Annotated in this window: 49 protein-coding genes and 5 pseudogenes (2 of these 54 only partly in view); 33 read left to right on the plus strand and 21 right to left on the minus strand. The window is 65.9% G+C overall.

From position 1 onward, the window contains the following. Together QFZ33_RS22620 and QFZ33_RS22625 are read left to right on the plus strand one after the other, a co-directional pair. Window positions 1-851: the 3' portion of a LysR family transcriptional regulator gene (locus QFZ33_RS22620; protein ID WP_307031178.1), read on the plus strand. It extends 76 nt beyond the left edge of the window; 851 of the gene's 927 nt are visible here — the last part of the coding sequence; its start codon lies off the left edge, out of view; it ends in the stop codon at window positions 849-851. Between the two features lie 278 nt (window positions 852-1,129). Next, on the plus strand, window positions 1,130-1,279 hold the full coding sequence (locus QFZ33_RS22625) for a lmo0937 family membrane protein (protein WP_307031180.1): 150 nt from the start codon (window positions 1,130-1,132) through the stop codon (window positions 1,277-1,279). A gap of 20 nt (window positions 1,280-1,299) precedes the next feature. Here the strand turns inward: QFZ33_RS22625 and QFZ33_RS22630 are convergent, their stop codons facing one another. The 5 genes from QFZ33_RS22630 to QFZ33_RS22650 all read right to left on the minus strand — a co-directional run bounded on the left by QFZ33_RS22630 (window position 1,300) and on the right by QFZ33_RS22650 (window position 7,320). Further along, window positions 1,300-1,683 carry a hypothetical protein gene (locus QFZ33_RS22630; protein WP_307031183.1) on the minus strand — a complete coding sequence of 128 codons (384 nt, stop codon included), beginning with the start codon at window positions 1,681-1,683 and terminating at the stop codon, window positions 1,300-1,302. Window positions 1,684-1,997: 314 nt separating this feature from the next. Further along, window positions 1,998-3,158, minus strand: a complete 1,161-nt coding sequence (locus tag QFZ33_RS22635) for a N(5)-(carboxyethyl)ornithine synthase (protein ID WP_307031185.1) — start codon at window positions 3,156-3,158, stop codon at window positions 1,998-2,000. Then, the gene (locus QFZ33_RS22640; protein WP_307031187.1) at window positions 3,155-3,304 is read right to left on the minus strand and encodes a hypothetical protein; all 150 of its coding nucleotides are present in this window, start codon (window positions 3,302-3,304) and stop codon (window positions 3,155-3,157) included. The genes QFZ33_RS22635 and QFZ33_RS22640 overlap by 4 nt, the downstream gene beginning before the upstream one ends. Before the next feature lie 246 nt (window positions 3,305-3,550). Further along, entirely contained in the window at window positions 3,551-5,572 is a 2,022-nt protein-coding gene (locus QFZ33_RS22645) for an ABC transporter ATP-binding protein (protein WP_307031190.1), read from the minus strand. Then, a complete protein-coding gene (locus QFZ33_RS22650) occupies window positions 5,569-7,320 on the minus strand; it encodes an ABC transporter ATP-binding protein (protein WP_307031192.1) in 1,752 nt (583 codons plus the stop codon). Before QFZ33_RS22650 ends, QFZ33_RS22645 begins: the two co-directional genes overlap by 4 nt. Window positions 7,321-7,453: 133 nt before the next feature. Here QFZ33_RS22650 and QFZ33_RS22655 point away from each other — a divergent pair, with 133 nt between their 5' ends. The 5 genes from QFZ33_RS22655 (at window position 7,454) to QFZ33_RS22675 (ending at window position 11,576) form a co-directional block, all read left to right on the plus strand. Further along, on the plus strand, window positions 7,454-7,948 hold the full coding sequence (locus tag QFZ33_RS22655; RefSeq protein WP_307031194.1) for a hypothetical protein: 495 nt from the start codon (window positions 7,454-7,456) through the stop codon (window positions 7,946-7,948). Beyond that, on the plus strand, window positions 7,945-8,463 hold the full coding sequence (locus tag QFZ33_RS22660) for a YbaK/EbsC family protein (RefSeq protein WP_307031196.1): 519 nt from the start codon (window positions 7,945-7,947) through the stop codon (window positions 8,461-8,463). Before QFZ33_RS22655 ends, QFZ33_RS22660 begins: the two co-directional genes overlap by 4 nt. A gap of 121 nt (window positions 8,464-8,584) precedes the next feature. Beyond that, on the plus strand, window positions 8,585-9,433 hold the full coding sequence (locus QFZ33_RS22665) for a PhzF family phenazine biosynthesis protein (RefSeq protein WP_307031198.1): 849 nt from the start codon (window positions 8,585-8,587) through the stop codon (window positions 9,431-9,433). A gap of 330 nt (window positions 9,434-9,763) precedes the next feature. Continuing rightward, on the plus strand, window positions 9,764-10,345 hold the full coding sequence (locus tag QFZ33_RS22670; RefSeq protein ID WP_307031200.1) for an AAA family ATPase: 582 nt from the start codon (window positions 9,764-9,766) through the stop codon (window positions 10,343-10,345). Window positions 10,346-10,616: 271 nt separating this feature from the next. Continuing rightward, a complete protein-coding gene (locus QFZ33_RS22675) occupies window positions 10,617-11,576 on the plus strand; it encodes an SRPBCC family protein (RefSeq protein ID WP_307031202.1) in 960 nt (319 codons plus the stop codon). Between the two features lie 146 nt (window positions 11,577-11,722). Here QFZ33_RS22675 and QFZ33_RS22680 read toward each other — a convergent pair whose 3' ends face one another. Continuing rightward, on the minus strand, window positions 11,723-11,929 hold the full coding sequence (locus QFZ33_RS22680) for a hypothetical protein (protein ID WP_307031204.1): 207 nt from the start codon (window positions 11,927-11,929) through the stop codon (window positions 11,723-11,725). A 256-nt stretch (window positions 11,930-12,185) separates the two neighbouring features. Between QFZ33_RS22680 and QFZ33_RS22685 the strand changes: the two genes are divergently transcribed. From QFZ33_RS22685 to bcp, 9 genes are all read left to right on the plus strand, one after another. Then, window positions 12,186-12,500: an ArsR/SmtB family transcription factor gene (locus QFZ33_RS22685; RefSeq protein WP_307031206.1), complete on the plus strand. Its 315-nt coding sequence runs from the start codon at window positions 12,186-12,188 to the stop codon at window positions 12,498-12,500. Continuing rightward, window positions 12,497-12,910, plus strand: a complete 414-nt coding sequence (locus QFZ33_RS22690) for an SRPBCC family protein (protein WP_307031208.1) — start codon at window positions 12,497-12,499, stop codon at window positions 12,908-12,910. The genes QFZ33_RS22685 and QFZ33_RS22690 overlap by 4 nt, the downstream gene beginning before the upstream one ends. Before the next feature lie 257 nt (window positions 12,911-13,167). Beyond that, window positions 13,168-13,968: a hydroxypyruvate isomerase family protein gene (locus tag QFZ33_RS22695; protein WP_307031210.1), complete on the plus strand. Its 801-nt coding sequence runs from the start codon at window positions 13,168-13,170 to the stop codon at window positions 13,966-13,968. Between the two features lie 153 nt (window positions 13,969-14,121). After that, window positions 14,122-15,000 carry a 2-hydroxy-3-oxopropionate reductase gene (locus QFZ33_RS22700; protein WP_307031212.1) on the plus strand — a complete coding sequence of 293 codons (879 nt, stop codon included), beginning with the start codon at window positions 14,122-14,124 and terminating at the stop codon, window positions 14,998-15,000. A 194-nt stretch (window positions 15,001-15,194) separates the two neighbouring features. Next, window positions 15,195-16,973, plus strand: coding sequence for a glyoxylate carboligase (gene gcl / locus QFZ33_RS22705; RefSeq protein WP_307031214.1), 1,779 nt, complete (start codon window positions 15,195-15,197; stop codon window positions 16,971-16,973). Between the two features lie 56 nt (window positions 16,974-17,029). Further along, a complete protein-coding gene (locus tag QFZ33_RS22710) occupies window positions 17,030-18,241 on the plus strand; it encodes a glycerate kinase (protein WP_307031215.1) in 1,212 nt (403 codons plus the stop codon). Then, window positions 18,234-19,577, plus strand: a complete 1,344-nt coding sequence (allB, locus tag QFZ33_RS22715) for an allantoinase AllB (RefSeq protein ID WP_307031217.1) — start codon at window positions 18,234-18,236, stop codon at window positions 19,575-19,577. The genes QFZ33_RS22710 and allB overlap by 8 nt, the downstream gene beginning before the upstream one ends. Before the next feature lie 10 nt (window positions 19,578-19,587). Then, window positions 19,588-20,334: a winged helix-turn-helix domain-containing protein gene (locus tag QFZ33_RS22720; protein ID WP_307031219.1), complete on the plus strand. Its 747-nt coding sequence runs from the start codon at window positions 19,588-19,590 to the stop codon at window positions 20,332-20,334. Window positions 20,335-20,419: 85 nt separating this feature from the next. Next, the gene (gene bcp, locus QFZ33_RS22725; protein ID WP_307031221.1) at window positions 20,420-20,899 is read left to right on the plus strand and encodes a thioredoxin-dependent thiol peroxidase; all 480 of its coding nucleotides are present in this window, start codon (window positions 20,420-20,422) and stop codon (window positions 20,897-20,899) included. Between the two features lie 132 nt (window positions 20,900-21,031). Here the strand turns inward: bcp and purU (QFZ33_RS22730) are convergent, their stop codons facing one another. The 7 genes from purU (QFZ33_RS22730) to glyA are packed head-to-tail and all read right to left on the minus strand — an operon-like array spanning window position 21,032 to window position 29,847. Further along, complete coding sequence (gene purU, locus QFZ33_RS22730) at window positions 21,032-21,931, minus strand: formyltetrahydrofolate deformylase (RefSeq protein WP_307031223.1); 900 nt, start codon at window positions 21,929-21,931, stop codon at window positions 21,032-21,034. Between the two features lie 4 nt (window positions 21,932-21,935). Continuing rightward, the gene (locus tag QFZ33_RS22735) at window positions 21,936-23,309 is read right to left on the minus strand and encodes an L-serine ammonia-lyase (RefSeq protein ID WP_307031225.1); all 1,374 of its coding nucleotides are present in this window, start codon (window positions 23,307-23,309) and stop codon (window positions 21,936-21,938) included. Next, window positions 23,309-23,944 carry a sarcosine oxidase subunit gamma gene (locus tag QFZ33_RS22740; protein WP_307031227.1) on the minus strand — a complete coding sequence of 212 codons (636 nt, stop codon included), beginning with the start codon at window positions 23,942-23,944 and terminating at the stop codon, window positions 23,309-23,311. Before QFZ33_RS22740 ends, QFZ33_RS22735 begins: the two co-directional genes overlap by 1 nt. Continuing rightward, window positions 23,937-26,894, minus strand: a complete 2,958-nt coding sequence (locus tag QFZ33_RS22745) for a sarcosine oxidase subunit alpha family protein (RefSeq protein ID WP_307031229.1) — start codon at window positions 26,892-26,894, stop codon at window positions 23,937-23,939. Before QFZ33_RS22745 ends, QFZ33_RS22740 begins: the two co-directional genes overlap by 8 nt. Beyond that, window positions 26,891-27,262 (minus strand): sarcosine oxidase subunit delta, encoded by a 372-nt coding sequence (locus QFZ33_RS22750; protein ID WP_307031230.1) that lies wholly within the window; start codon window positions 27,260-27,262, stop codon window positions 26,891-26,893. Before QFZ33_RS22750 ends, QFZ33_RS22745 begins: the two co-directional genes overlap by 4 nt. 27 nt (window positions 27,263-27,289) lie before the next feature. Then, window positions 27,290-28,510: a sarcosine oxidase subunit beta family protein gene (locus tag QFZ33_RS22755; protein WP_307031232.1), complete on the minus strand. Its 1,221-nt coding sequence runs from the start codon at window positions 28,508-28,510 to the stop codon at window positions 27,290-27,292. Further along, on the minus strand, window positions 28,507-29,847 hold the full coding sequence (gene glyA, locus QFZ33_RS22760; RefSeq protein ID WP_307031234.1) for a serine hydroxymethyltransferase: 1,341 nt from the start codon (window positions 29,845-29,847) through the stop codon (window positions 28,507-28,509). Before glyA ends, QFZ33_RS22755 begins: the two co-directional genes overlap by 4 nt. A gap of 144 nt (window positions 29,848-29,991) precedes the next feature. Here glyA and QFZ33_RS22765 point away from each other — a divergent pair, with 144 nt between their 5' ends. After that, on the plus strand, window positions 29,992-30,663 hold the full coding sequence (locus QFZ33_RS22765) for a GntR family transcriptional regulator (RefSeq protein ID WP_307031236.1): 672 nt from the start codon (window positions 29,992-29,994) through the stop codon (window positions 30,661-30,663). 106 nt (window positions 30,664-30,769) lie between these two features. Here the strand turns inward: QFZ33_RS22765 and QFZ33_RS22770 are convergent, their stop codons facing one another. Beyond that, window positions 30,770-31,312 (minus strand): hypothetical protein, encoded by a 543-nt coding sequence (locus QFZ33_RS22770; protein ID WP_307031238.1) that lies wholly within the window; start codon window positions 31,310-31,312, stop codon window positions 30,770-30,772. A gap of 367 nt (window positions 31,313-31,679) precedes the next feature. Here QFZ33_RS22770 and QFZ33_RS22775 point away from each other — a divergent pair, with 367 nt between their 5' ends. Further along, window positions 31,680-32,684, plus strand: coding sequence for an EAL domain-containing protein (locus tag QFZ33_RS22775; protein ID WP_307031240.1), 1,005 nt, complete (start codon window positions 31,680-31,682; stop codon window positions 32,682-32,684). A 157-nt stretch (window positions 32,685-32,841) separates the two neighbouring features. On the opposite strand, the gene hxlA is transcribed toward QFZ33_RS22775, so the two are convergent. Together hxlA and hxlB are read right to left on the minus strand one after the other, a co-directional pair. Further along, the gene (hxlA, locus tag QFZ33_RS22780) at window positions 32,842-33,465 is read right to left on the minus strand and encodes a 3-hexulose-6-phosphate synthase (protein WP_307031242.1); all 624 of its coding nucleotides are present in this window, start codon (window positions 33,463-33,465) and stop codon (window positions 32,842-32,844) included. A 75-nt stretch (window positions 33,466-33,540) separates the two neighbouring features. After that, the gene (gene hxlB, locus QFZ33_RS22785) at window positions 33,541-34,158 is read right to left on the minus strand and encodes a 6-phospho-3-hexuloisomerase (RefSeq protein WP_307031244.1); all 618 of its coding nucleotides are present in this window, start codon (window positions 34,156-34,158) and stop codon (window positions 33,541-33,543) included. Window positions 34,159-34,298: 140 nt separating this feature from the next. Between hxlB and QFZ33_RS22790 the strand changes: the two genes are divergently transcribed. From QFZ33_RS22790 to QFZ33_RS22810, 5 genes and pseudogenes are all read left to right on the plus strand, one after another. Beyond that, complete coding sequence (locus QFZ33_RS22790; protein ID WP_307031970.1) at window positions 34,299-35,618, plus strand: helix-turn-helix transcriptional regulator; 1,320 nt, start codon at window positions 34,299-34,301, stop codon at window positions 35,616-35,618. 13 nt (window positions 35,619-35,631) lie between these two features. After that, window positions 35,632-36,204: a GNAT family N-acetyltransferase gene (locus QFZ33_RS22795; RefSeq protein ID WP_307031246.1), complete on the plus strand. Its 573-nt coding sequence runs from the start codon at window positions 35,632-35,634 to the stop codon at window positions 36,202-36,204. A gap of 74 nt (window positions 36,205-36,278) precedes the next feature. Further along, the gene (locus QFZ33_RS22800) at window positions 36,279-37,088 is read left to right on the plus strand and encodes an IclR family transcriptional regulator (RefSeq protein ID WP_214858219.1); all 810 of its coding nucleotides are present in this window, start codon (window positions 36,279-36,281) and stop codon (window positions 37,086-37,088) included. A gap of 286 nt (window positions 37,089-37,374) precedes the next feature. Beyond that, a complete protein-coding gene (locus QFZ33_RS22805) occupies window positions 37,375-37,506 on the plus strand; it encodes a hypothetical protein (RefSeq protein WP_307031249.1) in 132 nt (43 codons plus the stop codon). 33 nt (window positions 37,507-37,539) lie between these two features. After that, window positions 37,540-39,439 (plus strand): annotated as a pseudogene (locus QFZ33_RS22810) (BCCT family transporter). A gap of 176 nt (window positions 39,440-39,615) precedes the next feature. On the opposite strand, the gene QFZ33_RS22815 reads toward QFZ33_RS22810, so the two are convergent. Beyond that, a complete protein-coding gene (locus tag QFZ33_RS22815; RefSeq protein WP_307031253.1) occupies window positions 39,616-39,939 on the minus strand; it encodes a DUF6457 domain-containing protein in 324 nt (107 codons plus the stop codon). A gap of 353 nt (window positions 39,940-40,292) precedes the next feature. On the opposite strand from QFZ33_RS22815, the gene QFZ33_RS22820 reads away from it, so the two are divergent. From QFZ33_RS22820 to mshA, 3 genes and pseudogenes are all read left to right on the plus strand, one after another. After that, entirely contained in the window at window positions 40,293-41,432 is a 1,140-nt protein-coding gene (locus QFZ33_RS22820; protein WP_307031254.1) for an S-(hydroxymethyl)mycothiol dehydrogenase, read from the plus strand. After that, window positions 41,429-42,049: an MBL fold metallo-hydrolase gene (locus tag QFZ33_RS22825; RefSeq protein WP_307031256.1), complete on the plus strand. Its 621-nt coding sequence runs from the start codon at window positions 41,429-41,431 to the stop codon at window positions 42,047-42,049. The genes QFZ33_RS22820 and QFZ33_RS22825 overlap by 4 nt, the downstream gene beginning before the upstream one ends. Before the next feature lie 90 nt (window positions 42,050-42,139). Further along, window positions 42,140-43,397 (plus strand): annotated as a pseudogene (mshA, locus tag QFZ33_RS22830) (D-inositol-3-phosphate glycosyltransferase). Between the two features lie 88 nt (window positions 43,398-43,485). Here the strand turns inward: mshA and QFZ33_RS22835 are convergent. Then, a pseudogene (locus tag QFZ33_RS22835) lies at window positions 43,486-44,572 on the minus strand (inositol-3-phosphate synthase). Between the two features lie 483 nt (window positions 44,573-45,055). Here QFZ33_RS22835 and QFZ33_RS22840 point away from each other — a divergent pair. Next, entirely contained in the window at window positions 45,056-46,522 is a 1,467-nt protein-coding gene (locus tag QFZ33_RS22840) for an MFS transporter (RefSeq protein WP_307031258.1), read from the plus strand. A 72-nt stretch (window positions 46,523-46,594) separates the two neighbouring features. Here QFZ33_RS22840 and QFZ33_RS22845 read toward each other — a convergent pair whose 3' ends face one another. The 3 genes from QFZ33_RS22845 to QFZ33_RS22855 form a co-directional block, all read right to left on the minus strand. Next, window positions 46,595-47,539 carry a glucose-6-phosphate dehydrogenase assembly protein OpcA gene (locus tag QFZ33_RS22845; protein WP_307031260.1) on the minus strand — a complete coding sequence of 315 codons (945 nt, stop codon included), beginning with the start codon at window positions 47,537-47,539 and terminating at the stop codon, window positions 46,595-46,597. After that, the gene (zwf, locus tag QFZ33_RS22850) at window positions 47,536-49,095 is read right to left on the minus strand and encodes a glucose-6-phosphate dehydrogenase (protein ID WP_307031262.1); all 1,560 of its coding nucleotides are present in this window, start codon (window positions 49,093-49,095) and stop codon (window positions 47,536-47,538) included. The genes QFZ33_RS22845 and zwf overlap by 4 nt, the downstream gene beginning before the upstream one ends. Window positions 49,096-49,311: 216 nt before the next feature. Continuing rightward, the gene (locus QFZ33_RS22855) at window positions 49,312-49,992 is read right to left on the minus strand and encodes a GntR family transcriptional regulator (RefSeq protein ID WP_307031265.1); all 681 of its coding nucleotides are present in this window, start codon (window positions 49,990-49,992) and stop codon (window positions 49,312-49,314) included. A 121-nt stretch (window positions 49,993-50,113) separates the two neighbouring features. On the opposite strand from QFZ33_RS22855, the gene purU (QFZ33_RS22860) reads away from it, so the two are divergent. From purU (QFZ33_RS22860) to QFZ33_RS22885, 6 genes and pseudogenes are all read left to right on the plus strand, one after another. Next, window positions 50,114-51,028 carry a formyltetrahydrofolate deformylase gene (purU, locus tag QFZ33_RS22860; RefSeq protein WP_307031267.1) on the plus strand — a complete coding sequence of 305 codons (915 nt, stop codon included), beginning with the start codon at window positions 50,114-50,116 and terminating at the stop codon, window positions 51,026-51,028. A 54-nt stretch (window positions 51,029-51,082) separates the two neighbouring features. Further along, window positions 51,083-53,576: pseudogene (locus QFZ33_RS22865) on the plus strand (GcvT family protein). 137 nt (window positions 53,577-53,713) lie between these two features. Beyond that, window positions 53,714-54,313, plus strand: a pseudogene (locus tag QFZ33_RS22870) (cyclodeaminase/cyclohydrolase family protein); the annotation flags it as partial. After that, on the plus strand, window positions 54,310-55,188 hold the full coding sequence (locus tag QFZ33_RS22875; protein WP_307031271.1) for a bifunctional 5,10-methylenetetrahydrofolate dehydrogenase/5,10-methenyltetrahydrofolate cyclohydrolase: 879 nt from the start codon (window positions 54,310-54,312) through the stop codon (window positions 55,186-55,188). The pseudogene QFZ33_RS22870 and the gene QFZ33_RS22875, both read left to right, overlap by 4 nt. Continuing rightward, window positions 55,185-55,433, plus strand: a complete 249-nt coding sequence (locus QFZ33_RS22880) for a hypothetical protein (protein WP_307031273.1) — start codon at window positions 55,185-55,187, stop codon at window positions 55,431-55,433. Before QFZ33_RS22875 ends, QFZ33_RS22880 begins: the two co-directional genes overlap by 4 nt. Window positions 55,434-55,480: 47 nt before the next feature. Next, a protein-coding gene (locus QFZ33_RS22885; RefSeq protein ID WP_307031274.1) for an FdhF/YdeP family oxidoreductase crosses the window boundary here: on the plus strand, window positions 55,481-56,760 show its 5' portion. 1,087 nt of this gene lie beyond the right edge of the window; 1,280 of the gene's 2,367 nt are visible here — the first part of the coding sequence; it begins with the start codon at window positions 55,481-55,483; its stop codon lies off the right edge, out of view.

Here is a 56,760-nt window from a genome sequence, read left to right on the forward strand (position 1 = left end):
AACTGGGGATTTCGCCCTCGGCCGTGTCCCAGCAGCTCAATAAGTTAGAGGACGAGACGGGGCACGCCTTGGTGGTGCGCACACCCAAAGGCTCGGTTTTGACACCCGCCGGCCTGGCCGTAGCCGAAGCCGGCGAGGAGATCGAGCGCGCCCTCAGCGTCGCCCGCGCCCGGATGGAAGGCGGGGCAAACATCGCGGGGGTGGTGCGAGTGGGCGGATTCACCAGCTTTGTCCGCACGGTGGTGATCCCGCGCCTGCCCGAGTGGCGCATCCAGTACCCGCAATTACAGATCCGGATGATTGAGGACGACTTCCCCGCCTTGATGCGGCTGCTCCGGCAACGCGCGCTCGACGCCGTCGTGATCGAGCTCGATTCGACGACGACGGCCGGGCAACGTTCACTGGGCGCCGGAATGATCGAGGAGCCCCTCCTGGACGAGCCCTGGAAACTGGTGGTTCCCGCGGGTGCGCTGCTTACCACCGAGAACATCGACCTTGGCCGCCTGCCATTTCCCTGGCTGGGCGTCGAGTCCTCAGCCGCCAACGCTTCGGTCCTCGGCCGGCTCCGCGAGTCAACGGGTGCCCAGTTGGAGACTGTGCATCAGTACCAGGACACACTGACCGCTCTCGCGCTGGTCGCTGCGGGCGAGGGCGTTGCCATCGTGCCCACGTTGGCGTTGACCGGCCTCGTCCAGGACGGGGTGGACGTCCTGGACGTCCCCGGACTGGGCACGAGACGCATCGTTCTGCGGCGGTTCGACCGGCGACGGTCAGCCAGCCTGCCTGTGGACACAGTGGCCCGCCTTCTGCGGGAATCGGCTGCAGCCTTCGACACGCGGTCGACGTCGTGAGCTGGTCTCGCCCTGGTCTCTGATTGTCCAGAGTTCTCCGGACAATTAGGCGAGGTATGGCTATTTCCGGCAACCTGATCCGGGCATAGGCTGATAAGCACCACAGTAGATGCGGAGTCGGGCCCGATGAGAGCGAGGGTTACGAGGATGATCCTTACCGGCAGCGCCCACGGGCGACCCTCTGGCAGTCATGTCATTACTGCCAGCCGCTTATCTACGCAGAGTGGCCGGGACGCAGAACTAGCGTTTCCATCCGCGAACAAACAAAGGAGACTCTCATGTTGCTTTGGATAGCCATCATTATCGCGGTTCTCTGGCTTCTCGGCCTGCTCGGCAACATTGGCGGCGGGTTGATTCACCTGCTTTTGGTTATAGCTGTGGTGGTCCTGATCTTCCACTTCCTCCGCGGCAGGTCCTCCCGCGTGTAGCTTGCCTCTGCGCCCCTTGGCTACCAGGTGAGCTTCTGCGCCTTGACAACGTAGTGGCCGTCGCGCTCGGTGAACGTGACGAGGTACCCGCGCTTGGCGCCGTTGACCCTCATCTGGCAGTCCGTGTGGGTGCCTACCTTAAGATCTGGGAAGTTCTTGCACTCCACCCCTGCGATCTTGATGCCGGGGATCTTGGGCTGGGCGCGTGCCATGATCCGGGCCGCCAGGAGTTTGCCGCTGGTCGCTGCCGTGAATTTCAGGGCTGCGGGCGTGGCTACGGGTGCTGCGGGTGCTGCGGTCGCGGTAACTGTTGGCCCCGGAGAGGGAGCTGACGCGGCGCAGCCGGCCATCGCCAGCGCCCCAAGCAGCGCCGCTGCCGACAGAGTAGTGCGCCTGATATTCATTGCCGTCCTTTCGATCCGGAGCTCCTGCCGGCCGCTACAACTCTGCAGCGTATTCCTTGAGGAAAGGTTGGCGCGGGGGGACCTCATGAGAATGGCGGCCCCCTGAGGAGCCGCCACTCGTCGTGATGAGCCGGAGACCCGACTTGTGCCTCAGCCCGGACGTCGAGTTGGATTTTGGCCAACTCGAGTGCGTCTCAGAAAGGAACAGGTTTACGAGACACCGCACGGCCTGCTGGCGCGAATCGATCAATGCCCCGGAATCCCGCGGCAGCCTTTTCGCACCGGGACTATCCGGCCCGGGCGGGGTGTAGCCGCTAGCCGTCGAGCGGCAAATGCGGGTATTCCGGCGCACGCTGTTGGAACTGCAGCACGTCCATGTTGCGAATGACTCCGTCGCGGATTTCGATCGCCCGCCGGATGGTCTCGTTCTCCGTCCACGCATCAGGGCCTGAGACCACGGTTTCCAGGAAGGGCAGCAGCGCCTCGCTGATTTCCCAGCTGGAGGAATTCCAGAGGTAGGAAGGGCTGTGGTCCACCGCGTAGTAGTCGATGTGGTCGCCGACCGTGAACATGGGTTCGGCGAAGGTGGTGTTTTTCGCCCAGCTGAAGCCCATGCCCTCGTCGCAGGAGACGTCCACGATCAGGCTGCCAGGACGGAACGCGTCAAGGTCCTCGGTGCGCAGGTAGGTCAGCGGCGCATTGGGGTTCTGCAGGGTGCAGTTGACCACGATATCGCTCTCAGCGAGGAACGGCGCCAGCGGCACACGACCGCGCTCGGTGATGACCTCGCTGAGGAACGGGGCCCGATCATCGTGGTCGAACTGCGCGATCCGCACCGAATGGATGGGCGAGCCCACGGCTGCAACACCGCGGTTGGTCAGCACCTGGACGTCATGGATGCCGTGGGCATTCAGTGCCGTGACGGCGCCACGCGCGGTGGCTCCGAAGCCGATAACGACGGCGCTTAGCCGGCGGCCGTAATCGCCCGTAGAGCCGGACAGCGCCAACGAGTGCAGCACGGAGCAGTACCCGGCCAGCTCGTTGTTCTTGTGGAACACGTGCAGGCCGAAGCCGCCGTCGCTGGCCCAGTGATTCATCGCCTCGAAGGCGATCAGCGTGAGCTTTTTGTCGATCGCCAGCTGGGTGATCGCCCGGTCCTGGACACAGTGCGGCCACCCCCAGAGGACTTGGCCGTCACGGAGCTCGGCAAGGTCTTCAGGCTGGGGTTTTGGCAGGAGCACGACGTCGGCATCTGCCACCAGTTGCGCGCGCGGGGCGATGCGCCCCACGCGCGATGCCAGATGGGCGTCCGAGACGCCGAATCGTTCGCCGTAGCCTTCCTCGAAGATAAGCTGCTGGCGCAGTTCCGGGGCGATTCGGTCCAAATGGAGCGGGTGGATGGGGAGGCGCCGCTCGTCGGGCTTCCGGGTGCTGGCCAGGACTCCAAGGGTGAGGTGTTTCGGTGAATTTGTCACTTCTTCTTGGAGCTCGCGGACTTGGTGGCGGTCACCTTGTCGAGGGAGCTGGCCGACGCCGAAGCGGCCTTCTTGTCAGCGCGCTTTTCCTTAAGGGATTTGTCGGACTTCTTGGATGCTGCTTGACGGGGGGACTTGTCAGCCATAATCGCTCCTGTAGGGGAACCGAAGGGGTTCCTGACTTCTGACGATACAGGGAGGGACCTAACTGGATGTCGGGGAGAGCTGGTGCCCCGGCAGCGGCGAGGTTCCGGGCGGCCTGGAGCGGCTGCTGAGCGGCCCGGGAAGATGGGGGAGGTGCTGACTAGTGCTCCAGCAGGACCCTTGGCCCCATCAGACACTTGTGCCCCGACATGCCAGGGCCACAAGTGTCCCTTCGTGCTCAAAGCCCCTCAAACCTCAGCCGCCGGCGCCGCGAACTGCGCCTCGTACAGGCGCGCATACGCCCCGCCCGAAGAAAGCAAAGAAGTGTGGGTGCCCTGCTCCACGATCTGCCCGGCCTCCATCACCAGGATGAGGTCGGCGTCGCGGATCGTGGAGAGGCGGTGCGCGATCACGAAGCTCGTCCGGTCGCTCCGAAGCGCGCTCATCGCCTTCTGCACCAGCAGCTCAGTGCGGGTATCCACCGAGCTCGTCGCCTCGTCCAGGATCAGCACCGACGGCCGGGACAGGAATGCCCGGGCAATCGTCAGTAGCTGCTTCTCCCCCGCCGAGACGTTGGAGCCCTCGTCCTCGAGCACCGTGTCGTACCCCTCCGGCAGCGCACGCACGAACCGGTCCACGTACGTCGCCTGCGCCGCCTCCATGATCTCCTCCTCCGACGCCGAGGGCCGGCCGTACGCGATGTTGTCCCGGATGGTCCCGCCGAACAGCCACGTATCCTGCAGCACCATCCCCATCCGCGAGCGCAGCTCCCGCCGCGGGACGGAGGTGACGTCCACGCCGTCGAGCGTTATCCGGCCCGCATCCAGCTCGTAGAACCGCATCATCAGGTTCACCAGGGTGGTCTTGCCGGCCCCCGTGGGTCCGACGATCGCCACCGTCTGCCCCGGTTCCGCCACCAGGCTGAGGTCCGTGATCAGCGGTTTGTCGGATGAGTAGGAGAACGAGACGTTCTCGAACACCAGCCGGCCCCGCCCGCCGTCGGGAGCAGAACCAGCAGCCTCAGGGGACTGCTCCTCCTCATCCAGCAGCTCGAACACCCGCTCCGCCGACGCCACCCCGGACTGCAGCAGGTTGGCCATCGAGCCCAGCTGGGCCAGCGGCTGCGTGAACTGCCGCGAGTACTGGATGAACGCCTGCACGTCGCCCAGCTGCATGGCCCCGGACGCCACCTGAAGCGCGCCCACCACGGCGACCCCCACGTACACCAGGTTCCCGATAAACGTCAGCGCCGGCATGATCAGGCCGGAAATGAACTGCGCCCCGAAGCTCGCATCGAACAGCTCGGCGTTCTTCTGCCGGAACCGTTCCTCCACCTCCCGCTGCCGGCCGAACACCTTCACCAGCGCGTGCCCCGTGTAGGTCTCCTCGATCTGCCCGTTCAACTCCCCCGTGTGCTTCCATTGCGCCACGAACAGCTTCTGCGAACGCTTGGCGATCAGCGCCGTCGTCACCAGCGTCAGCGGCACCGTCACCAGCGCAATCAGCGCCAGCACCGGCGAGAGCAGGAACATCATCACCAGCACGCCCGCCACTGTCAGCAGCGACGTGACCGCCTGGGAGATGGACTGCTGCAGGCTCTGGGAGATGTTGTCCACGTCGTTCGTCACCCGGCTGAGCAGCTCGCCGCGCTGGATGGAGTCGAAGTACCGCAGCGGCAGCCGGTGGATCTTGGCCTCGATCCGCTCCCGCAGCCGGTACACGGTCCGCTGCACCACGCCGTTCAGCACATACGCCTGGATCCAGCCGAACGCCGACGCCAGCACATACAGCGCCAGCGCCCACAGCAGCACGTTCGCCAGCGCCGCGAAGTCGATCCCCTTGCCCGGCGTCAGCGTCATCGCCCCGATCATGTCCGCCTGCGCGTTCTGCCCGGACGCCCGCAGCCCGGCGATCACCTCTTCCTTGCTCGCCCCGGCCGGCAGGTTCTTGGACACGACGCCGGCGAAGATCAGGTTGGTGCCCTCGCCCAGCAGCCGCGGCCCGGTCACCGAGAACGCCACGCTTACGACGGCGAGCGCCAGTACCAGCGCCAGCCACGCCCGCTCGGGGCGCAGCTCCCCCAGCAGCCGCCGGGCCGACGGCCCGAAGTTCAGCGCCTTCTCCGCCGGGACGTTCATCCCGGCAAACGGTCCGCCGCGTCCCGGTCCGCCCGTGGGCCGGGGAATGCGTACGACGGCGGACTGCTGGGTTCCGGGGGCAGCGCCGGTTCCGGTCTGCTCGGCTCGCTGGGCCCGGCTCGACGTGCTCATGCCGCCTCCTCCGCCGCCAGCTGCGAGGACACGATTTCGCGGTATGTCTCCGAACTCTCCAGCAACTCACTGTGCGTTCCGCGCCCGACGATCCTGCCGCCGTCGAGCACCAAAATCTGGTCCGCGTCCACGATGCTGGAGACCCGCTGGGCGATGATCACCAGCGTGGCGCCAGCGGTGTCCCGGTGCAGCGCCCGCCGGAGCCGGGCGTCCGTGGCGGTGTCCAGCGAGGAAAACGAGTCGTCAAAGATGTACAGCTCGGGCCGCTTTATCAGCGCCCGGGCGATCGCCAGCCGCTGCCGCTGCCCGCCGGACACGTTCGTGCCGCCCTGTGAGACGGGTGCGTCCAGGCCGCCCTCCATCTCCCGCACAAAGTCCTCGGCCTGGGCGGTGGCCAGCGCGTGCCACAGCTCCTCCTCGGTGGCATCCGGCTTGCCGTACAGCAGGTTGCTCCGCACGGTTCCGGAAAACAGGTACGGCCGCTGCGGCACCAGTCCGATGTGCCCCCACAGCAGGTCAGGGTGCAGCTCCCGCACGTCCACACCGCCCATCATCACCGACCCTGAAGTGGCGTCGAACAGCCGCGGCATGAGGTTCACCAGCGTGGTTTTCCCCGACCCAGTGCTGCCGATCACCGCCGTCGTCCGCCCCGCCGGGGCCGTGAAGCTGATGCCGCTGAGGACCGGCCGCTCGGCACCCGGGTAGGCGAATCCGACGTCGCGCATTTCCAGCTCACCGCGGGCGGTGGCCCGGGAAGTATCAGCCGCGAAAACCACCGGGTTCACCGGTGGGCGCACGGACGACTCCGTCTCCAGCACCTCCCCGATCCGGTCCGCCGAGACCGCAGCGCGCGGGATCATCACGGCCATGAAGGTGGCCATCATGACGGACATCAGGATCTGCAGCAGGTAGCTGAGGAACGCCACCAGCGTGCCCACCCGCATGGAGCCGTCCTCAATCCGGAAGGATCCGAACCAGATCACCGCCACGCTGGAGACGTTGAGCACCAGCATCACCACGGGAAAGGCGAGCGCCATCAGCCGCCCGGCACGCAGCGCCGTGTCCGTCACGTCCGCGTTGGCGCCCGCGAAGCGCTCGGTCTCCAGGTCCTCGCGCACAAACGCCCGCACCACCCTGATGCCCGCCAGCTGCTCGCGGAGCACCCTGTTGACGGCGTCGATCCGCAGCTGCATCAGGCGGAACAGCGGCACCATCCGGCTAATGATCACCCCAACGCCTAAGAGCAGCGCCGGCACGCTCACCGCGATCAGCCAGGACAGCTGGGCATCCTGACGGACGGCCATCACCACGCCGCCGATGCTGAGCATGGGCGCGGCCACCATCAGAGTGGCAGACATCAGCACCAGCTGCTGGACCTGCTGGACGTCGTTGGTGGACCTGGTGATGAGGCTTGCCGGGCCAAACCGGGTGACCTCCTGCTCGGAGAACCCGCCCACCCGGGTGAAGATCGCCCCGCGCAGGTCGCGCCCCATCCCCATCGCCGCCTTGGCTCCGAAGTACACCGCCGTCACCGCGCACGCAATCTGCAGCAGGGTGATGAACAGCATGAGGCTGCCAACGCGCAGGATGTAGCCGGTGTCCCCCGTGGCCACGCCCAGGTCGATGATGTCCGCGTTCAGGGTGGGGAGATAAAGGGAGGCAATGGACTGCGCCAACTGAAAAACGACGACGGCGATCAGCAGCCGCCGTTGCGGCTGCAGGTACCGGACAAGAAGCTTCCAGAGCATCCAGGTCCACCTCGCAGCAGGTCCTCGAAGTGATGGAAAGGCCAGTGTACGTCCCGCGGCTCGGGGCAGCCTGTAAGCTGAGGCCGTCGCCGGATTTCCGGAAACGCGGCAATTGAACACCGCAAATTGAAGAATGGGGACTTCATTGGGCGATCAGCAGTTGGACTTTCGCGAGCCCGGAAACATTGGGCCGGTAAACATACCGCAGGCTGTCCGGCTCGCGGCCGCCTGCTGGGTGGCCAGCGCCGTGGTGGCCGGCATGATGCCCGTCATCCTGGAGGTGGCCGGAATCGACTTCGGCCAGTCGATCCCGGACTGGGCGGTGCCCTATCTCGTGGCGTTCGCCGTCCCGCTGACCGCCCTGCAGGTATTGGCGGCCCAGCATTTGCTGCACGGCGCGCGCTGGGCCCGCAGTCTCCTGACCATCGCCGCCGCCCTGTCGGCACTCGGCGCACCCGTCGACCTCAACGCTTTGATCCTTGCCGGCCTGGTGCTGACGCTGTCGGGTGCCACGCTCATGTGGCTGCCTGCGGCCAACCAGTTCTTCCTGCTGCGCCGGAACGTGCCGGCCTATTCGGTACCTGCCGTTGCTGGTCCGGACCCCGCCCTCGAAGGAGAACTTCTGTGAGTGACACGCTCCTGTTGCCTCCCGTGGCTAATGCTCTGGCGGCCCATGGCGTGGCCCACGAGGTCCTCGAGTGCTCGCCGGAGCTGGCGGACACAGCGGAGTTCTGCGCCCACTACGGCTTCAGCCTGGAGCAGGCGGCCAACACCATCCTGGTTGGCTCCAAGAAGATTGACCCGCCACGGTATGCGGTGTGCGTGGTCCTGGGCACCACCCGGCTGGACGTGAACCGATCCGTCCGCGCCCTTCTCGACGTCAAGCGCGCCTCCTTCGCCGACGCCGAGACCACCACCGCGCTGACCGGCATGCTGGTGGGCGGCGTCACCGTGCCCGGCATTGAGGGACTGCCAGTGTACGTGGACCGGTCCGTGATGGACGTGCCCCGGGTTGTCATGGGCGGCGGCAACAGATCCAGCAAGATCGTCCTCGACCCCGCCGAGCTCCTCAAGTTGCCGGGAGTCGAGGTGGTGGACGGGCTCGCCACACCGCGGGAACCTGCCGAGGTGCCGGGCGACTGAAGCGGTTCGGCAGGGCCACTTTCCTGAATTGGCTCTGGTGCGCGCCCCGGCAGGCTGCCTACCGTGGTTGGGAACTCCACGTGAGTTCCAACCGAAGTTGAATTTCCACAGAAGGACCAGCATGGCCGCCAACGTGAACGATTATCCCTTTTCGCAGGTCGACGTCTTTGCCCCCGGGCCCAAGGCCGGCAACCCGGTCGCCGTCGTCCATGACGCCGACGGCCTGTCAGACGAGCAGATGCAAAGTTTCGCCAACTGGACCAACCTCTCGGAAACCACGTTCCTGCTGAAGCCGACGCAACCGGAGGCGGACTACCGGCTCCGGATCTTCACGCCGGCGTCCGAGCTTCCCTTCGCCGGCCACCCGACGCTCGGCTCCGCGCACGCGTGGCTGGAGAACGGCGGCCAGCCGCAGCACCCAGGAGAACTCGTACAGGAATGCGAGGTGGGGCTCGTCAAGATCAGCCAAACGGCCGACGAACAGTTCTTCGAGGCCCCGCCGCTGCGCCGTTCCGGTCCGGTGGAAGCTGAGGTGCTGGAGCAGGCCATCGCCAGCCTGGGCATCACGCCCGAGCAGGTCCTGGACAGCAACTGGGTGGACAACGGCCCGGGCTGGATCGGCATCCGGCTGGCCTCGGCCCGGCAGGTGTTGGACCTGACGCCGGACTTCGTCACCATGGCCAAGCTGAACGTGGGCGTCATCGGTGCTTACGGGGACGGCGGCCCGGCGGATTTCGAGGTGCGCGGCTTCGTTCCCGGCCTCGCAGTCCCCGAAGACCCGGTTACCGGCAGCCTGAACGCAGGCCTTGCCCAGTGGCTGATCGGCTCAGGAGTGGCGGAGGGCAACTACACCGTCAGCCAGGGCACGGTCCTGGGCCGCGGCGGCCTGGTCACCATCACCACAGAGGGCGACAGCATATGGGTCGGCGGCACCAGCCGCACGGTCATCCGGGGCAGCGTCTCCCTGTAGTCCCACCCTCGGTTCGACGAAACATGCCAGGGACGGGCCGGTGCCCCATTGCGCCTGCCCGTCCGAGTCCATTGTGTTTCTTGGCTGATCTTCATGTGGGTCTTTTGCGGGGCCGCGGCGCTTCTGCACGGCCCCTGGGAAATACTGTCCCTCGGCAGGCTCAAGCCTGGCGCAACATTCCGGCAGGATCGCCGCAAGTTCCGGCAGGTGCCGCCGTCGGCCGATCAGGGCTGTGGGCCGGCTGGGAACTGGGCAACAAGTGATCTGCGCCTCAAAGCCGAAACACTGGCCGACCCCCAGCCGTTGGACAGGGAGACGGAAGGAGGCCACATGCTCATTGTTCTGACAGGAATCGACGGTTCGGGAAAAACGACGGCGGCCCGTTCCCTGGTTGCGGCGGCCCGCGCGAAGGGCAGCAAGGCACTTCTGCTGAGCAACTATGCAGGCCGGCGGCGCATGTCCCTACTCAGCGCCAGGCTCGGCATCCACCTGCCTGCCCGGCTGGCCGACGCGGCGGAAACCACCATGCGCGTATTCAATGTGCTGGTGTCCACTGGCCGGGCAACCCGCTTCGAGGGGCTGGTTGTTATGGACCGCCACCTCCACTGCCAGCTGGCATTGCGCGAGGCAAGGGGCCAGCGCCGCGGACGCTTTCTCCCCTGGCTGCTCCGCACTCTTCCGGCCCCGGACCTGGTCCTTCACCTGGACGTGAATCCCGCAGAGGCGCACCAGCGGATCCTGGTGCGCGGCACGGACGAGGAGTCCGTGGCCGATCTGACCGCCCTGCGGAACGCCTACCGTGCACTTCCCGAGTACGCGGACATGGTGGAGATCTACGCCGGCGGGCCGCCGGCGCGCGTGCTCACCAGGCTGCTCGACGCGGTCGATTCACAACGGCAACTCAAGGTTTAGTCAAGAATTTCCGAAACAGCCGAATACGCCTTCCCTGAAGCCCATCCGGCTGTACATTAGTGCCAGCTCTCCCCTTTCCCCCCAAATCGGAGCGCTGGAAGCCTCCGCGCTGGAGTCGTTTGATTCGCGCGGAGGCTTCCCCTTTTTCACTGCGTAACCACGCTCCGGGCACTACCTGCTCTGGCCACGCTCCGCCGTCGACGATATAGTAAGCATGCTGATGACTTCGGATACCGGACCATCATCTGTTCACTTCGACGAAGGAGACACTATGAGCACGAGGGTTGAGAAGCGCATTCTGGTGAACGTGCCGGTCAGCACGGCATACAACCAGTGGACCCAGTTCGAAGACTTCCCGCACTTCATGGGCGGCGTCAAAAAAGTGACCCAACTCAGCGACGACCGCCTCGAATGGGTTGCCGAGATCGCCGGCGTGAAGCGCAAGTGGGAGGCGCGGATCCTCGAACAGAAGCCGGACCAGAAGGTTGCCTGGGCGGCCACTGAGGGTGCCACCAACGCAGGCTCGGTGGAGTTTGAAGACGTGGGCGGCGGCCAGACCTCCATCAAGCTGTTCATCGACTACGAACCCGAAGGGATCGTGGAGAAGATCGGCGACAAGCTCCACGTCGTGGAGCACCAGGCCGAGGCCGACCTAAAGAAGTTCAAGGCATTCATCGAGGACGAAGGCTACGCCAGCGGCGCCTGGCGGGGCGCGGTCAACGAAGGCGGCTCGGTGGGCACCCCGGGCGTTGAGCACGCTGCCGGATCGCTCGGCGACAGCGGCAAGGCCGGCGTCTCCGGCAAGATGGCGGCAGCTGCCGGAGTAGCCGCCGCAGCAGGCGCGGCGGCGGCAGTTGCAGCGGGCGGCAAGGACAAGGACGCAGACACTGTGTATGTCGTCGACGAGACCGTCACCCCGGTGGTCCCCGAGTACACCGAAACCACCGTTGTTACCGACACGACCGATACCCCCGGCTTCGCCGGCGGAACTGCGGCGGACACCGTTACCGGCGGAGCTGTCGCCGGTGGAACTGCGGCAGGCACCGGCTCGGCACTGACGGACGAGAGCATCGCCCATCCCTTCGACCAGACCAACGGCTTGATCGATGACGAAGGCGACTCGGACGAGACGGCTGCAAGCGACACTCGAAGCGCGGCAAACCGGGCCGAATGGGAAGAAGGCGGCCCGGGCACGGTTCCGCCCCTGGGCGGCACCAGCGGCCAGCACTAACGCCGGCCTCCACTGAGAACGCAAGTGCCGCCGTCGGGGTTATTGGTTAGATAGCGGCACGCCCAACTTGTAACTGAACAGCAATCACGGCGGCATCGGAATGGTGTCGCCGTGATTGCTGTTTCGTGTAGTTTCGGGCGGGGCTGTCAGAGGGCCGAGTCCGGTGCGCCGGCTGACTTGTTGCGGGTTTCCATCAGGTGCAGCTGCAGTTTCGCTTCTGCTTCCCGGCGCCGTTTGGCCCGCTCGCGCATCTGCCGTGTTGCCTCGGAGCCCTCGGAGTGGATAAATCCGGCCGTTCGATTGCGGGGAGCGCCACTGCCGGAGGGTGCCGCCGCCATAAGTTCTTCGCTCATGCCCCATGGTCACATGGGCGTGACCTTGCGGGAAGAGCCGTAACCGGATCGGAACCTGGCGGCATTCATAAGGGCCGGCGGCGTTTGGGAAGGCGCCCCGGGCTCGTAAGGATCGCTCTCCGGGGCTCTTGCCGTCGGCCCCACCTTTATTTTACGAGCCCGGAGCCCCATGAAACAGGGGTTTTTCGGTTTCTGGTCACCGAAATGCCCGCCAACCACTTAGAAGCGCCAGGCGACCCGGCAAATCTGCACCGGCGTGCTTCCCGACATCTTCGGCGCCCTGGCCAACCCGGCACGGCGCACCATCCTCGACGAGCTCCGGAACGGGCCGCGGACAGCGGGCGACCTCACGAACCTGCTCGAGCAGAGCCGCTCCGCTGCGTCGGAACACCTGGCCGTGCTCCGCGAGACCGGACTCGTCCGGGAAGAGCGGCACGGAAGGCACCGGGTATATCACCTTGAGGCCACCGGCCTGGCCGAGGTGGGCGGCTGGCTGAAGCATTACGAGCACTACTGGAACCGGCGCCTCGATACGCTAGGCAACCTACTGGACGAGGAGAACCCATCATGACCGACAATACGATCCGCCTCACACGCCACTTCCCGCACTCACCCGAGGCATTATGGAAGGCGCTCACGACGCCGGACCTGCTCTCCCGCTGGTGGGCACCCGGGGACATCGCCCCCACCGTCGGCCACCGTTTCACCCTGGACATGGGCGCCTGGGGCCAGCAGCAGTGCGAAGTCCTCAGCGTCGATCCCGGCACCTCGATCAGCTTTCTGTTTGCCGAAGGCGGCTTGGACACAACCATCACTTGGACGCTTGAAACTGTCGAAGACGGCACAGTCCTGCACCTTGAGCACGCGGGCTTCAAGCTCGATACGCCGATGGGCCAGCAGGCCTTCCAGGGCATGGGCAACGGCTGGCCCGGAGTGCTGTCCCGGATTGATGGCGTCCTCGTCGACGCCGCGCGGGCGTAACGCTCCAGGTCGAAACACAGACCTCAAACAGCAGGAAGGGCCGGCACCTCGGGTGCCGGCCCTTCCTGCGCTTCCATGCGGCTGCAGAACTGCCATCGCCGGCGTTGGCCATTCACGCTGACCGCTCCCCTTGACTACCCGGCCACCCCTTCCCTACACTTTTCATAAAGCAGAATCTAAATTCCACGAAGCGGAAACGGTATGAATGCCGAGAAGCAGGGAAGATAGATCAAAGCCCCTCCCCGGAAGGACCTACGATGACGTACACAGTGAACTGCTCCATCCTCCTGACGGAGCTGCCCCTGCTCGAGCGCCCCGCAGCCGCGAAGGCGGCCGGTTTTGACGGCGTCGAGTTCTGGTGGCCCTTCGAGAACTCAGTCCCTTCCGACGCCGAGACCACGGCTTTCGAGCGCGCCATCACCGACGCCGGCGTCCAGCTCTCCGGCCTGAACTTCAACGCCGGCAACATGCCCGGCGGTGACCGCGGCCTGGTGTCGTGGAAGGGACGCTGCTCCGAGTTCAAGGACAACATCGACGTCGTCGCCGGCATCGGCGAGCGCCTCGGCTGCACGGCTTTCAACGCTCTCTACGGCAACCGCCAGGAGGAATTCAGCCCTGAGGAGCAGGACGAACTGGCGGCCAAGAACCTGGCCGCTGCTGCCGAGGGCGTGGCCCGCATCGGCGGCACCGTCCTCCTCGAACCCGTCAGCGGAGCCCCGCGCTACCCGCTCCTGAAGGCCCAGGACGCGCTCGACGTGATCGCCAGGGTCAAGGCAGAATCCGGCGCCCAGAACATCAAACTGCTCGCGGACTTCTATCACCTGGCCGTCAACGGGGACGACGTCGCCGCCGTCATCGAAAACCACGCCAAGGACTTCGGCCACATCCAGATTGCCGACAACCCCGGCCGCGGGGCTCCCGGAACCGGCGAGCTTCCCCTCGGCGAGTGGATCGCCCGCAGCCGCGAACTCGGCTACGACGGCTACATCGGCCTCGAGTACAAGGAACCGCAGGAAACCGCCTTCAGCTGGGCCATCCGCGAACACGCCGCCCAGTAGCCGGAACCGCTGATCGAGCTTGTCGTGATCCTGGTTTCGACAAGCTCAACCACCGGAGGTTCGGGCTCAACCACCGTGGTTTCGGCAAGCTCAACCACCTGGGTTTCAAGCTCTACCACCGCACCACCCAAAGACTTCAGAAAGAGAACCATCATGAGCAACGTTGCAGTCATCGGACTCGGAATCATGGGCCTGCCCATGGCCATCAACCTCGTCAAGGCCGGCCACACCGTCACCGGCTTCAACCGTAGCCAGGACAAGATCGACAAGCTCGTCTCCGAAGGGGGCCAGGGCGCCTCCAGCATCGCGGACGCCGTCAAGGACGCCGAGGTCGTCATCACCATGGTGCCGGACTCCCCCGACGTCGAAGGCGTCGTCAGCGGCCCGGACGGCGTGTTCGCCAATGCGAAGCAGGGCGCCCTCTGGATCGACGCGTCGAGCATCCGCCCGGACGTCGCCAAGCGCCTGTCCGATGACGCCGTCGCGGCCGGTATCCGCCCGCTCGACGCTCCGGTTTCCGGCGGCGAACAGGGTGCCATCGACGCCGTCCTGTCCATCATGGTCGGCGGCGACAAGGCAGACTTCGAGGCAGCCCAGGACGTCCTGAACGCCGTCGGCAAAACCATCGTCCACGTCGGCCCCTCCGGCTCCGGCCAGACCGTCAAGGCTGCGAACCAGCTGATCGTCGCCGTCAACATCGAGGTCCTCGGTGAAGCCATCGCGTTCCTTGAGGCCTACGGCGTGGACACCGACGCCGCCCTCAAGGTCCTCGGCGGCGGCCTGGCCGGTTCCAAGGTCCTCGACCAGAAGGGCCAGAAGATGCTGGACCGCAACTTCGACCCCGGCTTCCGCCTCGCCCTCCACCACAAGGACCTAGGCATTGTCACCTCCGCCGCCCGCGAAGCCAACGTCTCCATCCCGCTCGGCGCCGTCGTCGCCCAGCTCGTCGCCGCCACCGTCAACCAGGGCGACGGCGGCCTCGACCACTCGGGACTCTTCAAGCAGGTCCTCCAGCTCAGCGGCCGGGAGTAAGCACTTCCGCTGATCGAGCTTGTCGAGATCAAGGGTTTCGACAAGCTCGGTTTCGACAAGCTCAACCAGCGGCTCGGTTTCGACAAGCTCAACCAGCGGCTCGGCTTCGACAAGCTCAACCACCGACTTTTATGGGCCCGGCCACCGGGCCTTCCTTCAGCACACCCAAAACACGGACTTTTTAGGAGCACACCATGACCAAGATGCGCACCGTAGACGCTGCCGTCGCAATCCTGGAAAAGGAGGGCGCCACCGAGGCGTTCGGCCTGCCAGGCGCGGCGATCAACCCGTTCTACTCCGCAATGCGGGCCCACGGCGGTATCCGCCACACCCTGGCCCGCCACGTTGAAGGCGCCAGCCACATGGCTGACGGCTACTCCCGCGCAGCAGACGGCAACATCGGCATCTGCATCGGCACCTCCGGCCCAGCCGGCACCGACATGATCACCGGCCTGTACGCCGCGTGGGCCGATTCCATCCCGATGCTCTGCATCACCGGCCAGGCACCCGTTGCCAAGCTGCACAAGGAAGACTTCCAGGCCGTGGACATCGAGTCCATCGCCAAGCCCGTCACCAAGATGGCCATGACCATCCTGGAGCCCGGCCAGGTTCCCGGCGCCTTCCAGAAGGCCTTCCAGCTGATGCGCTCCGGCCGCCCCGGCCCGGTCCTGCTGGACCTGCCGATCGACGTGCAGATGACCGAGATCGAATTCGACATCGACACCTACGAACCGCTGCCCGTCGAAAAGCCCAAAGCCTCCCGCAAGCAGCTGGAGAAGGCCCTGGACATGCTGACCGCAGGCGAGCGCCCGCTGATCGTGGCCGGCGGCGGCATCATCAACGCCGGCGCCTCCGCGCAGCTTGTGGAACTGGCCGAGCTGCTGAACGTTCCCGTCATCCCCACCCTGATGGGCTGGGGCGCGATCCCGGACGACCATGAGCTGATGGCCGGCATGGTGGGCCTGCAGACCTCGCACCGCTACGGCAACGAGAACTACCTGCGCAGCGACTTCGTGATCGGCATCGGCAACCGCTGGGCCAACCGCCACACCGGCGGCCTGGACACTTACACGGCCGGCCGCAAGTTCGTGCACATCGACATCGAGCCCACCCAGATCGGCCGCGTCTTCTCCCCGGACTTCGGCATCGCCTCCGACGCCGGCGCCGCCCTCGACGGGCTGCTGGAACTGGCCCGCGAACGCCAGGCCGCCAAGACCCTGCCGGACTACACCGCTTGGGTTGCCGAGTGTGCCGAGCGCAAGGCCACCCTGCACCGCAAGACCCACTTCGACAACGTGCCAATCAAGCCGCAGCGCGTGTACGAGGAGATGAACAAGGCGTTCGGCAAGGACACAACGTACGTGTCCACCATCGGCCTGTCCCAGATCGCCGGCGCCCAGATGCTGCACGTGTTCGGCCCGCGCAAGTGGATCAACGCCGGCCAGGCAGGCCCGCTGGGCTGGACCGCCCCGGCCGCCCTCGGCGTCGTGCGCGGCAAGCCGGATGAGACCGTTGTTGCCCTGTCCGGTGACTACGACTTCCAGTTCATGATCGAGGAACTGGCCGTGGGAGCACAGTTCAACCTGCCGTACATCCACGTGGTGGTGAACAACTCCTACCTGGGCCTGATCCGCCAGTCCCAGCGCGGCTTCAAGATGGAACAGAACGTGTCCTTGGCGTTCGAGAACATCAACTCCCCCGAAACCAACGGCTACGGCGTTGACCACATCAAGGTGGCCGAGGGCCTGGGCTGCAAGGCCATCCGCGTGACCAGCCCGGAGGACATGCCGGCTGCGTTCGACAAGGCCAAGGCACTGATGGGCGAGTTCCAGGTTCCCGTGGTGGTTGAAGTGATCCTGGAAAAGATCACCAACATCTCCATGGGCCTCGAGATCAACGCCGTGAACGAGTTCGAGGAGCTGGCCGCCACCGCAGCCGACGCCCCCACCGCCATCCTGGCCCTGCAGGACTAATCCCCTGCGGGACCAATAGCCAGGCCGCACCGAAAAGTACCGAAGATAGGCAAGCAATGCGCATCGTGATCGCGCCGGACAAGTTCAAGGGTTCACTCTCCGCCCCGGACGTCGCCCGGCACCTGGAAACAGGGCTCCGGAACGGCTCCGCCACAGCGGGCCGTCCCGGCACCCCTGAGGAACTGGGCACCCTCGAGGTACTGCGGATTCCCGTGGCCGACGGCGGCGAGGGCACCCTCGACGCCGCCGTCGGCTCCGGCTTCACCCGCCGCAGCGCCGTGGTCAGCGGCCCCACCGGGCAGCCGCTGTCGGCGGAGTTCGCGGTCCGCGGCCGGGAAGCCGTAATCGAAATGGCCGCGGCTTCCGGCCTCGCTGTCCTCCCCGATTACGACGGCGGGCGGCCGGGTTCCGAAACCGCCCGCACCGCCAGCAGCGTGGGAACCGGTGAGCTGATCCGCGCGGCGCTCGATGCCGGCTGCCGGCAGATCATCCTGGGCGTCGGCGGCAGCGCCAACACCGACGGCGGCGCTGGCGTGCTGCAGGGACTCGGCGCCCGGCTGCTCGACGCCGGAGGCAACGAACTGCCCCTCGGCGGCGCCGCCCTGGCGGACCTGGCGGCCATCGACTTCTCCGGCTTCGACACCCGGCTGGAGGGGTCCCGCTTTATCCTGGCGAGCGACGTGGACAACCCGCTGCTCGGGCCGGAGGGGGCGGCGGCCATCTTCGGGCCGCAGAAGGGCGCCACCGCCGCCGACGTCGGCGAGCTGGACGCCGCCCTCGCCAACTTCGTCAAGGTCCTCGCCTCAGAGATCGGTCCGCGGGCGGTCAAAGCTGCCGGCGCACCGGGCGCCGGAGCGGCCGGCGGCGTCGGCTACGCCGCCATCGCGGCACTGGCGGCATCGCGCCGCCCGGGCATCGACGTCGTGCTTGAATTCACCCGGCTGGCGGAACGGCTGGCCGGCGCGGACCTGGTGATTACCGGCGAAGGCAGCCTCGACGAACAGAGCCTGCTCGGCAAGACGCCCATGGGCGTTGCCCGGGCAGCTGCCGAAGCCGGCGTGCCGGTGCTCGCCGTCTGCGGCCGCACCACCCTTTCGCCGGAACAGCAGCAGAGTTCAGGTTTCCGGCAGGTCTACCCTCTGACGGCGCTGGAAAGCAATGTAGAGATATGTATAGCTGAAGCAGGCCGATTGCTTGAAGAATTGGGTCAGCACATCGGCGTGCACCTGACCGACAGTGCTTACACGAAGGAGCCCCTGAATGTCTGAAGAACGCTTTGACCTGGTCATCCGGGGCCGGCGCATCCTCACCACCGCCGGAATCTCCGCCCGTGAAGTGGGCGTCCGCGGCGGCAAGATCGTCGCACTGGAACCGCTCGGCAATGGCCTCCAGGGCGCCGAGGTCATCGAACTCGCCGACGACGAAACCCTGATCCCCGGCCTGGTGGACACCCACGTCCACGTCAACGAGCCCGGCCGCACCGAGTGGGAGGGCTTCGCCTCCGCCACCCGCGCCGCTGCCGCCGGCGGCGTCACCACCATCATCGACATGCCGCTTAACTCCATCCCGCCCACCACCAACGTGGACGGCCTCAAGCTCAAGCGCGAGGTGGCCGAGGACCAGGCCTTCGTGGACGTCGGATTCTGGGGCGGCGCGATCCCCGGGAACAAGGCCGACCTGCGCCCGCTGCACGACGAGGGCGTCTTCGGCTTCAAGTGCTTCCTGCTGCATTCCGGTGTGGACGAGTTTCCGCACCTGGAAGCGGACGAGATGGAGGAGGACATGCGCGAGCTGAAGTCCTTCGACTCCCTCATGATCGTCCATGCCGAGGACTCGCACGCGATCGACCACGCGCCCCACCCCGGCGGCGCACACTACTCCACGTTCCTCGCCTCCCGGCCCCGCGGCGCCGAGAACAAGGCCATCGCCGAGGTGATCGAGCGCGCCCGCTGGACCGGCGCCCGCGCCCATATCCTGCACCTCTCGTCGTCGGACGCACTGCCCATGATCGCTTCGGCAAAGCGCGACGGCGTGCACCTCACCGTGGAGACCTGCCCGCACTACCTCACGCTCATGGCCGAGGAAATCCCCGACGGCGCCACCGCGTACAAGTGCTGCCCGCCCATCCGCGAGGCCTCCAACCGCGAGCTCCTCTGGCAGGGCCTGCAGGACGGCACCATCGACTGCATCGTTTCGGACCACTCGCCGTCGACGCTTGACCTGAAGGATCTGGAAAACGGTGACTTCGCCGTGGCCTGGGGCGGCGTCTCGTCGCTGCAGCTGGGCCTGTCCCTGATCTGGACCGAGGCCAGGCACCGCGGCATCCCGCTGGAGCAGGTGGTGTCGTGGATGGCCGAGAAGCCGGCCTCCCTGGCCCGCCTCTCCAACAAGGGCCAGCTGGCCCTGGGGTACGACGCCGACTTCTCCGTCTTCGCCCAGGACGAGGCCTTCGTGGTGGACGTGTCCAAGCTCAAGCACAAGAACCCCATCACCCCGTACGACGGCAAGGCGCTCTCCGGCGTAGTCCGCCGCACGTACCTGCGCGGCAACGTGGTTGACGGCCAGACCCCCGGCGGCAAGCTGATCCGCCGCGGCGGCATCTGAGGACCGCGCGGTGGCTGTGCATGCCCATTCACCGCGCGGCTCTTCGGCGCCGTGGGGCGCCGGCCCTGGAACTGCCAGTGCCCGCGGGACCGCCAAGGCCCGCGGCCTGGCCGTCTGGGTAGCTCCGCCCGAAGGCCAGGACATCGACCCCGAAGTCCTGGCCCGGGCCGCCGAGCTGCTGCTGGCGCGGGCCCTTCGATTTGCTCCGGAGGCGGAAGTCCACTGGCCCGCCGCCCGAGCTGCAACTTCCGCCGCCGGGACGCACCCAGGCACGCCCCCAGGGGAGGGGGAACCCAATGGTGCGCCCGACGGCGGAACTCCCGTGCCGCCGTCGTCCTCCCTGGAGGATTCCCTGCAACCGGACTCCTCGGAACTGGAGTCCGCCGAAACGGACGACGGCGGCGCACCCCACCTCGCGCCGTCGGCCGGGCACGTCAGCCGGGTGGCCGTGGACCTTTCCCGGTCCGAAGTGCTGCTGGACGGCGTGCGGGTGCCGCTGACCGGCGTCGAGTTCAAGCTGCTGCGCTACTTGGTGGAACACTGTTCACGGACCGTTGACCGGGAGGAGCTGCGGCTGTTCCTGGAGTCGTTCGACAGCCCCGGCGCCGCAACCCGTTCCATCGACGTCTATGTGGGCCGGGTCCGGCGGAAGTTGCGCGGCGGCCGGCACGCGATCGCCACGGTCCGCGGCGGCGGCTACCGCTTCATCTGCGGGCCTGCAGCCACCGTGCGCGGCCCGGCGGAATACAGTATCTAGGGCTGCTGTTATCCATATCAGTCCGATCAGTCATTGTGCTTGACCAGATTTTTCGCTCAAACCCAGATCCATCAGAAGGAATGCCATGAGCCCCAAACTGACCACCAAGCTCCAGCCCGGAACCCAGGCGCCGGACTTTACCCTGCGGGACGCTGAAGGCAAGCAGACCACGCTGGCCGACTACCGCGGCAAGAACGTCATTGTGTACTTCTACCCGGAAGCGGCCACCCCCGGCTGCACCACGGAGGCCTGCGACTTCCGCGACAACCTGGCCTCCTTCCAGGGCTCCGGCTACGCGGTGCTGGGCATCTCCCCCGACGCGCCGGAGAAGCTGGCGAACTTCACGGGCGACTTCGGGCTCACCTTCCCGCTCCTGGCTGACGAGGACCACGCGGTTGCCCTGGCCTACGGCGCCTGGGGCGAGAAGCTCATCGACGGCGAAGTCCAGGAGGGCATCGTCCGCTCCACCGTGGTCCTGGATCCCGAAGGCAAGGTCACGCTGGCCCAGTACCAGGTCAAGGCACAGGGCCACGTCCAGGCCCTCCGCGAACAGCTCGGCGTCTAACCCCCGACGCTTCCTCACCTTTCGGCGCCTAAACACAAACGCTTCCTCACCTTTCGTCGCTTAAACCGAGACGCTCCTGCATGAACTGCAGGAGCGTTTCGTTTCAAGCGGCAGGACCTGAGGAAGCGTTTCCTACTTCAGGACGACGGTCCGATTGCCGTTCAGGATGATGCGGCCTTCGCAGTGCCAGCGGACGGCGTTGCTGAGCGCCTTGCACTCGGTGTCCCGGCCGGCGGCGACCAGATCCTCGGGGCCGAAGGTGTGGTCCACCTCCACCACCTGCTGCGCGATGATCGGGCCCTCATCGAGCTCGGCGTTCACGTAGTGCGCGGTGGCGCCCACGGTTTTCACGCCGCGGGCGTAGGCCTGGTGGTACGGCTTGGCCCCCTTGAACGACGGCAGGAACGAGTGGTGGATGTTGATCGCCCTGCCATCCAGCTTCCGTGCCAGGTCGTCGCTGAGGACCTGCATGTACCGGGCCAGCACCACCAGCTCAACATCGAGCTCGTCCACGATGTCCAGCAGCCGTGCCTCCGCCTGCGGCTTGGTGGCCGCCGTGACGGGGACGTGGAAGAACGGGATGCCGTGCCACTCCACGAGTGTCTGATGGTCCGTATGGTTGGAAACCACGCCCACAACGTCGATGGGAAGCTCCCCCACCCGGGCCCGGAAAAGCAGGTCGTTGAGGCAGTGGCCGAACTTCGAGACCATGATCAGGACCTTGCGGCGGGACCCGTTCCGTTCCAGCCGCCACTTCATGTCGTACTTCTCGGCCACCGGGGTGAATCCGGCGCGGAGCTGCTCCAGCGTAGCTTCGTTGCCGTCCGAGGCGAAGTGCACACGCATGAAGAAGTGGCCTTCGGCCCGGTCGCCGAACTGCTTGTTGTCGATGATGTCGCACTCGTGTTCCAGCAGGAAGCCGGAGACGGCGTGCACGATGCCCGGGCCTTCGGGGCAGTCCAGGGTCAGCACGTGCTCGACGGCGCTGTTCGCCTGCCCGGAGGTGCGGTTCTCAGTCTGAATAGCAGTCATGGTTTCAGCACTCAATTACATTCACGGCGAGGCCTCCTCGAGAGGTTTCCTTGTACTTGGTTTTCATGTCGGCGCCGGTTTCGCGCATGGTCTTGATGGCCTTGTCCAACGACACCTTGTGGCTGCCGTCCCCGTGCAGGGCAAGGCGGGCGGCGTTGATGGCCTTGACGCTGGCGATGGCGTTGCGCTCGATGCAGGGGATCTGCACCAGCCCGCCCACGGGGTCGCAGGTCAGCCCGAGGTTGTGTTCGATCCCCACCTCGGCGGCGTTTTCCACCTGTTCGGGCGTGCCGCCCAGCACCTCGCAGAGCCCGGCGGCCGCCATGGAGCAGGCGGAGCCCACTTCGCCCTGGCAGCCCACCTCAGCACCGGAGATGGAGGCGTTGATCTTGAACAGAATCCCGACGGCGGCCGCCGCCAGCAGGAAGCGGACCACACCGTCGTCGTCCGCTCCGGGAACAAACTTCATGTAGTAGTGCAGGACTGCCGGCACGATTCCGGCCGCCCCGTTGGTGGGGGCGGTGACGATGCGGCCGCCGGCCGCATTCTCCTCGTTGACGGCCAGCGCGTAGAGGTTCACCCACTCCATGGCGCGGAGCGGATCGGTGACGCCGGTGTCCGCCGTCAGGGTCTGGAACAACGACGGCGCCCGCCGCGGAACGTTGAGCCCGCCGGGAAGGATGCCTTCCGCGGCGCAGCCGTTGTCCACGCATTCGCGCATGACGGCCCACAGCTTCAGCAGCTCCTCGCGGAGCTCCGCCTCGCTGCGCCACACCAGTTCATTGGCGAGCATCACGTCCGAGATCGACATGTTTTCGCGGCTGCAGATCTCCAGGAGCTCGTTGGCCGTGGTGAAGGGGTACGGCAGCGGGGTTTCGTCCGCCACCACCTTGGCGTTGGCGTCGGCGTCGCCGTCAACGACGAAGCCGCCGCCGATGGAGTAGAAGCTCCGTTCGCTCAGCACCGTGCCCGCGTGGTCCAGGGCGCGGAAGGTCATGCCGTTGGGGTGGGCCGGCAGCGACTTGCGCCGGTGCAGCACCACGTCCTCGTCCCAGTTGAAGTCCACCCGGTGGTCCCCGCCGATCCGCAGTTCGGCGTCCAGGGCGGCGGCTGCCACCTGGTCATCGGCGGTGGAGGTGTCCACGGTTTCCGGGTCAAGGCCCTGCAGGCCCAGCACCACGGCCTTGTCGGAGCCGTGGCCCCGGCCCGTGGCACCGAGGGACCCGAAGAGCTCCGCCTGGACCCGGGTGGTGGAGCTTAGCAGCCCGCCACCCTTGAGCCCGTCGGCGAACTGCTTCGCCGCCCGCATCGGGCCGACCGTGTGTGACGACGACGGCCCGATGCCAACAGAAAACAGGTCCAGCGCGCTGAGCGCCATTAGGGCACCTCGGGGGAAGCGAACTCCCTCATGGAATCCAGGAGCCAGCGGCCCAGGTAGTCCGCGAACGAGGCGCGGGGGAACAGCCGGAAGCTCTCCTCCCCGGTCTTGAACAGGACCACCGGGATGTTGCCGACCTCGGTGTTCAGGGCGGTGCCGGGCTTGAGGGTGCGCGGGTGCAGGTCCAGGGCGCAGCCCTTCTCCAGCACTGCACGGGCCCGCGGGCCGGACAGCTCAAAAGTGGTGCGGTTGGCGGACAGGTCCACCACCTGCCCGGCGGCGTCGCCCAGGGCCGACTTCAGGGAACCGATCAGGTCCCCGCCCAGTGAGTCGTGGGCGTCTTCCGGCGCCACGACCAGGAACTCCTGCGGGCCGAGCCACAGGGCGCTTACCCGGTCCGTGCCGCGGACTTCGCCGCACCGCGTCGGCAGGCCGCCGGTGACGGAACCGATCCTGGTGCCGGCCTCGGAGCCGAGGTCAACCCGGACGCCGGCCATGGTCTGGAACGGGCCCTCTTTGAGGGTGACTGTTCCCTGCACGGACCCGGTGTCGAATGCTTCGGCCAGGTGTGAAGCTGGGCTGCGGCGGATTTCCCGGAGTCCATTGATGCCTGTGAAAGCTGCGGTGTTAGCCATCTTTGCGGGTCCCTTCGGGGTCAAACAGTACGGTTTCTGCGACAACAACGTCCACGAGCTGGTCGCCTGCAGCAGCCACGAGGGTTTCGCCGATCCGGTTGCGGCCGTTCTTGATCAGGGCCAGGCCGAACGACCTGCCCAGTGCTGCGCTGTGGTAGCTGGAGGTTACGAAGCCTTCCATGGGAACCGGGCCGTAGGCGGGGTTGGTGGAGCGGCCCTTTTCCACGAGCTGGGTTCCTTCCGGCAACCGCAGCGAGCCGTCCACCGGCAGGACGCTGACCAGGTGCTTGCGGTCATCGCGGTGCTGGTCGATGCGGGAGTAGGAACGCTTGCCGATGAAGTCCTTGGCCTTGGAGACGATCCATTCCATGCCGGCATCCTGCGGGGTGACGGTGCCGTCGGTGTCCTGCCCGACGATCGGGTAGCCCTTCTCGGCGCGCAGCACGTGCATGGTCTCGGTGCCGTAGGGGGTGATGTTGAATTCGGCGCCGGCCGCTGCCACGGATTCCCAGGTGTTCAGCCCGTACCAGGACGGCACGTTGATTTCGTAGGCCAGTTCACCGGAGAACGAGATCCGGCAGATGCGGGCCTTCACGCCGGACGCGAGGGTGGTTTCGCGGAAGGTCATGAACGGGAACGCCTCGGCGTCCAGGCCGCCGTTGGCGGCCAGTTCCGGGGCAACCTTGGCGATGACGTCGCGGGACTTGGGCCCGACGACGGCGATCGTGCTCCACTGTTCGGTCACCGAGGTGCAGTGCACGTCGAGTTCCGGCCATTCGGTCTGCAGCCATTCCTCCAGCCAGTCCAGCACCTTGGCGGCGCCGCCGGTGGTGGTGGTCATGAAGTAAGTTTCCTCGTCCAGGCGCAGGGTCACGCCGTCGTCGAAGATCATGCCGTCCGAGAGGCACATGACGCCGTAGCGGGCGGAACCCGGGGCCAGCTTCTTGAACGCGTTGGTGTAGATCCGGTTCAGGAACTCGCCGGCGTCCTTGCCACGGATCTCGATCTTGCCGAGGGTGGTGGCGTCCATGAAGCCCACGGAGTCGCGGACGGCTGCGCACTCGCGGAGCACCGCTTCGTCCATGTCCTCGCCGTTCTGCGGGTAGTACCAGGGCCGCTTCCACTGCCCGACGTCCTCGAACAGTGCGCCCTGGGCGACGTGCCACGGGTGGATCGAGGTGACGCGGGCGGGGTCGAACAGCTCGCCGCGCTGGCGTCCGGCCAGTGCTGCGAAGGCCACCGGCGTGAACGGTGCACGGTAGGTGGTGGTGCCGATGTCGCCGATGCCACGGGAGGCCTCGCCGGCCTGGCGGAGTGCCGCGGCGATGACGCCGATGGCGTTCACGCCGGACGTCTTGCCCTGGTCGTTGGCGGTGCTGATGGAGGTGTAGCGCTTGATGTGCTCGACGGACCGCATGCCGGCGCCGGTGGAGCGCAGGACGTCGGCCACGGACTGGTCACGCTGGAAGTCGACGAAGTGGTGGTGCCAGTCATCGGGGGTTCCGGTCTGGCCGGGGACCAGCCACAGCTGGCGGGTCGGGGCGGATGCCTTCGGCTCCGAAAAGACCAGAGGTTCCACGCCTGCGTCAGAATTTTCAGGCTCGAAGCCTGCAGCGATGGCTGCCGAAACGCCGGCCGAGATGCCCTCGGCCAGGCAGTCAGCGAGTTCGAAGCTGCCGCGGCCGGAGCCGATGGTCTGCTGGTTCGGAACCACGGTGGCCGGCACGAAGGCCGCGAGCTCCTCGTCCCAGCGCAGCTTGCCCTGGCGCTGGGAGTGGAGGTGCACCAGCGGGCTCCAGCCGCCGGACACTGCCAGCAGGTCGGCGGCGATTTCTTCGATGCCCGAGGTGAGTTCGCCGTCGTCGTTAATGCTGCGGACGGTGACGCTGTTCAGCCGGCCGTCTGCATCAGCAGCGGTGTTGGCGACCGCGCTGCCGATCAGCACCCGGGTGCCGGCTTCGACGGCGGCGGAAGCCACCGGAGTGAGGCTGGAACGGGCGTCGACGACGGCCGCGACCTTGACGCCGGCGGCACGCAGGTCCGAAGCCAGGGCGTAGGCGCTGTCGTTGGTGGTGCTGATGACCACGCGCTGCCCTGCGGCCACGGCGTAGCGGTTCAGGTAGCTGCGGACCGCCGAGGCGAGCATGATGCCCGGGCGGTCGTTGTTTTCGAACACCAGCGGACGCTCGTGGGCGCCGGGGGCCAGGACAACCTGGCTGGCACGGATGTGCCAAATACGCTGGCGGGAGACACCGGCGGCGGCCGGGCTGGAGAGGTGGTCGGTGCGGTTCTGGACCGCGATGACGTAGTTGGCGTCGTAGGCGCCGAATGCGGTGGTGCGGTTCAGCACGGTGCTTTCGGCGCCGGAAACCAGCTCAGCTTCGACGTCGGCAACCCATTCCAGGGCGGGCTTGCCCTCGATGGTTTCCGCCAGTTCGGGGGCGGTGGACCCGGACAGCAGCGACCCGCCGAGTTCGGGCTGGTCGTCCATGAGGATGACGCGGGCGCCGCTGCGGACGGCTTCGCGGGCAGCGGCCAGGCCGGCGGGGCCGCCGCCGATGACCAGGACGTCGGCGTGGACGTACTTCTTGTCGTACTCGGCGCGGTCATCGGCCGGGTCCAGCTTGCCCAGGCCGTTCAGGAAGCCGGCCTTCAGGCCGTCCACCAGGGAAACGGTGGTGGCGGGGAGCATGGACTCGGCAACGTCGCCGGGGAAGCGGGCCTCGATCCGGACCAGGGCGTTGGGCTCTTCCACGCCGGCTGCCAGGATGCCGCGGGCGCGGTCCTCGTAGAGGGAGTTGCCGGCGGCGACGCGGCCGTTGGCCAGCAGCGCGGAGGCCAGGGTGTCGCCCGGGTGTCCGGTGAATTCCTCGCCGTCCACGGTGAAGCGCCAGGAGATGCTGCGGTCGATGCGGCCGCCGGTGCTGAGGCGCGCGTTCTGGGAGGTCACTTGGTCGCTCCTTCCGGGGCGGTGCTGGGGCTGAGGGGGGTGGTGCTGGCGGCGCCGGTGCTTGCGGTGCCGGTGTCAGCTGCCGGGGGGAAGGGCGCGGCGGGCCGCGGCACCCCCATCGGGTAGACGGCCTGGATGTCGTACGTGACCGTGTCGCGGAGCATGTTGAACCACTGCCGGCAGCCGGTGCTGTGCAGCCAGCGCTCGGCAAAGGTGCCCTTGGTGTTGTCGCGGTAGAACAGGTACTCGGCCCATTCGCGATCGGTGAGGTCGTTGGGGTTCTCGGGGTACGGCACGTGGGCCTGGCCGCCGTAGTGGAACTCGGTCTCGTCGCGCGAGCCGCAATTGGGGCAGGAGATGAGCAGCATGTGCGTCTTCTTTCTTGTGGACGGCGGCTAGTGGGCGACGGCGGCAGCGCCGTGTTCGTCGATCAGGGCACCGGTTTCGAAGCGCTCCAAGGCAAAGGGCTTGTTGAGCTTGTGCGGTGCGCCGGTGGCGATGGTGTGCGCGAAGGTCAGGCCGGCAGCCGGCGTGCCCTTGAAGCCGCCGGTTCCCCAGCCGCAGTTGACGAACATGTTGTCCACCGGGGTGGTGCCCACGATCGGCGAGGCATCCAGCGTGGTGTCCACGATGCCGCCCCAGGTCCGGAGCACGTGTGCCCGGGCAAAGATCGGGAACAGCTCGACGGCGGCCGCCATCTGGTGCTCGATCACGTGGAAGGAGCCGCGCTGGCCGTAGCCGTTGTAGGAGTCGACGCCGGCGCCCATGACCAGTTCGCCCTTGTGTGCCTGGGAGACGTACACGTGGACGTGGTTGGACATGACGACCGTGGGGTGGACTGGTTCGTGGAGTTCGGACACCAGTGCCTGCAGCGGGTGGGACTGGATGGGGAGCCGGAAGCCGGCCATTTCCGCCAGGACCGAGCTGTGCCCGGCGGCGCAGAGGCCCACCTTCTCGGTGTTTATCGTGCCGCGGTTGGTCTTGACGCCCACTACGCGGTTGCCATCTTTGACGAAGCCGGTGACTTCGCAGTTCTGGATGATGTCCACACCCAGTTCGTCGCACTTGCGGGCGAAGGCCCAGGCGACGTGGTCGTGCTTGGCAATGCCGGCACGGGGCTGGTAGGTGGCGCCCATGACCGGGTAGCGGATGTTGTCATTGATGTTCAGGATGGGGCAGAGTTCCTTGACCTGCTGCGGGTCCAGCCATTCAGCGTCCACGCCGTTGAGCTTGTTGGCGCCCACGCGTCGCATGCTTTCGCGCACGTCCCCCAGGGTGTGGGCCAGGTTCATCACGCCGCGCTGGCTGAAGAGGAAGTCGTACTCCAGCTCTTCGGGCAGGATTTCCCAGAGCTTGAGGGCGTGCTCGTAGATGGCGGCGCTCTCGTCCCAGAGGTAGTTGGAACGGATGATGGTGGTGTTGCGGGCCATGTTGCCGCCGGCCAGCCAGCCCTTCTCCAGAACGGCGATGTTGGTCATGCCGTGGTTCTTGGCCAGGAAGTACGCGGTTGCCAGGCCGTGCCCGCCGCCGCCGACGATCACGGCGTCATACGAGGACTTGGGCTCCGGGTTGTGCCACAGAAAATCCGGGTGCTCGGGGAGCTGTTGGGTGCTCACTGGGCTGCTCCAATCATGTCTGCTTCGAACGCGGCAATCTGGGTGCCGTCGCTGAGGTGGGGGTAGAGGGGGAACTGCCCGGCGAGCGCGGTGACGCGTGCGCGGAGTTCGACGGCGGTGCCGTCGTCGAGCGTGCCGCTGCCGGCCGCTGCGATGAGCGCCGTCGCGATGATGTCCGCTACTTCTGTGAATGCCGTGGCACCGAAGCCTCGGGTGGCCAGGGCGGGGGTGCCGATCCGCAGGCCGGAGGAAACCATCGGCGGGCGGGGGTCGAACGGAACGGCGTTGCGGTTAACCGTGATGCCGATCTTGTGCAGCGCGTCCTCTGCCTGCTGGCCGTCCAGTTCGGAGTTCCGCAGGTCAACGAGGACCAGGTGCACATCGGTGCCGCCATTGACCACCGTAATGCCGGCGGCTTCGAGATCAGGCTGCAGGAAGCGTTCGGCCAGCAGCTTGGCGCCCTCCAGGACGCGCTCCTGGCGCTCCTTGAATCCGGGCGTTGCTGCCAACTTGAAGGCCACGGCCTTTGCGGCGATGACGTGCTCCAGCGGGCCGCCCTGCTGGCCCGGGAAGACTGCGCTGTTGATCTTCTTGGCGTACTGCTCCTTGGCGAGGATAACGCCGCCGCGGGGTCCGCCCAGGGTCTTGTGCGTGGTAGTGGTGACGACGTCGGCGTACGGCACCGGGTTGGGGTGGAGGCCGGCGGCGACGAGGCCGGCGAAGTGGGCCATGTCCACCATCAGGTAGGCACCCACGAGGTCGGCGATCCGGCGGAACTCGGCGAAGTCGAGCTGGCGGGAGTAAGCGGACCAGCCGGCCACGATGAGCTTGGGCTTGTGCTCCAGGGCCAGGGCCTCGACCTCGGCCATGTCCACCCGGAGGTCGGATTCGCGCACGTGGTACGGAACCACGTTGTAGAGCTTGCCCGAGAAGTTGAGCTTCATGCCGTGGGTGAGGTGGCCGCCATGGGCCAGGGAAAGACCGAGGATGGTGTCCCCAGGGTTCAGTAGCGCGAACATGGCGGCGGCGTTGGCCTGCGCGCCGGAGTGCGGCTGGACGTTGGCGAACTCGGCGCCGAACAGTGCCTTCACGCGGTCAATGGCCAGCTGCTCGACGACGTCGACGTGCTCGCAGCCGCCGTAGTAGCGCTTGCCCGGGTAGCCCTCGGCGTACTTGTTGGTGAGGACCGAACCCTGCGCCTCCATGACGGCCGAAGGAGCGAAGTTCTCCGAGGCGATCATTTCCAGCGTGGACTGCTGGCGGTCCAGCTCGCGGGCGACGGCTTGCTGGATCTCGGGATCGACTACGGAAAGTCGGTCGTTCAACTGCTCAACCACGAATGCTCCTTATGAAATACCACTTTGCTTATGACTGATATATCAGTGTGAGGTCAATGGTATGATTGGGCTCACAACAGAGTCAATAGCAGGAAGCAAAATGACAGTTCGCTTCCGCTTGGAGCCCATGAACGGAGTCCCGCTGTGAATGCTCTTCCCGCCATGCCACCCGCCGAGGACGAGGCGCTGTCCCAAGCCGAGTCTGCGTACCGGCAGCTGCGCGACAAGCTGATCATGCTGGACATCCGGCCGGGCGAGCCCATCAATGACGGCCAGCTGGCGGCAGAACTCGGCTTTGGGCGTACACCCGTGCGTGAGGCCATCAAGCGGCTGGAGGTGGACCACCTGGTGGTCTCCTACCCCCGCCGGGGAACATTCGCCACCAGCGTGGACTTCACAGAGCTGGCCGACGTCTCGGAGATCCGGGAGCTGCTTGAACCGCTCGCAGCGCGCCGGGCTGCCAAGCGGGCGAACACCGCCATGCGCGAGGAACTTTTGGACGTCGCGAAGGCCATCTCGGAGCTGGCGCCCACCCCCGCCCAGTCGCGCGAGCTCATGCGCTACGACCTGACGGTGCACCGCCTGATCTACCGCGCGGCGGCCAACCCGCACCTCGAGGACACCCTGATCCGTTATGACAACCTGGCCACGCGCATCTGGTGCCTGGTCCTGGACAAGGTCCCCTCGGTGAGCGGCCACATCAGCGAGCACGTAGACCTGCTCAAGGCCGTGGCCGAGGGGGACGCGGACAAGGCAGGCGAGCTCGCACTGCACCACGTCACGAGCTTCGAGGAGACCATCCGCAAGGTGCTGTAGGCAGCAGGACATGCGGGAGCGTTTGGGGAACGAGGAATCCCCCGGGGCTTTCCCGGGGGATTCCTTGGTTCATCGATGACAGCTTCGCTGTCTCGTGGACCGGTTTCTAGTGGCCGCCGCCTCCGATCACGCCCTTTTCGACGGCCTTCGTCACCGCGTCGGCTTCGGTCTGGGTCAGGGTGCCGTCCTTGACGGCCGCGTCCAGCTTGGTCTTCAAGGCTGCCGCGCGCTCCGCCTGGCCTGCGGCGCGGATTTCCGTCAGTGCCGCGGTGACCTTGGATTCGTCGACGCCGAGGGCCGTCGCCAGGGACTTGGCCATTGCGGCGTCCTGGGCGGTGCGGTCAGGCTTGGTGCCCTCGGTCGGCGCCGTCGTCGGCTTGTTGGCCTCGCGGAACGCCCGGACCGCCGCGGTTACCTTCGCTTCGTCAAGACCCAGCTTGGTGGCAAGGTCCGCCGCGATCTGGCCGCGGTCACCACCCTTGTGGCCCCGGAAGCCGTCAGTCGATGCGCTGCTGTCCGTAGAGGTGCTCGACGTTGCGCTGGGGCTCGGAATGGTGGCCGCTGAGGCCATTCCCGTAACCCCCAGACCGGCGCCCAGTGCCAGCGCACCGGCGGTGATGCCGAGGGTGATTCTCTTGGTTCGTGACATGGTGTCTCCTTGATCGGCCGTGCGATACGGCTTTGAACGGAAGGGCATCTGTCCTAGCCCCTCACTCAAAGATCCGGCAGCAGCTTAGGGCGCCGCTGTTCGGAAACTGTCAGGAGGCTGTGAACCCTGAAATCTGCGAAACCGACTCTTGGTACGACTGACGGAATTTTCAACCAGCGCATAGGGTTGCGGGCCCTCAGAGGCATGGTTCGCCGTCGTCCCCTTTACCAGAACCGAGCGGGCCTGTTTTTCATCTCGTCCGCACCGCTTTGGAGTAACGGCCCGAACTGCTTCAACATAAAAGACGGCCACAGCTCCGGCATCCCCTCGATCGCGGCATCAACTACCGAGGAGTAATGTGAAGGCCATGGACGAGTCGCCTCAGGACGGTGAACATACACCGGAACTGTTCCGCAACGTGGACGGAGAAACACTCCGGCGCCAGGTGCTGGAGATCATCAGCGATGTCCTGGCAGACTCAGATCCACAGAAGGCCTGGGCCAGGGAGCAACTGCTCCACCTGCTGGCGGCCCACATGGACGACCCCGAACAGGCGCTGCTGCACCACCTGATCAGCACCAGGAACGTCCCCGATTCCTCACATGAGGATGCATCGGAGGATTCTTCCGGGGACACCCCGGCCGCACCGGGAAAGAGGATGCTGCTGACGGCCTTCCAGCCCATAAGGCAACTGCCGGGCGGTGAAGTGATCGGGGTTGAGGCACTGGCACGGTTCGTCAGCCACGAAGGGACCAGCGCAGACGTCTGGTTCCGGGGAGCTGCGGCCATGGGACTGGGGCCGGACCTGGAAATCGCAGCCCTGCACCTCGCTCTTTCCGCGGCAGGAGAAATTTCGCCACACCTTTTTGTGTCCGTCAACCTCAGCCCGACCGCCTGCGCCGATCCCCGCGTTCAGGCACTGATGCTGGGAGGGACCGTCAACCCGGACAGGATGGTCATCGAAATCATGGGTGACATAACGGATCGGGACCTGACTGCCCTCACCGCGGTCCTGAGCCCGCTGCGCCAACGCGGTGTGCGTCTGGCCGTGGACGGCTCCGGACCGGCGGCCACCTCGGCGAAGCAGATCCTCCATCTGCTCCCCGACATCATCAAAGTCGACCGCGACTTCCTCGCCGGTGCCGTCGCTTCAGGACGCCAGCCAGCCCCATTCCCCTTCGTTTTCGCACTGGCCGAGCAGACCGGCGCCACGCTGTCCGCGGAAGGAATCGAGAGCCCGGAGGAACTCGCCGCCGTTGTGGAATTGGGAATCGCCAGAGGCCAGGGCTACCTGCTCGGCAGGCCCTCGGTGGATCCCCGGGACTGGGCAGCGTGGACCGGCGAAGCGGATCCGGCGGAGGACCGCGGATAAAACAGTGCGGCCGGGCCGAGGATATCTTCGAGCCCCGGCACAGCAGCAGGCCGGTGTTCGGAGGAAGGCATCACTTTTCCTGCCAGCTGGTTGGGCGCACCGAAACTCACCTAAATACGGCTCGTTTCGGCACGCCCGCCCTGCAGCCGGGCCGGACTTAGATGATCGCTGCGCGCAGTTCCTTGGCGGCCAGCTCCGGGTCAGCGGCGCTGTAGATGGCACCGCCGGCGACGGCCACATCGGCGCCCGCCCGCTGGACGGCTTCGATCGTGGAGAGGTTCACGCCACCGGCGACCGAGAACGGGACGCGGGCTTCCTCACCGGCGCTCAGCAGCACGTTCAGGTTGTAGCCGGGCTGGGCCTGCTCGTCCAGGCCGGCGTGCATCTCGACGAACTTGGCGCCCAGGGCGCGGACTTCCTTGGCGCGGGTCACCTTGTCCTTGATGCCGATCAGGTCCACAACGACGCCCTTGCCGTGGGCCTTGGCTGCCTTGACGGCACCGGCGATGGTGGAGTCGTCGGCGGCGCCCAGCACGGTGATCAGGTCGGCGCCGGCCTTGAAGGCGATGTCGGCTTCGAGTTCGCCGGCGTCCATCGTCTTGAGGTCCGCGAAAACGATCTTGTCCGGGTGGGCGTTCTTGATGGCGGTAATGGCGGAAAGCCCTTCGCTCTTCACCAGGGGCGTGCCGAGCTCGATGATGTCCACGTGCTCGGCGACCTTGCTGGCAAGTTCGAGGGCGGCTTCGGTGGTGAGGAGGTCGATTGCGACTTGCAGTTTCATGTGTTTTTTCCTTGATTTGAGAGGGTTTTTGGTGAATTGGTGGCGTTAGGGGCTAGCTGGGTTCGGAGCCGCGGGCTACTCGAGGTTTGCGTGGCGCAGCCAGAGGTCTTCCGCAGCTGCGGCATCCTCATCCCAGAGGCTTTGGAACACTGCCTCGGTGGTGATGAACAGCACCTGCTCGAACAGGCTCCCTGAGTACTGGCGCGAGACGGCTGACCCGTGATCTGTCTTCTGGACTCCCGGAATTACGACGACGGCGGACGCCGACTCCGCGAGCGGGGAACCGGGGTTCGTGGTGTAGACGGCCACCCGCGCGCCCTGGCCGGCGGCGGTCTGGGCTGCCTTCACGACGCTTGACGTCGTGCCGGAGCCGGAGGCGGCGAGCAGCACATCTCCTGTGCGGATGGCGGGTGCGGTGGTCTCGCCCACCACATGCACTGTCAGCCCCAGGTGCATGAGCCTCATGGCAGCCATCTTCAGGACGAGGCCGCTGCGGCCGGCGCCTGTGACGAAGATCCGTTCTGCGTCCTTGATTTCCGACGCCAGGGCGGCAACCTGCTCCGGATCCACCCGGGCGGCGGTCCGCTGGATCTCATCCAGGACCAGGAGCTGGTTCCTGGTGACCGATGCTGCCGGAACTGCGGTGGACGTTCCTGCCGGCGCGGCGGGAACGGTGTCGGTGATGACACTCAAGGGTTACCTCCTTCGGGACGATGTTGCCTTTCCATCTTCGGACGCTAAACGGGTGGGCGCCACGGCATGATCGGACGGTTCGACCCACCCAAAGGGATAGGCATCGCCACGGATTCCAATACAATGGACGGGTGTCCGCTATCACCGAAGCCCCCGCCCCTCTCCCCGCGCCCGAGACCGCCGGAGATCTGTTGCCCGTGCTTGAGGCGATCGCCCGGCTGTCCGCCGCTCCCCTGTCCCAGATTGCCCAGCGCTTGCACCAGGCCACCCTCCCCTACCTGCGGAGCAGCGCCCTGGTGATCTTTACCGAAGACTGCACGGGCCGGCCGCAGAAGAAGTCCGGCGACGAGGCCATCATCAGCCAGGTGTCCATCGCCGAACTGGACGCCATCCGGGCGACACTTTCAGGGAGCGAAACGTGGCATGGCGGGACACTGATCGGCGGGCGGGAGCGCCCTGTCCTTGCCCTCCCCTCGCCCACAAATGCGCTTCTGGTTCTGGTCGATCCCCAGCCGGTGGCGGGCGAAGCCGGTGCGGGACTTTCCGGGCAGGAAGTTCCGGTGCCATGGCTGGTCCGCTACCTGTGGACCCTCGCGGCCGAGCGTATCCGCGAAAAGGTGGCGGATGCGCCGCCGTCGTACCTCATCGAATCCCGGGCGGCGTCCGCCGAACGGGTCAGGGTGACGGCGGAGTTGGTGGACCGGCATTCGACGACGCTGGAGACCCTGCTCGCCGCGCTGCGCTCCCCCTCCCTGGCTGACGAGGTGGCACGGAAGTCCGCCACGGACGTCGCCGCCAAGGCCCTGGTGGAACTGCGGACGCTAAACGACCGCACCACCGAACTCGTCGAAGAACCTGTTGCCACGGCGTTCCAGCGCCTCCGTGAGGATCTTCGCCCGCTCATGCACTTCAGCGGCATCGACGTCCAGTTCATCGAGCCGCCGGTCAATGGCAGGGCACTTCCCGGGGAAGTTGCGCATGCTGCCCGCGCCATCGTCAGGGGCCTCGTGCTCGCAATGGTTGAACAGCCGGACGTGCGGCGCATCCGCACCCAGTGGGATTGCGACGGCGAGAACCTCCTCATCAACGTCCGCGATGACGGCCTGGGGAGTCTTTCCGCCGAGGCCCCCAGCATCGCCCGCCTGGCGCAACGGGTGGAAGTCCTGGACGGCCGGATGACGATTGACCTGATGCAGGGGTGGGGTGCCGACGTCGCCGTCACCCTTCCGCTGGACCCGCCCGGGCGCAAGCTGCCCGACGTCGCCGCCTGGAACCTGGGCGACCGCGAACTCGAGGTCCTGCAGCTGCTCGCGGCCGGGCAGCGGAACCGGGCGATCGCGGCCAAGCTGCACGTCAGCGAGAACACCGTGAAGTTCCACCTCCGCAACATCTACCGCAAGCTCGGCGCCACGTCGCGCACCGAGGCGATCGCCTTGGCGCATAGCAACGGCCTGCGCTAAGGAAACTGGCGGCATGGCGATCGAAGTTCGTCCGGCAACGCAGTTTGAAGACGTGAAAGCGGTGTTGGGGCCCAAGCGGCCCGATGCGACCGTGTGCTGGTGCCTGAGCTACCGCATCCCGTCAAAGCAGAACGTTGAGCTGCACGGCACTGCCCGCGGGGAGCTGGTTCAGGAACTGCTCACGCAGGATCCGCCACCTGGGGTGCTGGCGTACGACGGCGGCGAGGTAGTTGGGTGGGCGGGCGTCCATCCGCGCGCCGACACCAGCTTCGCCCGCAACCGCCGGATCCCCCACGTGGACGATCTGGACGTGTGGTCGGTGTGGTGCATCCGGGTCCGGCCGGGGTACCGGGGAAGGGGAATCTCCCATCGGCTGCTGCAGGGCGCCGTCGACTATGCGCGCTCCTACGGCGCGCCCGCCATCGAGGGTTATCCGGTGGACAACGAGGGCAAGAAGGTGGACCTCACCATGGCCTACGTGGGCACCCGCAAACTCTTCGAGGAGGCCGGTTTCGCCAAGGCCGCCGACACCGGCTCCGTCCTCAACGGCTTCCCGCGGATACTCATGCGGCTTGAGCTGCGCTGATTGAGCCGCCCGACGCCGTGACCGGGCTTAACGCGATGTCGGCCCCGTCACACTTCCCGGCATAGGATCAGGACATGGCTTCGAACAATGTCCTTGAATCCGACGCCGAGGGCGAGGGCGGCCAGCAGGGCGGCGTCCAGTCCGTCGACAGGGCGCTCGCTGTGCTGGAGATACTCGCCCGCGACGGCCATGCAGGCGTGAGCGAAATCGCCGAGGAAATGGGCATCCACAAGTCCACAGTTTCCAGGCTGCTCGGTTCGCTCGTAGTCAGGGAGATGGTCCATCAGAACAGCGAACGGGGCAAGTATCAGCTGGGCTTTGGCATCCTTCGCCTGGCCAGTTCCATTCCCGGCCGGCTGAGCCTGGTCCGCGAGGCGCGCCCGGTACTCGAAAACCTGGCCGAGGAATTCAAAGAAACCGTCAACCTCGCCGTTCTCCGCTCCAATTACGCCGTCAACGTGGACCAGGCCATGGGGCCATCAACCCTGGCCACCTACGACTGGGTGGGAAGCCTGACTCCCCTGCACGCGACGTCGAGCGGGAAGGTCCTGCTGGCAGCGCTGACAGCAGATGAACGGGAGCGCATCCTGAAAGAGACAGGGCTGCCGGCCCGGACACCGCGGACCATCACCAGGCGCGACAAACTCGAAAAGCAGCTGATCGACGTCGCCCACGACGGCTATGCAGTGGTCCTCGAGGAGTTCGAAATAGGGCTGAACTCCATGGCGGTGCCGGTCTACAACCACCTGGGAACGGTGATCGGCGCGGTCAGCATCTCCGGCCCGGCTTTCCGCTTCGACCCGGAGAAGACACCCGGCCTCATCGAGGGCCTGGGCCAGGCTGGCCTGCGGATCAGCGCCAACATGGGTTACACGCGGCGCTAGTCTGGCTCCTGCACCATGTCACTCGGGCCGGTGTTGGCGCCGCAGAGGGCCACGCAGACCTTCTCCTTCGATGAAGCTTTATGCGTCGCACTGCCCATCGGCCCCTGATGCGTCGAGGTATCTGGAAACTGCTTTGTGCGCAACGGGACTCACCATAGGCAACAGACTCCGCATCATAGGCCCGCTGTCAAGAGGGGGCGGCAGCCAGAGAAATGTTCTTGACAACGCGTGTGAGCTGGCGCACTCTGTTGCTGAAGGCGAAGTGTGTTGATTAGTGCGGAACCAGATGGCAGACGCTCCGGCGAGCTGCCAATCCGCATTCACGAGGTCAGGATCGTCGACGGCGACCGTCATGACCATCGACTCCGAGGACGAGCCGAACCTGACGCCGGGCGTAAGCGCCTGCGGCCACGGCTGAGCCGTCCCACATATTCAGTTAAGGAAACCCCTCATGACAATCAATAGTGACGTCACTATCGATGAAAGCAGTGAAGACGACCGGGCCTCGGGGGTGGAACCGGCGTTGGAACGAGAACCTGAAACTCCCCAGGAAGACCTGCAAATCCTTCAGGCCCTGCGGGAAACCGAATCAGAACACGAAAGAAGCGCGGCGCAGCAGCCAGCTGTTCCGGAAGGGAGGCATCGACAAGGTAGTTTTCGGCGTCGCCGGACTGCTCACGGTGGCCTTTGTAATCTGGGGCTTTGCCGGCAAGGACAACCTGGCCTCCACGTCCCAAGTGGTCCTTGACTGGGTCATGAAGAACACGGGCTGGCTGTTCGTTGCCCTCTCCTCCCTGTTCGTCGTCTATGTGCTATGGCTGGCGCTCAGCCGCTTCGGCAACATTCCGCTGGGGAAAGACGCGGAAAAGCCCGAGTACTCCATGGTCTCGTGGGTCTCGATGATGTTCGCGGCAGGCATGGGCATCGGCCTTATGTTCTACGGCGTGGCCGAGCCGCTCTACCACTACATTTCCCCGCCGCCGGGCACCGTTGACGGCCAGACTCCCGCGGCCGTCCAGACGGCCATGGCAACATCGATCTTCCACTGGACCCTGCACCCGTGGGCCATGTACGCGGTGGTAGGCGTTGCCATGGCCTACGGAAGCTACCGCCTCGGCCGCAAGCAGCTCATTTCCACGGTCTTCACGTCGCTGTTCGGCATCCGCAGGGTGGAAGGCCCCCTCGGCAAGGTCATCAACATGCTGGCCATCTTCGCCACACTCTTCGGAACCGCCGCATCGCTCGGACTCGGTGCTCTGCAGATCGGCAGCGGCATGGCGTCCAACGGCTGGATCAGCGGCCAGCTGGCCACGCCCGTACTCGTGGTGATCGTTGCCGTGCTTACAGCCTGCTTCGTGGCCTCGGCGGTCTCCGGCATCAGCCGCGGCATCCAGTGGCTATCCAACATCAACATGGTACTGGCCGCAGTCCTGGCCATCATCGTGTTCGTGGCCGGGCCAACGCTCTTCATCCTGAACCTGATCCCGGCGGCCGTCGGCGACTATGCACGGGACCTGGCCGAGATGGCCTCCCGGACTGAGGCCGTCGGCGATGACGCCCTGCGCACGTGGATGTCCGGCTGGACCATCTTCTACTGGGCCTGGTGGGTCTCCTGGACGCCCTTCGTTGGCCTGTTCATCGCCCGCATCAGCCGCGGCCGCACCATCCGCCAGTTCGTCACCGGTGTCCTGCTGGTCCCCAGCATCGTCAGCGTAATCTGGTTCGGCATCTTCGGCGGGGCCGCCATCAACATCCAGGCCACCGCAGACGCCACCCCGGACACCGGCGATGGCCTGGCCAAGATCGTCGACGGGACTCCGACGATTTCCTTCGACGGCGCCCTGTTCGACCTGCTGCACCACCTGCCCCTGCCCAACGCCATTGCCGGCGCGGTCGCCGTCCTGGCGATGGTCCTGGTGGCCATCTTCTTCGTCACCGGCGCCGATGCGGCCTCCATCGTGATGGGATCGCTCAGCTCCGACGGTGCTGAAGAACCACGCCGCGGAGTCGTAATCTTCTGGGGTGCCCTCACAGGTGCCGTGGCCGCAGTAATGCTCCTTGCCGGCGGCGACAAGCCTGCCGAGGCGCTTGCCGGACTGCAACGGATCACCATCGTGTCAGCCCTGCCCTTCGTGCTAGTGATGTTCCTGATGTGCTTTGCCCTAACGAGGGACCTGCGCCGGGACCCGCTGTCGCTGCGCGCGCGGCTGGTGACCTCCGTCGTCGAGCGCTCCATCCGCAGTGGGGTCGAACAGCACGGCGGCGTCCAGTTCGACCTGGTCACCAAGCACGAATGCGATGAACGGTGCGCCAAGAGTGAGCTTGATCCGGGCGGGGACAAGCACCACTAAGTACGACGCGGCCGGCTCCCGAAACCACCGGGAGCCGGCCGCTCTAACGCTGGGCCTCCTATACAAACGCACTCGCGGCCCACACTAGGAAAGGCATCTCATGTGGCATCGGCGCCCACAAAGACACCCGTTGAAATCGAATCGGATGAAGAACGCTCCGTTGATGACTGCGACTATCAGGACTGTTTTTTCTGTTCCGGCCCCGAGACCGACTGACTGCTGGCTCGCTGCTCGCACAGCCCGAACGCGATATCTGCGGCCCGGGCGGTCGCCGATCTGGACCCCTCAGTACCAGCGTTTCCTCTTCCGGCTTCCTGGCCGGCCATATAGCCCACCAGGAAGGCTGTCACCGGTGCTGCAGCATGAATTACTGAATCCGCAGATTTCCTCGCCACATCCAGCAGCAGCTCTTGATCGACGTCGAGATCAGGGATCTGCAACGCCCTCGCTAACTGCTCGCACCACTCGCCCAGGATCTGCATTTCATCGCTAACGGCCATGACTTCTCCTTATACAGAACACTTCCACTGGAAGCTGATGCACCGACCCTACAAGGCTATGACGACGTAAGTCACCGGGCTTTCCTAAACTGCGCCGTCATGGAACACGTCCGCCTTTGCCGTTTGGACCGGGTACGTTGACGTCAGCAATTCCGCCGCATACGATCGCTTATATATCAGTCATATGGCTCGCAAATATCAATATTATATCAGCCGCCCATGGGCCGCTGCGCCGAAGCCTCAAAGACGTCCGGCGGCCACCGCACGCTCCCCGCGTGGACAGCGTTGATGCCCTCCGCAGGATGACGGGTCAATTATGACCGCCGAAGTACACCCGAAAGGAACACTAACTCATGGTTCATAAAGTCAAGGCTGTTGTTGTCAGGGCGAAGGACGCTCCGGTGTCGGTGGAGACGATCCTGGTGCCGGATCCGGGGCCGGGGGAGGCGCTGGTGGATGTCCTGACGTGCGGGGTGTGCCACACGGACCTGCATTACAAGCTGGGCGGGATTGGTGATGAGTTCCCGTATCTGCTGGGTCATGAGGCCACCGGTGTTGTTTCCGCGGTGGGTGAGGGCGTCACGGAGGTCGCCCCGGGTGACCGGGTGATCCTGAACTGGCGTGCGGTGTGCGGGCAGTGCCGGGCGTGTGCGAAGGGCCAGCCGCAGTACTGCTTCAATACCGCGAACGCGGTGCAGAAGATGACCCTGGAGGACGGCACCGAACTGTCCCCCGCGTTGGGGATCGGGGCGTTCGCGGAGAAGACCCTGGTCGCTGCCGGGCAGTGCACCAAGGTCGATGAGGACGCCGACCCGGCCGCGGTCGGGCTGCTTGGCTGCGGTGTGATGGCCGGCATCGGCGCCGCGATCAACACCGGTGAGGTCAAGCGCGGCGAGTCGGTGGCCGTGATCGGCTGCGGCGGCGTGGGCATCGCCGCGATCGCCGGCGCCAGGCTCGCCGGGGCCACCACGATCATCGCCGTGGACATCGACGAGAACAAGATCGAGATGGCCAAGACCCTCGGCGCGACCCACGGCGTGAACTCCCGCACGTCCGACCCGGTCGAGGCGATCCGGGCCCTCACGGGCGGGAACGGCGCCGATGTGGTGATCGAGGCCGTCGGCCGGCCCGAAACCTACAAGCAGGCGTTCTACGCCCGCGACCTCGCCGGGCGTGTGGTCCTGGTCGGGGTGCCGACCCCGGAAATGGTCCTTGAGCTGCCGTTGCTGGATGTCTTTGGCAGGGGCGGGTCGCTGAAGTCCTCCTGGTACGGGGACTGCCTGCCCTCCCGCGACTTCCCCATGCTCGTGGCCCACTACAAGGCCGGCAACCTGGACCTGGACGCGTTCGTTTCCGAACGGATCACCATCGACCAGGTCGAGGAGGCCTTCGACAAGATGCACGAAGGCAAGGTCCTGCGCTCAGTTGTGGAAATCCAGCCCGCAGGAGCCTCCGCGGCGGCTGCTGCCGAGCCGGCGGTGGCCTCGGCATGAGCGTCACCATCGAAAACCTCGTCACCTCGGGCACGTTCTCGCTCGACGGCGGCACCTGGGATGTGGACAACAACGTCTGGATCGTGGGCAACGACACCGAGTGCGTGATCATTGATTCCCCGCACGACGCCGCCGCGATCATCAGCGCCGTCCGCGGCCGGAAGGTCAAGGCGATCCTGCTCACGCACGCGCACAACGACCACATCGGCGCCGCCCGCGACGTCGCCGACGCGGTCGGGGCCCCGATCCACCTGAACCCCGAGGACCAGGTCCTCTGGGAACAGGTCTACCCCGGCACCACCCCCGACCAGACCATCACGGACGGGGACGAGTTCCAGATCGGCGGGGCGGTGCTGCGGGCCATCCACACCCCCGGCCACTCACCCGGCTCCACCAGCTTCCACCTCGCAGCAGAGAACACCGTGTTCACCGGAGACACCCTGTTCAACGGCGGACCCGGCGCCACCGGCCGGTCCTACAGCGACTACCCCACCATCCTGACCTCCATCCGCGAACGGCTCCTCACCCTCCCGCCGGAAACAACCGTCCGGACCGGACACGGCGACAACACCACCATCGCCGCCGAACGCGAAACCCTCGCCAAAGTAGCCCAGTAAGGCGCTGCCAAAGTCGAACGGCCCCCGTCCTGGAGACGGGGGCCGTTCGTGTACCCATTAACAGAGCTAACAGACCAAAAGGAATGGGCCGTGACCCCAATCAAGCGTGTGGCTTTCCTGTCGCTGCACACCTCCCCCATGGAACAGCCCGGTTCCGGGGACGCCGGCGGCATGAACGTCTACATCCGCGGCCTCGCCTCGGCCCTGGCCGAATCCGGCATCGAAGTGGACATCTTCACCCGCTCCACGTCGGCCGGCCAGCCCGCCGTCGAACATCCCAGTCCGGGAGTTCATGTCCACAACGTCACCGCCGGGCCGCCGCGCAGGCTGTCCAAAGAGTAACTGCCGGACCTACTGCACAGCATGGTGGCCGAGATCCAGCGGATCTCCGGGCGGCAGCCGCACGGCCGGTACGGCGTCATCCACTCCCACTACTGGTTGTCCGGCCTGGTCGGGCTGGAGCTCTCCTGGCTGTGGGACGTTCCTTTGGTTCACACAATGCACACCATGGCCAAGGTTAAGAATTTGGTGCTGCAGTCCGGTGAGGAGCCCGAGCCGCGGCGCCGCGAGGAAGGCGAACACCGCATTGTCGACGGCGCCACGCGCCTGATTGCCAACACCGGTGCCGAGGCTGCCGAGCTGGTTTCGCATTACGGCGCCGACGCCGAACAGATCGATGTCGCTCCCCCGGGCGTTGACCTTTCGGTCTTCACGCCCGCGTTCCGCAGCCGGTCCCGCGCCGACCAAGGCATTGCACCGGGCACCTTCCACCTGCTGTTCGCCGGCCGGATCCAGCGGCTCAAGGGGCCGCAGGTCCTGATCAGGGCTGCCGCCCTGCTCCGCCGGCGACGCCCCGACATCGACCTCAAACTGACCGTTCTCGGCGCGCTGAGCGGCGCCCGGGACTTCGACCTGGACGCGATTGTCACCGCCGAAGGAATGGACGACGCCGTCACTCACCATCCGCCGGTCGGCGCACCGGAACTGGCCTCCTGGTACCGCTCGGCCGACGTCGTCGTCATGCCCTCCTACAGCGAATCGTTCGGGCTTGTGGCCTTGGAGGCGCAGGCCTGCGGCACCCCCGTGGTCGCCACACGGGTGGGTGGCCTGTCCCGCGCCGTCATTGACGGCCGCACCGGGCTTTTTGGTGGACGGCCACCACGCCGCCGGCTGGGCCGACGCCCTTGAAGTCCTCCACGACGACCCTGCCACCCGCCACAACATGGGCGCCGCCGCCGCCCTCCGCGCGGCAAACTCCGGCTGGCAACGAACCGCCGCCGTCACCCTCGACAGTTACCACTCCGCCGCGGCACAGCGCCTCAGCCGCCTCGCAGTCATGGCCGGGTAGCTTCCGCATCCCTTAAACAGCGATGCTCCCCCACAAGTGAGGGAGCATCGCGTGAAAACCTGCAGGACCTGAGGAAGGGTCCGGAGGTTTAGCGGTCGAGGTCGCCGCGGATGAAGGCCTCGACCTTGTCGCGGGCGAGGTCGTCGTTGAACTGCTCCGGCGGGGACTTCATGAAGTAGCTCGAGGCCGACAGCAGCGGGCCGCCGATGCCCCGGTCCAGGCCGATCTTCGCCGCACGGATCGCGTCGATGATCACACCGGCGGAGTTCGGCGAGTCCCAGACCTCCAGCTTGTACTCCAGCGACACCGGGGCGTCGCCGAAGTTGCGGCCCTCCAGGCGGACGAAGGCCCACTTGCGGTCATCGAGCCACTGCACGTAGTCGGACGGGCCGATGTGGACATCCTTCGCAGCCAGCTCGGCCTCGACGTTGGAGGTCACCGCCTGGGTCTTGGAGATCTTCTTGGACTCGAGCCGGTCCCGCTCCAGCATGTTCTTGAAGTCCATGTTGCCGCCCACGTTCAGCTGGTACGTGCGGTCCAGCGTCACACCGCGGTCCTCGAACAGCTTGGCCATGACGCGGTGCGTGATGGTGGCACCGATCTGGCTCTTGATGTCATCACCCACGATCGGCACACCCGCGGCGGTGAACTTCTCAGCCCACTCCTTGGTGCCCGCGAGGAACACCGGCAGGGCGTTCACGAACGCCACGCCGGCGTCGATGGCGCCCTGGGCGTAGAACTCCGCGGCTTCCTGGGACCCGACCGGCAGGTAGCAGACCATGACGTCAGCCCGGGGCGTCCTTGAGCGCCTGGACCACGTCGACCGGCTCGGCCGGGGACTGCTCGATGGTCTCCAGGTAATACCGGCCCAACCCATCCAGGGTGTGCCCACGCTGGACCGTCACGCCGGTGGGCGGAACGTCTGCGAGCTTGATGGTGTTGTTTTCGCTGGCCAGGATCGCATCGGCCAGGTCGACGCCGACCTTCTTGCCGTCCACATCGAACGCGGCCACGAACTGCACATCGTTGACGTGGTACTTGCCGAACTCCAGGTGCATCAGACCCGGAATCGTGGCCTGAGGGTCGGCATCCCGGTAGTAATGGACACCCTGGACCAGCGAAGCGGCACAGTTACCCACGCCAACGATAGCTACACGAATCGGATTTGAAGACACGGAACTCCTTTGGAGGAAAAGCTGTTGCCGGGAGCGGCCGAGGATGGCGGAGCTGGAAGGCAGGGAACTTAGCGATCTCGGACCATTCGAAGCACCGCCCCCGGCAGTCCCGATCTCATCCGAATACGCTGCCCTCTATCTTCCCCTGCACGCCGGGCTGGGCGCCATGCCATGATCGGGCGGTTGCACCTACCCAAACGGGTGGGTGCAGGTGCGGGCCACCCACAGCTGCGGCACCAAAGTCATCTTCTTGACAATGCACTGTGAGCTAACGCACGCTGTTGCATAGGCCGAAGCCTGTTGATTACTGCGGAACACGAGAGGATCCCACGTGCTTGCGCACCTCCTGACGAACAAGGTGCTTTCTGCACACGCCCTGCCCGCCGATGAGTCCATTCCCGGCAGGCGCGCATGCGGGGTCAATCTTCGTCAGCACGGGCGTCCAGCGCCTGGATGCCCGCCAATATTCAGTAAGGAACCTGTATGACGATCATAGGTGATGTCACTACCGATCAAAGCAGCAAAGATAGACAGTACTCCCGCCGGCTCACGACGTCCGACATCAATGTCGTGGACCAGCGGATGCTTAAGAAGGCCCTCGGTGGCACCATCGTGGGCAACACCATGGAGTGGTACGACGTCGGCGTATTCGGCTATCTGATCACCACCATGGGACCGGTGTTCCTGCCGGAAGCGGACAGGACCGTCCAGACCCTGTTCCTGCTCGGTACCTTTGCGGCAACTTTCGTTGCCCGCCCGATCGGCGGCGTCGTGTTCGGCTGGCTCGGGGACAAGGTAGGGCGCCAGAAGGTACTCGCCGCGACCCTTATGCTGATGGCGGCCAGCACCTTCGCCGTGGGCCTCCTGCCCGGCTACGCGCAGATTGGCATCTGGGCGGCCGCGCTGCTGGTTCTCCTGAAGCTCGTTCAGGGCTTCTCCACCGGCGGCGAGTATGCCGGCGCCACCACGTTTGTGTGTGAATATGCCCCTGACAAGCGGCGCGGCTTCTTCGCCAGTTTCCTGGACATGGGCTCCTACATAGGCTTTGCCCTGGGCGCTGCCACGGTCTCCGTCCTGCAGGTCACCCTCGGCGAGGCCGCCATGGAGGAATGGGGCTGGAGGCTGCCATTCCTGGTGGCCGGGCCGCTGGGCCTGATCGCCATCTACTTCCGGAACAAGATCGAGGAATCCCCCCAGTTCCAGGCAACCCTTGGCGCGCAGGAGGCATTTGCCAGCGAAGCCGCCGCAAGCGATAAGGCTGTTGCCAGCGGTCCGGTGGGCATCATGAGAACCTACTGGCGCCCGATCGTGCTGGCCATGATCCTCGCCGGCGCTGCCAACACCGTCGGTTATGCCCTGACGTCGTACATGCCGACATACCTGACCGAATCCAAAGGCTACGACCCCGTCCACGGCACGCTGCTGACCATCCCGGTCCTGGTGGTGATGGCACTGTGCATCCCGCTCACCGGCAAGCTTTCGGACCGCATCGGCCGGCGTCCGGTGCTGTGGATCGGTGCCGGAAGCACCGTCCTTTTTGCCGTCCCCGCGTTCATGCTCATCGGAATCGGCGACGTCTGGTCCACACTGGCGGGCCTGTCCCTGGTCGCCTTCCCCGTCACGTTCTACGTGGCCAACCTCGCGTCAGCACTTCCGGCGCTGTTCCCCACCTCAAGCCGCTACAGCAGCATGGGCATCGCCTACAACTTCTCTGTGGCGATCTTCGGCGGAACCACCCCATTCCTGGTCCAGGGCCTGATCGCGGCCACCGGCGACGACATGGCCCCGGCCTACTACCTGATGGCGACGTCGGTTGTCGGTGCGATCGCCATCTATTTCCTTCGTGAATCCGCCGGCCGCCCGCTGCCGGGCTCCATGCCGAGCGTGGATACGGAAGCCGAGGCGCAGGAGCTCATCGCCTCACAGGACGCCAATCCATTGTGGCGCTAGCCGCGCTTTCCACACAGCAAAGTGCCCCCGTCGTAGTGAACGACGGGGGCACTTCCTTTGAAGCCAGCCTCTTTAGACCAGCGCCAATAGTGGCGCATCCTCCCAGTCCCGCACCAACTCAAGCGCTCCCAGCACGAGGCCGAATACCTCGTCGGGGTCGAGGCGGCGGAGTTCTTCTGCGAGGCAGTCGCGGAGGCTGCGCCGCGGGAGGGAGATGCGCTGTGCGGGCTGGCCGGGCTGGGTGAGTTCGGCGATGGAGAGGCCGGGGCGGAAGAGCTGGACGTCACCGCTGGTCCGGGTGAGCCGGACCCGGCGGATGCCGGTGCCGGCGGGGTCCGCGACGATCGTGACGGGGGCGTCCAGGGACAGGGTCAGCCACGCCGCGAGCAGGATGGTGCTGGGCGAGTCCGAGGCGCCTTCGACCGCGACGGCGGTCACGGGCGAGGTGTCGGCCTGGTCCAGGACGGCGGCGAGCTGGATGCGCCAGTTCGTCAGCCGGGTCCAGGCGAGGTCGGTGTCGCCGGCCTTATAGGTGTTCCGGATGTTTTCCAGCGCGACCTGGGGTTCGGCCTCGTTCGCCGAATCGGTGATCCGGCGGTGCGCAATCCGCCCGATCGAGGTTTCGGACGCGTTCTTCGGTGCCCCGTGCGGCCACCATGCCACGATCGGGGCGTCGGGCAGCAGCAGCGCCGCGACAAGGGACTCGCTCTCCTCGGCGAGTTCCCCGAAGCCGCGCAGCACGATGACCTCCGAGGCGCCGGCGTCCCCGCCGACCCGGATCTGCGCGTCGAGCCGGTTCGGCGCGGACGAGCCGGCGTCGGCGAGCACGATGATCCGGCAGGGGTGTTCCCGGCTGGCCTCGTTCGCGGCCTCGATCGCTTCTTCCTCGAGCCCGGATTTGGTGACCACCACCAGGGTCAGGACCCGGCCGAGCGCGATCACCCCGCCCTGCTCACGCAGGGACTGGATCTTCTTGGAAACGTTCGAGGTGGTGGTGTTGGGCAGGTCTACGATCATGGCCTTCTCCAGGTGCGTCCGTCGCGGGCTAGCAGCTCATCGGCCGAGGCCGGGCCCCAGCTGCCGGGCGCGTACGGCTCGGGCTGTTCACCCAGCCCGGCCCAGTACTCTTCGAAGGGGTCCAGGATCTTCCAGGACAGCTCCACTTCCTCGTGCCGCGGGAACAGCGGCGGCTCACCCAGGAGCACGTCCAGGATCAGCCGTTCGTAGGCTTCGGGGCTGGACTCGGTGAACGAGTGCCCGTAACCGAAGTCCATGGTCACGTCCCGGACTTCCATCTGGGTGCCGGGGACCTTGGACCCGAACCGGATCGTCGCGCCCTCGTCGGGCTGGACCCGGATCACCACCGCGTTCTGCCCGAAATCATCATCGCCGTGGTCACGGAACAGCAGGTTCGGTGCCCGCTTGAACACCACCGCGATCTCCGTCACCCGCCGGCCCAGCCGTTTCCCGGCGCGCAGGTAGAACGGCACCCCGTTCCAGCGCCTCGTGTTGATGTCCACCCGGATCGCGGCATAGGTTTCGGTGGTGGAGTCGGCCGGGATGCCCTCCTCCTCCAGGTACCCCTGCACCTGCTCCCCGCCCTGCCACCCGCCGGCGAACTGGCCGCGGGCCGAATGCGTGGACAGGTCCTCCGGGAGCCGCACGGCAGCGAGGACCTTTTCCTTCTCCGCCCGCAGGTCATCGGCGTTGAACGAGATCGGCTCCTCCATCGCCGTCAAAGCCAGCAGCTGCAGCAGATGGTTCTGGATCACGTCCCGGGCCGCGCCCACCCCGTCGTAATACCCGGCACGGCCGCCGGTGCCGATGTCCTCGGCCATGGCGATCTGCACATGGTCCACGTAGTTCGCGTTCCACAGCGGCTCGAACAACTGGTTCGCGAACCGCAGCGCCAGGATGTTCTGCACCGTCTCCTTACCCAGATAATGATCGATCCGGAACACCGCGTCCTGCGGGAACACCGACTCCACAATGTCGTTCAGCTGCCGCGCGGACTCGAGGTCATGCCCGAACGGCTTCTCGATCACCACCCGCCGCCACTTCTCACCCTCGGCCTGCGCCAAACCGTGTTTGGACAGCTGCCGGCAGACCTGCTCGAACGCCTTCGGCGGGATCGAGAGGTAGAACGCGTGGTTCCCGCGGGTGCCGCGGTTCCCGTCGAGTTCCCTGATCGTCTCGCCGAGCCGCTCAAAGGCCGCATCGTCATCGAACGCGCCCTGCACGAAGCGGATGCCCTCGGAGAGCTGGTTCCAGACCGCCTCATCAAACGGCGTCCTGGCGTACGCCTTCACGGCGTCCTTCACCTCGGCGGCGAAATCCTCGTTGTCCCAGTCCCGCCGGCCGAAACCCACCAACGCGAAACTCGGCGGCAACAGGCCACGGTTGGCAAGGTCATACACGGCAGGCATGAGCTTCTTACGGGCCAGATCCCCCGTGACTCCGAAGAGCACAAGCGAGGACGGCCCGGCAATCCGGTTCAGCCGCCGGTCCCGCGGATCCCGCAAAGGATTCCCGGACCGGCCCGCTGACCTTCTGCCGTTCAAAGTATCTGGCATGGTTAATTCAGTGCCTTAGCTCTCAGTGGCGGACGCGCGCGCAGTTGCGGATGCGGCAAGGCGCAGTTGGCCACAGGGTATTTGCTCTAAGGCTGTCATCTGCCCTGGTAGCGCTCCACCACCAAACCGGGCGGCGCCACCCATCCTTTAGGATGGGCGCGCTTCACGACCGAGAGGCAACGTCCCGCCGTCGTCGTCGCCAGGTAACAACAAGCGCTAGGCTGCGAACAGTGCCGTCCGCACGGCCTTCTCAAAGCCGTCGACGTGAACGCGGGCCAGTTCCGCGGCCTGGGCCTCGTCCCCTTTGATCACTGCTTCAAGCAGGTCGACGTGCTCATGCACGTGCCGGGAAAGATTTGGCAGCCGGTCCAGCACCATGCACCAGATGCGCGTCGCGAGATTGTCGTAGCGGATCAGGACGTCTTCCAGGTGCGGGTTCGCTGCTGCAGCATAAATTCCCTGGTGCACCCTGGCGTCTAGCCGCAACGTCTCCACCACAGATGCGCTGTCCACGTCGAAGGACTCCACTTCCTCCACGATGAGGCGGAGACGCTCCCGCGCTGCGGCGGTGGCCACCCGGGCGGCACGGGCGGCAGCAAGGGGCTCCAGCTGGGCCCTGATTTCCGAAATGAACGCTAGGTCCGTGACCTCCACACGTGTTGCGAAAGTACCGCGCCTTGGATAAGTCACAACGAGCCGGTCCACTTCAAGCCGTTTTAGCGCTTCCCTGATCGGAGTGCGCCCGACGCCGAGCTCCTTTGCAAGCCCCTCGTCGTACAGCGGATCGCCAGGCCGGATCTCCAGGGTCAGCAGGCTGTCGCGGATCCGTTCATAGGCCACATCGGCCAGGGACCTCGAACCTCCGGCCTCCGTCACCGCCAAAGCTTCAAACGCCACCGCTCCGCCTCTCCTGTGGGCCAACATCTGACTATTGACCTCATTCGCTCACCAGTATACGCTTTCCATCACTGCTGATATATCAATAAGGTTATCAACTATATATCTAAAGGATTTCGATATGACCGTTGTGGACACACCCACAGAAACCCGGCCGGCTCCGCAGACCGCAGCCTCCGGAGAAACCAAAACCGGCAAGTTCGTACTCACACTGTCGTGTGTCGAACGTGCCGGCATCGTGCAGGCAGTAACCACGTTCCTTTTCGAACGCGGATTCAACATCGAAGAGCACCAGCAGTTCGACGACGGCCTCCGCCAGACCCTGCACCTGCGCACGGCCTTCTCGGGTGCGACGGAACACGATCTGCAGACTCTCGAAGAGGAGTTCCGCCCCATCGCGGAACGCTTTGACATGAAGTTCAACGTCCACGACGAGACCAAGCACCGCATTCTGGTCATGGTGTCGAAGTTCGGGCACTGCCTGAACGACCTGATTTTCCGCTGGCGTGGCGGCAGCCTTGGCGGGGACCTGGCGCTGGTGGTTTCCAACCACGAAACGCACCGGGCAATGGCCGAGGCTGCCGGCCTTCCGTTCATTTACATCCCCGTGACCCCGGAAACCAAGCAGGACGCCGAGCGGCGTCTGCTGGAGCTCGTGGACGAGTACGACATCGACCTCGTGGTCCTGGCCCGGTATATGCAGGTGCTTTCCGATGACCTGTGCCGGTCCCTCGAGGGCAGGGCCATCAACATCCACCACTCGTTCCTGCCGGGGTTCAAGGGCGCACGCCCCTACCACCAGGCCTACGACCGCGGCGTCAAGCTTGTGGGCGCAACGGCCCACTACGTCACCGCCGACCTTGATGAGGGCCCGATCATCGAGCAGGAAGTCATCCGGGTCGACCACACATATGGACCGGGCACCCTCTCCACCATCGGACAGGACGCCGAAGCCCTCGCCCTGTCCCGCGCTGTGCGCTGGCACTGCCAACACCGGGTACTGCTGGACCAGACCAGCACAATCGTCTTCCGCTAAAGCAGCCACGTACAGGCCGCGAAAGCCCACTACCTAAATCAGCAGGAGAACCACATGGCATCAACGCCTCGAATCGTCATCATCGGAGCTGGCATTGTCGGCACGAACCTGGCCGACGAACTGGTCGCCCGGGGATGGAACAACATCACAGTGCTGGACCAGGGCCCGCTGAACATGCCCGGAGGATCCACCTCCCACGCTCCAGGCCTGGTCTTCCAGACCAATCCGTCCAAGACCATGGCATCATTTGCCAAGTACACGGTGGAAAAGCTGCTGTCCCTGACAGAGGACGGCGTCAGCTGCTTCAACCAGGTGGGCGGCCTGGAAGTCGCCACCACCGAAACCCGGCTCGCCGACCTTAAGCGCAAGCTGGGCTACGCAGCCTCCTGGGGAATCGAAGGACGGATCCTCTCCTCCGCCGAGTGCAAGGAGCTCTACCCGCTCCTCGACGACGAGAACATCCTGGGCGGCCTCCACGTGCCGAGCGATGGCCTGGCAAGCGCCGCGCGTGCCGTGCAGCTGCTGATCAAGCGCACTGAAGCCGCGGGCGTGAAGTACCGCGGCTCCACCACCGTGACGGGGATCGAGCAGTCCGGGCGACGCGTTACCGGCGTCGAGACCTCCGAGGGCGTCATTCCGGCCGACATTGTCATCTCGTGCGCCGGCTTCTGGGGCGCGAAGATCGGTGCCATGATCGGCATGGCGGTTCCCCTGCTTCCTCTGGCCCACCAGTACGTCAAGACCACCGCGGTACCCCAGTTGAGCGGCCGCAATGAGCTGCCGAACGGAGCCACGCTGCCGATCCTTCGCCACCAGGACCAGGACCTCTACTACCGCGAGCACGGCGAACGCTACGGCATCGGCTCCTATGCCCACCGCCCCATGCCCGTCGACCTCGACACTCTGGGAACCTATGCCCCCGAGACCGTCAGCGAACACAACATGCCTTCCCGGCTGGACTTCACCCTGGAGGACTTCCTGCCGGCCTGGGAGGCCTCGAAGCAGCTTCTTCCCGGACTGGCAGAATGCGAAATCGAGGATGGCTTCAACGGCATCTTCTCTTTCACCCCGGATGGCGGACCGCTCCTTGGCGAGTCCAAGGAACTCGACGGTTTCTATGTCGCAGAAGCCGTCTGGGTAACGCACTCCGCGGGCGTTGCCAAGGCGATGGCAGAACTTCTGACCACCGGCAAGTCCGAAACCGACCTGGGCGAGTGTGACATCACCCGCTTCGAGGACGTCCAGCTCACCCCCGAGTACGTCAGCGAGACCTCGCAGCAGAACTTTGTGGAGATTTACGATGTCCTCCACCCGCTCCAGCCCAAGCTATCGCCCCGCAATCTGCGCGTGAGCCCGTTCCACGCCCGGCACAAGGAACTGGGGGCCACCTTCCTGGAGTCCGGCGGGTGGGAGCGGCCGTACTGGTTCGAATCAAACGCTGCCCTTCTCAAAGAGATGCCGGCGGAATGGCTGCCGCCGGCCCGGGACGCATGGTCCAACATGTTCAGCTCCCCCATTGCCGCCGCCGAAGCGTGGAAAACCCGCACGGCTGTCGCCATGTATGACATGACGCCACTGAAGCGGCTGGAAGTGTCCGGTCCCGGAGCCTTGAAACTGCTTCAGGAGCTGACGACGGCGGACCTGGACAAGAAGCCCGGGGCGGTCACCTACACCCTCCTGCTCGACCACTCCGGCGGCGTGCGAAGCGACATCACCGTGGCCCGCCTGAGCGAGGACACCTTCCAGCTCGGAGCCAACGGCAACATCGACACCGCCTACTTCACGCGTGCTGCCCGGCACCAGACGCAAAGCGGGTCCGCTTCTGACTGGGTCCAGGTGCGCGACACCACGGGCGGCACCTGCTGCATCGGCCTCTGGGGTCCCCTGGCCCGCGATCTGGTCAGCAAGGTCAGCGAGGATGATTTCTCCAACGACGGCCTGAAGTATTTCCGGGCAAAGAGCGTCGTCATCGGCGGGGTCCCGGTCACGGCCATGCGGCTGTCCTACGTTGGCGAACTTGGCTGGGAGCTGTACACCAGCGCGGACAACGGACAGCGGCTGTGGGATGCGCTGTGGCAGGCAGGACAGCCCTTCGGAGTCATCGCGGCCGGACGGGCGGCGTTCAGCTCCCTGCGCCTCGAAAAGGGCTACCGCTCCTGGGGATGCGGACATGACCACGGAGCACGACCCCTTCGAAGCAGGCCTCGGATTCGCCGTCAAGATGGCCAAGGAGAGCTTCATCGGCAAGGGCGCACTCGAAGGCCGGACCGAGGAGGGCTCCGCCCGCCGGCTGCGGTGCCTGACGATCGACGACGGCCGGTCCATTGTCCTGGGCAAGGAGCCCGTGTTCTACAAGGAACAGGCAGTCGGGTACGTGACCAGCGCCGCTTACGCGTACACCGTGGCCAAGCCAATTGCCTACACCTACCTCCCGGCCGCCGTTTCGGTGGGCGATTCCGTCGAGATCGAGTACTTCGGGCGGCGTATCACGGCCACTGTTTCGGAAGAGCCGTTGTACGACCCGAAAATGACCAGGCTCCGCGGCTAAGCACCGCAGGGCCCTTCGGGGCCACGCAGCCCGGCCCATCCTCGCAACGGGAGCCGGGCTGCGTGCAGCCCCCTTTCCGCTCCAGCCTCTACCAGCCCAGGAATGAACAAATGATCGGTTCAGAAACAATTAATGACTACCTCGGCAGGCTTGCCTCGCGGAAGCCCACCCCTGGTGGCGGCGCGGCCGCGGCGCTCCACGCGGCGCAAGGTGCGGCCCTGGTGGCGATGGTGGCACGGTTCAGCACCGGCGGCAAATATGAGCAGCACGCAGAGACAACGTCCAGAATCATTGCGGCCGCCGACCGGCTCATCGGCGAGACACTGGGGCTGGCCGACGCCGACGAAGCCGCCTTCAAAGCTGTGATTGCCTCTTACAAGCTGCCCGCCGCAAGCGACCCTGAGCGGAAGGCGCGTGCAGCGGCCATCAATGACGCACTTGGCCAGGCCGCCCAGCCGCCGGCCCGCCTGATCAGGCTGTCAGGAGCCGTCGTGGAGCTCGCGGCCGAACTTCTGGATATTGCGAACCCGAATGTCATCAGCGACATTGCCGCAGCAGCGGACGCCGCCAGGGCAGCGGCGACCACAGCCCGCGTCAACATCGACATCAACGTAGTAGCCATCAAGGACGCCCCGGCGCGCGCCGCACTGGCAGAACAAACCGACGGCCTTGAAGAAAAAGTCATTCTGGCGGCTGACTCGCTTTCACGCCAGGTACGGGAAAGGATCCACCGATGACTGCAACCCTGCTCTCCGGCAAGCCTCTTGCCAAACTGATCCAGCAGAAGGCCCAGACCGAAGCCAAGGCCCTGTCCGAAGAGGGCTCATACCCCACCCTCGCCGTCGTGGTTGCGACCGAGGACAGCTCCACGCACTGGTACGTGCGCTCCATAGAGCGCGCCGCGGAAAACGCCGGCATCGGCTGCAGGGTCATCGACGTCGGTCATGACGCGACCGAACAGGTGCTCATCTCCGTGCTGAAGGACCTCAGCGCAGAGCCTTCCGTCAATGGCATCATTCTGCAGACTCCCCTGCCTCCCGGCGTCAAAACCCAGGAACTGGTCCAGTACATCGCCCCGGAAAAGGACATCGACGGCGCTAACCCGTTGAGCCTGGGACTTCTCGCCGTAGGGGAACGCGCCTTCGCCCCGGCCACGGCACGCGCCGTCGTTGAAATGCTGGACCACTTCGAGATCCCGGTGGCGGGCCGCAACGTGGTGGTGGTTGGCCGTTCCACCGTGGTCGGCAAGCCGCTGTCCCTGCTGCTGTTGGGAAAGGACGCCACCACCACCGTCTGCCACTCGAAGTCCGGCCCCCTCGGGAAGTACACCAAGGATGCCGACATCGTGGTTGTTGCCGCGGGCCGCACCGGGTTGCTCTCCGGGACGGATGTTTCGGAGCATTCAGTGGTCATCGATGTGGGAACCAACGTGCTTTCCGACGGCTCGCTCGCCGGCGACGTCGACGAAGCCAGTGTCCGGCCGGTCGCTGCCGCGTTGACGCCTGTCCCCGGCGGTGTCGGCTCAGTTACCACGGCACTGCTGCTTCTCCACACCTCCGAGGCTGCGCGCGAACAGTCACGTGCAGCCCGGACGCCGGTCCTCACGCCATGACCGAGGCAGTCATGGCGCGCAGCACCGCGCCTCAGCCCACCAGCACCAAGGTCGTGGCGGACTGGAACGCGCTCATGCCAGGCGATTTCGTCACCGTGCTGGAGTCGTACACGGTTCCCCACAGCGGCTGGATCGACGACGTGACCGAGGATGGCCGCATCGTTTGGCTGCTTCTGGCCTTCGGGGGCGGCCGTCGCATGTTCTTCCGCGAGGACGGCGACATCATCACGGTCGAAGTTCCCTAGTCAACGCACGCCCTCATTGCCCGGCAAAAGGATTTAAGGAAGAGCCAATGGCGTCTAAAGCCCCACGCGAGAACATCGACGAGTCAAAGCTGACCGTCAGCAAGCCCAAAACCAAGGCCGTGGGCATCCCCGCGGTGGCCAACGCCCTGAAAATCTCGCTGGAGCAGATGGGTCCCCTGCGCAGCGTCCAGACGCTGATGGCCGTCAACCAGATCGACGGGTTTGACTGCATGGGCTGCGCCTGGCCGGAACATGAGAAGCGCAATGCGGCCGAATTCTGCGAGAACGGTGCGAAGGCGGTGGCGGAGGAAGCTACCCGCCGCCGTGTCAGCCCGGAGTTTTTCGCCACGCATTCCGTCGCCGAGCTGAAGACACGCGATGACTACTGGCTGGGGCAGCAGGGAAGGCTGACCCACCCGATGGTCCTGGATGAGGGCGCAACCCACTACAGGCCCATCGACTGGGACGACGCCCTGGAGCTCATCGCCCAGGAACTCAGGGACATGGACCACCCCGACCAGAGCGTTTTCTACACTTCCGGACGGACTTCCAACGAGGCGGCGTTCGTGTACCAGCTGCTCGTCCGCGGCGTGGGCACGAACAACCTCCCGGACTGTTCAAACATGTGCCACGAGTCCTCCGGGTCCGCACTGGTGGAGACCATAGGCATTGGCAAGGGTTCTGTCAGCCTGAAGGACCTGGAGACGGCATCCCTCATCTTCGTGGCGGGCCAGAACCCGGGCACGAACCACCCGCGCATGCTCAGTGCCCTGGAGAAGGCAAAGAAAAACGGCGCCGCAATCGTATCCGTCAATCCGCTCCCCGAGGCCGGGCTCCTGCACTTCGAGAACCCGCAGACCGTCGTGGGAACGCTGGTGGGCACGCAGCTGACTGATGACTTCCTGCAGATCAGGGCCGGCGGCGACCAGGCACTCTTCCAAGGCCTCGGGAAATACCTGCTGGACGCAGAACGTGCCGGCAGGAACACCCCTGGCCTGTCCACGGTTTTTGACCATGACTTCATCAGCAACCATACGGTGGGCCTCGAGTCATACCTTTCGCAGCTGGAACAGGTGCAGTGGGACGACATAGTCGAGGCGACCGGCCTGACCATGGAACAGATCAACGCCACCGGTGAACGGCTCCTGGCGTCAGGCTCCACCATCGTCTGCTGGGCCATGGGCCTGACGCAGCACAAGCACTCAGTCCCCACCCTGCGCGACGTCGTCAATGTCCTGCTGCTGCAGGGCAACATCGGCAAGCCCGGAGCGGGAGTCTGTCCGGTTCGCGGACACTCCAATGTCCAGGGCGACCGGACCATGGGCAT

This window comes from Arthrobacter globiformis (assembly GCF_030815865.1).
GTDB classification, from domain to species: domain Bacteria; phylum Actinomycetota; class Actinomycetes; order Actinomycetales; family Micrococcaceae; genus Arthrobacter; species Arthrobacter globiformis_B.

What these genes read in the sequence shown, in the direction of transcription:
- purU (WP_307031223.1), bottom strand. Translation starts at nt 21,931, where the DNA reads ATGACTGCTATTCAGACTGAGAACCGCACCTCCGGGCAGGCGAACAGC.
- QFZ33_RS22805 (WP_307031249.1), top strand. Translation starts at nt 37,375, where the DNA reads ATGGCAGACGCTCCGGCGAGCTGCCAATCCGCATTCACGAGGTCAGGA.
- QFZ33_RS22735 (WP_307031225.1), bottom strand. Translation starts at nt 23,309, where the DNA reads ATGGCGCTCAGCGCGCTGGACCTGTTTTCTGTTGGCATCGGGCCGTCG.
- QFZ33_RS22670 (WP_307031200.1), top strand. Translation starts at nt 9,764, where the DNA reads ATGCTCATTGTTCTGACAGGAATCGACGGTTCGGGAAAAACGACGGCG.
- allB (WP_307031217.1), top strand. Translation starts at nt 18,234, where the DNA reads ATGTCTGAAGAACGCTTTGACCTGGTCATCCGGGGCCGGCGCATCCTC.
- QFZ33_RS22700 (WP_307031212.1), top strand. Translation starts at nt 14,122, where the DNA reads ATGAGCAACGTTGCAGTCATCGGACTCGGAATCATGGGCCTGCCCATG.
- QFZ33_RS22875 (WP_307031271.1), top strand. Translation starts at nt 54,310, where the DNA reads ATGACTGCAACCCTGCTCTCCGGCAAGCCTCTTGCCAAACTGATCCAG.
- QFZ33_RS22770 (WP_307031238.1), bottom strand. Translation starts at nt 31,312, where the DNA reads ATGTCACGAACCAAGAGAATCACCCTCGGCATCACCGCCGGTGCGCTG.
- QFZ33_RS22820 (WP_307031254.1), top strand. Translation starts at nt 40,293, where the DNA reads ATGGTTCATAAAGTCAAGGCTGTTGTTGTCAGGGCGAAGGACGCTCCG.
- QFZ33_RS22880 (WP_307031273.1), top strand. Translation starts at nt 55,185, where the DNA reads ATGACCGAGGCAGTCATGGCGCGCAGCACCGCGCCTCAGCCCACCAGC.
- QFZ33_RS22675 (WP_307031202.1), top strand. Translation starts at nt 10,617, where the DNA reads ATGAGCACGAGGGTTGAGAAGCGCATTCTGGTGAACGTGCCGGTCAGC.
- QFZ33_RS22640 (WP_307031187.1), bottom strand. Translation starts at nt 3,304, where the DNA reads ATGGCTGACAAGTCCCCCCGTCAAGCAGCATCCAAGAAGTCCGACAAA.
- QFZ33_RS22630 (WP_307031183.1), bottom strand. Translation starts at nt 1,683, where the DNA reads ATGAATATCAGGCGCACTACTCTGTCGGCAGCGGCGCTGCTTGGGGCG.
- bcp (WP_307031221.1), top strand. Translation starts at nt 20,420, where the DNA reads ATGAGCCCCAAACTGACCACCAAGCTCCAGCCCGGAACCCAGGCGCCG.
- QFZ33_RS22740 (WP_307031227.1), bottom strand. Translation starts at nt 23,944, where the DNA reads ATGGCTAACACCGCAGCTTTCACAGGCATCAATGGACTCCGGGAAATC.
- hxlA (WP_307031242.1), bottom strand. Translation starts at nt 33,465, where the DNA reads ATGAAACTGCAAGTCGCAATCGACCTCCTCACCACCGAAGCCGCCCTC.
- QFZ33_RS22665 (WP_307031198.1), top strand. Translation starts at nt 8,585, where the DNA reads ATGGCCGCCAACGTGAACGATTATCCCTTTTCGCAGGTCGACGTCTTT.
- QFZ33_RS22840 (WP_307031258.1), top strand. Translation starts at nt 45,056, where the DNA reads ATGACGATCATAGGTGATGTCACTACCGATCAAAGCAGCAAAGATAGA.
- QFZ33_RS22690 (WP_307031208.1), top strand. Translation starts at nt 12,497, where the DNA reads ATGACCGACAATACGATCCGCCTCACACGCCACTTCCCGCACTCACCC.
- QFZ33_RS22815 (WP_307031253.1), bottom strand. Translation starts at nt 39,939, where the DNA reads ATGGCCGTTAGCGATGAAATGCAGATCCTGGGCGAGTGGTGCGAGCAG.
- purU (WP_307031267.1), top strand. Translation starts at nt 50,114, where the DNA reads ATGACCGTTGTGGACACACCCACAGAAACCCGGCCGGCTCCGCAGACC.
- QFZ33_RS22695 (WP_307031210.1), top strand. Translation starts at nt 13,168, where the DNA reads ATGACGTACACAGTGAACTGCTCCATCCTCCTGACGGAGCTGCCCCTG.
- QFZ33_RS22800 (WP_214858219.1), top strand. Translation starts at nt 36,279, where the DNA reads ATGGCTTCGAACAATGTCCTTGAATCCGACGCCGAGGGCGAGGGCGGC.
- QFZ33_RS22845 (WP_307031260.1), bottom strand. Translation starts at nt 47,539, where the DNA reads ATGATCGTAGACCTGCCCAACACCACCACCTCGAACGTTTCCAAGAAG.
- QFZ33_RS22825 (WP_307031256.1), top strand. Translation starts at nt 41,429, where the DNA reads ATGAGCGTCACCATCGAAAACCTCGTCACCTCGGGCACGTTCTCGCTC.
- QFZ33_RS22795 (WP_307031246.1), top strand. Translation starts at nt 35,632, where the DNA reads ATGGCGATCGAAGTTCGTCCGGCAACGCAGTTTGAAGACGTGAAAGCG.
- zwf (WP_307031262.1), bottom strand. Translation starts at nt 49,095, where the DNA reads ATGCCAGATACTTTGAACGGCAGAAGGTCAGCGGGCCGGTCCGGGAAT.
- QFZ33_RS22775 (WP_307031240.1), top strand. Translation starts at nt 31,680, where the DNA reads ATGGACGAGTCGCCTCAGGACGGTGAACATACACCGGAACTGTTCCGC.
- QFZ33_RS22680 (WP_307031204.1), bottom strand. Translation starts at nt 11,929, where the DNA reads ATGAGCGAAGAACTTATGGCGGCGGCACCCTCCGGCAGTGGCGCTCCC.
- QFZ33_RS22710 (WP_307031215.1), top strand. Translation starts at nt 17,030, where the DNA reads ATGCGCATCGTGATCGCGCCGGACAAGTTCAAGGGTTCACTCTCCGCC.
- QFZ33_RS22750 (WP_307031230.1), bottom strand. Translation starts at nt 27,262, where the DNA reads ATGCTGCTCATCTCCTGCCCCAATTGCGGCTCGCGCGACGAGACCGAG.
- QFZ33_RS22625 (WP_307031180.1), top strand. Translation starts at nt 1,130, where the DNA reads ATGTTGCTTTGGATAGCCATCATTATCGCGGTTCTCTGGCTTCTCGGC.
- QFZ33_RS22655 (WP_307031194.1), top strand. Translation starts at nt 7,454, where the DNA reads ATGGGGACTTCATTGGGCGATCAGCAGTTGGACTTTCGCGAGCCCGGA.
- QFZ33_RS22645 (WP_307031190.1), bottom strand. Translation starts at nt 5,572, where the DNA reads ATGAGCACGTCGAGCCGGGCCCAGCGAGCCGAGCAGACCGGAACCGGC.
- gcl (WP_307031214.1), top strand. Translation starts at nt 15,195, where the DNA reads ATGACCAAGATGCGCACCGTAGACGCTGCCGTCGCAATCCTGGAAAAG.
- QFZ33_RS22650 (WP_307031192.1), bottom strand. Translation starts at nt 7,320, where the DNA reads ATGCTCTGGAAGCTTCTTGTCCGGTACCTGCAGCCGCAACGGCGGCTG.